Raw genomic sequence first — 57671 nt, forward strand, 5'->3', positions numbered from 1 at the left:
CAGCGTTCACTCTGAGCCAGGATCAAACTCTTCACTTAAATTTTTCGACTTCGTCCCGAAGGACTCCATCAATGCTTTGAGTGCAGATGTCCTACCTGAGCTTCAAAACTACTCACTCGCATTTGCATGCTATATGAATTGACTTGTTGCTCTTTCGAAACGTCTGCTGATGGACAACGCCACCTGCCAGACGTCCGCACAAGTATCCTGCGCACACTGTCAAAGATCTTCGGAAGTGGCCTCAGCGCCTGCTTCCCGATGCTTCGAAGTTTCCTCCGAAGCGAGCCGCCCATCTTAGCGCGGTTTTGGCATTCGTCAACACCTTTCGGTGAATCTTCCTGCCTTCCCTTCGTGCCCCGAACCGAAGTTCGTTTCCGCCGAAGGAGCCGCACATCTTAGCGCAGCTTCCCGATCTGTCAACTCCCTGTGAAATCCCAGAAGTCCGACCGGTCCCCGCTTTTCTGCCGACCTCAGCGTCGTCACAGCGTTGCGGGGCGCGCATTGTAAGCCGAATTCACATTGGGTCAACACCCCTGTCATGCCGGTGTTGCGAGCCCGTGGCAGACAGCGCCACCACGCGGAGGCAGCCTGGCACGCAACGCCTCCTGCTCGAGCAGAAGCGGATGGGCGGCCAGCGCCTGGGCGACGTCCGTCCACCCCGCCCCCTGCACCCAGCGCAGCATGGCTCCATGCTGCGCCGCCGACGGGCGACGCGCGGCCTCGATCTCGGCCGACGACAGGTCCTCTGGCGACATCAGCCAGGGCCGCAGCACGCGGCCCGACTCTTTCATGGTGGCGGCCAGCGTGGCGGCGATCCGGAAGCCGCCCTCATCGATGTCACCCCAGTGGTAGACAGCCGCGTCGTCCGGCAGTGCCTGCAGCATGCGCGCACAGGCACGGCGCCAGGCAGGCGATGGCATCCCACCGGTGTAGACCAGCAGGCCGTCGGCAGCCGCTTCGCAGGCTGCGGCATCGTGAAAGCTGGCGAGGTTCTCGATCGTCAGCAGGAATCGCGCCCCGGTCACGACCGCGTCGAGCCGTTCGACCGGGATGCCGAGGTAGGGCTGGACCAGCGGCAACCCGGTGCCGCCGACGACAAGCGTGCCGGTCCCGGCGATCAGCATCGGATGTGGTTCGCGCCTCAGGCCGAGTGCGGACCAGACATGCTCGCGCTCGAGCGCGCCCGCATTCACCTCACCGCCGACCAGGAGCGCGAGCCACGGCGTCAGCGCCTCCAGCCGCTTGCTGTCACCCAGCAGGCGGATGCTCTCGCGCCGCAGCATGCGTTCGGCGCCGGCATCGGCATGGCGCGCCTCGACGACCCGCGCCGCGTCGGCCAGGTCGGCCGCCGATTCGGGGCCGTGGCCTGGCCCCTTGCCCTGCGCCCAGGCGTCGAGCACCTCGGCGATGACCGGAAAGCATGGCAGCCACCCATCCAGCCGGGCCCTGGCCTCAGCCATGCGCGTATCCAGCAATGCGATCCCCAGGTGCCGCGCCAACGCGTCGAGATCGCACACCGTCAGCCGCAGCAGACGTTGCCCATCGTCGCGATGCCGGTCGCGCTGGACCAAGATCGCGCCGTCGCGTTCGGCCAGGCGGATCTGCGCGTGGACGTCTTCCTGCTCGGCGAGGGTCGACAGTGCCAGGTACTCGGGCGCACTCGCGCCCGTCATCGGCAGCGATGCGGGCGCGGACTGCCCGCGCAGGCGGGCCCGCTCGCCCTTGCGCAGCAGCCGTTCGAGCAGGCGCCGGGCGGCGCTCACGTCGCGCCGCGCTCGCTCGCGATGCGGGCGGTCTCCTCGGCCAGCAGCTCAGGATGCAGGTCGAACTGGTCGCTGAGCAGCAGCGCACGGGCAGCCGCCTTGACCTCGATCCGTTCGACCTGCAGCAGATCGCCATCGCGGAACAGCTCGATGTAGCTGTCGAGCACGCCGCTGAGCGTGCCCTGCGCGGTATCGGGCGCGGCGAGCACGAGCTGCAGGCCGAGCGAGCGCAGATAGTTGGTCGTCGCCCGCGCATTCTGGGCGTCGATCTTGTCGCCAAACTCATCCAGCAGGATCAGCCCCATGCCACCGGGGTGGACGTCGCTCTTGCCATAGGCCGCGGCGAGCGCGGCGCCGGCGATGACGTACAGCGGCGCGCGATGCTCGCCGCCCGAGCCCGAACGCATGCGCTCGCTCAGCGAGCCGATCACGCGATCGTCCTGACGGATCTGCACCTCGAAGCGGAAGAACCGCCGGTAGTCGTCGAGCGGCGAATGCGCGCTGCGCGCGGCGGCGCCATCCTCGATCAGCTCGCGGAACGCGGCCGGCACTTCGCCAGCGCTGCCGAACAGGCCGTCCTCGCCGCCGACATCCGCGGCCCGGCGGATGAAGCGCTCCAGGTCGCGGAATTCGGGCACGACCTCGTAGTGGAACTGATAGCGCTCGTTGTTGGAGAACGCGGGACTGCTGCGCAAGGTCCGATTGAGCGTGGCGATCTGCTGTTTGAGCCGATTGAAGTTGTCGTACAGCGCCGACGCAACGCTGGCGCGGAAAGTCTCGACCGCGGTGGCGTAGGCCTGTTCGGCTTCGCCCTGGTAGCGCACCAGGTCGGTGTCGCGCAGTTGGGCGAGTTCGCGTTGCAGCAGGCTGCGCGCCGGACGCCAGGCGCTGGCGTCGAAATCCAGGTTCAGGCCATGGTCGCGAGCGTACTGCGCCAGCGTGCTCCAGGCTTCGGGCAGCAACCGGCCGAGCTGGCCGTCGCTGTCGCGGGCACGTTCGTCACAACGCCGGCTGCGCTCCTCGAGCGAGGGCCATTTGGCGTCCAGCTCTTCGCGCTGGCGCTCGACCCGGTTCGGGTCGACGTCACCGTCGCGGAAGGCATCGACCGCGGCCTGCGCGACGAGCGCTTCCTGGGCCTGCAGGCCTTCGAGCACCCGCTGCGCCTGGTCGACACCGTTGCGCGACAAGGCTTCGGTCCCGATCAGGGCCTCGATCCGGCGCTCATTCTCGTCGTGGCGCTCACGCAACGCCCGCACCTGCTCGCCCAGGCGCAGCAGGTCGGGATCGACCGCGTCGGCCTGGCTGCGCACACGGGCGCGGTAACGCGATTCGATCTGGCGATGCTGCAGCAGTTGCGCATGCAGGGCGTCGGCGGTCTCGCCGGCATCGGCGAAGCGGGCGAACGCCTGCTGCAGCGTGTCGAGGCGCCGCGCCTCGGGTTCGCGCTCGCGCAGGTCGCGCTCGACCGCCTCGAGTTCCTCTCGCAACACACGTAGGCGTTCGCGGCCGTCGTTGGCGCCGATCCGCAGTTCCGAGCCGGCGGGCAGTCGGCGCCGCTCGATTCCACCACCCTTGGCCACCAGGCCGTCACGGGTCAGGCCCTGGCGGCTGCGGACGACCTCCGCTTCGGTCTCCACGCAACGCAGATCGCCTAGCTGCCGACGCAGATACGCGACCGCATCAGCGTCGTCACCCTCGATCAACGCCGCGACACTGTCGGCCGCGGGACGCTCGCTGCGCTGTCCGCGCGCAGCACCGGGCAGCGCGAGCTTGACGCCGTAGACCGCGCGCGCGCCCTGCAGCGCGCGGTACACGCGCACGGCCTGTTCTTCCTGGCCGGCCGGCACCAGCAGCGCCTCGACGTGGCTGCGCAGATAGGCTTCGATGGCTGGCTGCCAAGCCGCATCGCGCACGCGCACCAGGTCGCAGACCGGCTGCGCCTCGATTCCGGCGTCATGCAGGTAGTTCATCAATCGCATGACGTCGTCGCGCAGGCCGGCCTTGCCGACGCTCAGGCGTTGCTGGTTGCCCTTGAGCGCGTCGCGACGGCTGCGCGCTGCCTGCCAGGCCTCGTGGGCGGCGCGGGCACGCGTGGCGACGGCAGCGCGCAATGGCGCCGCGGACGCGAGCGCGTCCAGAGCCTGGGCATGGAAGCGATCGGGCGCCAGCGCAATGGCGGCGTCGGGTGCAAGCTCGGACAGCGCGTCGGCCCAGTCGCGCCAGGGCGCGACGGCGGCGTCGATCCGGGCCGCATCGAGTTCGGCGACGCCCAGGCCGTGCACCGCCTGCAACTGGTCGCGCACATAGGCGAACTGGGTGCCGAGTTCGCGCTTGAGGCGGACCAGTTCCTCGCGGTCGCGCTCGGCCAGCTCGTCGAACGAGGCCTGTTCGCCGTAGCCGCGGCTGCCCTGGAGCTGCTGCTGGGCGAGCTCGAGTTCGTGCTTGAGGCTTTCGCGCTCGCTGCGCGCGTCCTGCAACTGCACGCGGGCCGCCGCCAGCGCCTGGCGAGCCGCGTCGCCCGCCTGTTCGGCCTGCTCGACCTGTTCGCCGAGCAGGTCGCGTCGGTACTCGGCCGCGAGCGCGCGGTAGGAGGCGGCGCGCACCGCCTGTGCGGCGATCTTGCCGTATTGGCGTTCGACCTCTTCGGCGGACTCGATGCGCTGGCGGACCTGTTCGATCTTGTCGCGGATCTGCCGGAAGCTCTCGAGCAGAGCGCGGAAGCGCGCGATGTCGGTCGGGCGGTCCTCGGCAACCAGCGTGCGCACGAACAGGTCGACGTCCTCGACCCGCTGCAGGTTCAGCGCGTTCTGGAACGCCTTGCGATAGGCGTTGAGGTCGGGCTGGACGCCCGGCGCGGCGCGCAGCCGGAACAACAGGTCGCGCACGAAGCGCTCGCTGGTGGTGTGCAGCTCGACCTTCTCGCCCGCCTCGCGGGAGCGGCGCGCGGCCAGCTCACGGAACGTCGGCCAGGCCAGCGGCATTTCGCGGCCCTTGACGCGTTCCAGGTGGTCGTCGCGCTCCAGCGCGACGCCGGGCAGCAGGTACAGACCGTGCAGCCGATGCTCGGGCTCGTCGACGGAGGCGCCCAGCGCGATGCCGGCCGTCAGCGCCTGACCGGTCTCCTGGTCGCGGAACACCAGGCTGATGTAGGTGGTCGCGGTGCGGCGCTTGCGGCCGTCGTCGCCACTGCGGTACACGCCCAGGCAGTAATCGCGAATGGTGCGCGCGCGGGCACTGCCGCCGGCCTGGGCGTTGAAGCGGATGCGGCTGCGGTCGCCGCCCAGCAACACGATCTGCAGCGCGTCGAGCAACGCACTCTTGCCGGCGCCGTTGGGCGCGATGATCGCGCTGGTCGCATCCAGTTCGAGCGTCTGCGCCTCGAACAGGAAGAACTGCACCAGGTGGACGCGTTCAAGCAACTGCATCGTTGTCCTCCGACACGTCCTGCACGTCGTCGTCCGGAGCGCCATCGTCGTCGCGATTGTGCTGGTCGAGGCGCTGCAGCCACAGCTCGCCGACGATCTCCACGATCGCCGGTCGCACCACCAGATGGAATGGCTGCGGATCGTCGCGATCCGAATCCACCAGCCGCGCCAGGCCCCAGCGGCGCAAAGTGCGCGCGAGCGTGCGCAAGGTGCCGACATCGGGCATCGGGCGACCGGCCAGCGCCTGGTAGGCCTCCTGCAGTTCCGGCAGTTCGACGACGACCTCGCCGTGTTCCTCGATCTGTCCCTGGCGCATCGCCTCGTCATAGCGCTGGCGCAGCACCAGCAGCAGCAAGGTCTCGTCGAGCGTGACCGCGACGCCCTCGCCATGCGCGGGCAGCGCGACCAGGTAGCGGTAGTGTGGATTGCGCGCCAGCCGGATGCCCAGCGGCGCGAGCGCGCCGACGAAATCGTCGAAATGATCCTCGACCAGGTGGTAGGCCACGCGCGCGGTGCGATCGGCGGCGTAGAGCACCTGTTCGGTGACCAGACGGTAAGCGGCGCGCTCGAAATCCTGCACGGCGTACAGGCCGTTGGACTGTTGGCTCAAGGTGTTCCAGCTGCGTTTCATGCGGGGGTCCGGGAAGCGGGCGCGAGCCGGCGGACGACGAAGCGCGGTGCGCGCAGTACGCCATTGTCCAGCGGCTCGGCGGAATCGAGGAGTTCGACGCGGAAGCCACGCAGCAATCGGCTGAGCGGGTCATCGCGGCGCAGGCCACCAATCCGCTGACTGCGCAGCGCAAGCGTGAGCAGGGTCTGGTAGGCGCGCAGGTCCTCGATCGAGGCCACGCGCATCTGGGCAGACTCGACGCGATCGGCCTCGCCCAGATGGCGGCCGACATAGCGGGCCATGTCCTCGGCGGTAACCAGACGTGCTCGCTTCATGCGCCGCAACAGGCTCAGCCGCGCGAGTTGTTCGGGCGTCGGCACCTGGGCGGCATTGGCACTGCGCGGGATCGGCTGCGGCCGGGTCCGCGGCGGACGCAGACGGGTCTCGTCCATCAGCGCGCCGGGCGCGACCGGCAACCGCAGTGCCTCGGCCGGCGCGGTCAGCACGCCGCGACAGGCGCGACGCAGCAGGATGTCGAGCCGGTCGGGCGCGCGCAGCCGGTAGTCGAGAAAGGCCAGCGCGCGACGGTTGGCCTGGCGGATGTCGTCATCGAGCCGGCCGAGGTACTCGTCGATACGCTCGAGCTCGCGCAGGCGGCGCAGGCTGCGCCCGAGCCGCAGCGCCGCGCGGGCATCGTCGCCACCGGCCAGCTGCTCGCGGTACCAGGCCCGCAGCGCCTCGTGCCGCGGGCCGGTCTCGACCTGCTGCACCATCGCCAGGATCGAGCTGCGACGCGCCAGCGGGTGGTCGGCGCGGTGCAGGCCGGCGTAGTCGCCGATGAAAAAGCGTGAGACGTACTGCTCGAACCATTGCCGTGCGAACTGCGCGGTGGTCTCGGCGCGGCTGAGCTCGGGCATCAGGTCGCGCACCTGCAGGCTCATCGACGCCAGCGAGACCAGCAGCCGCCGGGCCTGATCGGCCGCCTCGTCGAGGGCGTCGCCAGCGCCGGCCCCGTCGACGACCTGCTGCATCTGCAGCTCGATCGAGCGCACCTTGGCCGAGACGAAGGTCGGCCCGTGTTCGGCGAACTCGACCAGCGTCGACAACAGTTGCGAGACCGCGGGCGGCATGGCGACCATCTCGCGTGCGCCGATGCGCTCCTGGCGCAACCAGCCAGCGTTGCGGAACCGCTCGTAGATGGCATGGGCGCGGATGCCTGGTGGCGTGTCCGGGCCCTGCCCGTCCTCGTCCTCCCAGGGATCGTCGGCCACCAGATAGCGCTCGATCGCGGCGGTGATCTCGCGACGCGGCAAGCCGTGACTGGGCGGCATCGGCGCATCCGGGCCGAAGAACTCGTCGAACAAGCGGTGGAGTAACAGCCAGTAGTGCTCGCGGTTGGCCGAGGCCAGCGGGCCGAACACGCCGGCCGGCACGACCGAGAACAGCGAGGGCAGAGTCGAATCGCTCATCGAGCGTCGCGTCCGTGCGGGCAGTACGTCGTCTTCACCGCGACATTTTCACAGATCGCGCGGCCGGCGTGGGCATGCCACCGCACCGGCAACAGCCGGGCGGCAGCGCCCGCAGGGCCTACTCGACGGTGACCGACTTGGCGAGATTGCGCGGCTTGTCGACGTCGGTGCCGCGCGCCAGTGCCGTGTGGTAGGCCAGCAGTTGCACCGGGATCGTGTGCACGATCGGGCTCAGCACACCCACATGGCGCGGGGTGCGGATCACGTGCACACCCTCGGACGGACCGAAGTTGCTGTCGGCATCGGTGAAGACGAACAGCTCGCCACCGCGCGCGCGCACCTCCTGCATGTTGGACTTCACCTTCTCCAGCAAGCCGTCCTTGGGCGCGATCACCACAACCGGCATGTCGGCATCGACCAGGGCCAGCGGGCCGTGCTTGAGCTCGCCCGCCGGGTAGGCCTCGGCGTGGATGTAGGAGATCTCCTTGAGCTTGAGCGCGCCTTCGAGCGCGATCGGGTAATGCACGCCGCGACCCAGGAACAACGCATGCTGCTTGGGCGCAAAGCGCTCGGCCCACGAGGCGATCTGCGGCTCGAGGTTAAGCGCGTGCTGCACGCTGCCCGGCAGATGGCGCAGGGCCTCGATGTAGTCGGCCTCCTGCGCAGCGTCGACGCGGCCGGCCAGCTTGCCGAGCGTGACCGCCAGCGCGAACAGACCGACGAGCTGGGTCGTGAACGCCTTGGTCGAGGCGACGCCGATCTCGGCGCCGGCGCGGGTGTAGAACACCAGGCTGCTGGCGCGCGGGATCGCGCTTTCGGGCACATTGCAGATCGACAGCGTATGCCGGTGACCGAGCGACTTGGCGTATTTGAGCGCCTCCATCGTGTCGAGCGTCTCGCCCGACTGGGAAATGGTCACGATCAGGTGCTTGGGATTGGCCACCGCCTCGCGGTAGCGGTACTCGCTGGCGATTTCGACCGAGCACGGCAGCCCGGCGATCGACTCGATCCAGTAACGCGCGACCGAGCCGGCATAGAAGCTGGTGCCGCAGGCGAGAATCTGCACGCCCTCGATCTCGCCCAGCACCTGGCCGTCGGCATCGCCGAACAGCGCCGGCGCAAACGCGGCGGCATCGATGATCGCCTCGAGCGTGTCGCCCAGCGCGCGCGGCTGCTCGTGGATCTCCTTCTGCATGAAGTGCCGGTACGGCCCGAGCTCCAGCGACGCCAGCGAGACATCGGACAGGTGCTCGGGGCGCGTCACCTCGGCCCCTGCCTGGTCGAAGATCCGCACCGCGTCACGGGTGAGTTCGGCGGTGTCGCCCTCTTCGAGGAAGATCACCCGGCGCGTGGCCTGAAGGATCGCCGAGACGTCGGAGGCAACGAACTGTTCGCCCTCGCCCAAGCCGACCAGCAAGGGACAGCCCATGCGGGCCGCGACCAGACGGCCGGGGTCGCGCCGGTCGATCACCGCCAGTGCATAGGCGCCGTCGAGCTCGTTGACCGCAGCCTGCAGCGCGGCCAGCAGATCCAGGCCCTGGGTCTGGTGGTGGTGGATCAAATGGGCGATGACCTCGGTGTCGGTCTGCGACTCGAAGACATAGCCCAGCGCCGTCAGGCGCTCGCGCTGCGCCTCGTGGTTCTCGATGATGCCGTTGTGCACCAGCGCCAGCGTGTCGTGGCTGATGTGCGGATGCGCGTTGTGCTCGGTGACGCCGCCGTGGGTCGCCCAACGCGTGTGCCCGATGCCCAGAGAGGCGTGTAACGCCTCGGCCTGCGCCGCAGCGGCCATCTCGGCGACGCGTCCGGTCCGGCGCACGCGCCGCACCGTGTCGCCATCGAGCACGGCGATGCCGGCCGAATCGTAGCCGCGGTACTCCAGCCGCTTGAGGCCCTCGACCAGGACCGGGACCACATCGCGATCCGCGATCGCACCGACGATTCCGCACATGCCGCCCGCTCCTGCAAGTCAATGCACCATTCTAACGGCCGGTCGGGGCTCGGCGCAGAGGCCTCCACACGCGACCGTTCAGTGCATGAAGAACTCGACCGGCACCGCGATCTCGATCGGGGCCGGCAGGTCGGCGGGAATCGCCGGCAGCGGCGCGGCGCGATGAAACGTCTCGATCGCCGCGGCGTCGAGCCGGGTCGATCCCGACGAGCGTGCGAGCGCGGCCGAGAGCACGCGACCGGCCCGGTCCATGCGCAGGCGCACGATCGCCACCCCCTCCTCGCCGCGCATCCGCGCCGCGGTCGGGTAATGCCGGTACCGCGCCAATCGCGCCATCACCCGCGCTTCCCAGCGGTCGTCGCGGCGACCGGCCTGGGCCTCGGCGGCGGGGGCCGGCGGACTCGGCGGGGCAGCGGCCTGCTGGTCGTGCGACGTCGGCGGGTCGGCAGACGCATCTGTGGAGGCCGGGACGGCGGCGGGCAGCGGGCGCTCGCTGTCCGCCAGCGAGGGCAGCGGCTCGAGCGGCGCCGCGCGCGTCTGCGGCAGCGGCGGCGGCGATCGCGGTTCGGCAGGTGCGCGGGTCAGGCGCGCCTCAACCACCGGGGCGGGCGCGCGCCTCGGCTCGACCGGGACCGGCGGTGCAGCGGCGGGGAGGACACTCACTTCGATCACCGAATCGGCCGGCGGCGGCGGACGCAGGTCCTCGCCCAGACCGAACACCAGCAGCACGACCATGCCGTGCACCGCAATGGCGCCCAGCAGGGCGCATGCGCGCTGGATGCATGCCCCGTGGTCGGCGCGGCGCCACGACCGGGATCGGGTCATCCCGGCTGCGACCGGCCCTAGGCACGTCGGCATGACGCAGGCACCTCATTTATGCGAATGATTCGCATTTTCCCACATCCTTGGGAGATGGGGCGCGTCGTTGTCCGCGCAGCGGACGTCCGGACAGGGCGGCGGACACCTGCGGACGCCGAAAATTCACAATAAAATCAGTTTGTTATGGCTGGCACGATACCTGCTTGATTCCAGGCAGATCCCGATCGTGCCCTGTCCATGTCCGCACCCGCCTCCCCCTCTCCTGTCCGCCGCGGTATCCGCGACACCTCCGCACAGGACACGGTCCATGTCGCGCGCCCCGGCCGCCGGCGTCGCTGGCTGGCGATCGCCGCGGCCGCGATCGCGGCGATCGCAGCGCTTGTCTGGCTGGTCGCCGGCTGGGCGTCGGGCGCCACGTCGATCGACGCCGCCCGGCTGCGCATCGCCGAGGTCACCCGCGGCGACCTGGTGCGCGACATCGCCGCCGAGGGACGCGTGATCTCGGCCAACAGTCCCACGCTGTACGCGATCGCACCGGGCACGGTGACCCTGAAGGTAGTCGCGGGCGACCGCGTCGAGAAGGGCCAAGTGCTGGCCGAGATCGACAGTCCGGAGCTGCGCAGCAAGCTGGTCCAGGAGGAGTCCACCTTCGCCAGCCTGCAGGCCGAGGCCGAACGCGCGACGCTCGATGCACGGATCGCCCGCGCCGAGGCGCGCAAGCTGCTCGACCAGGCGCAGATCGAGCGCACCGCGGCCGAGCGTGACCTGCAGCGTTACCAGCGCGCCTTCGAGGCCGGTGTCGTCGCCCAGGTCGACCTGGCCAAGTCGGAGGATGCGCTGAAAAAGACCGACATCGGCCTGGCCTCGGCCCGCGAGGACGCGCACTTGCAGGGCCAGGGCGCTGGGCTGGACGCGCGCAACAAGCAGTTGCTGGCCGACCGCCAGGGGGCCGTCGTCGCCGAGGCGCGCCGCCAGGTCCAGGCGCTGACCCTGCGTGCGCCCTTCGATGGTCAGGTCGGCCAGGTGCAGGTGGCGCAGTTCACCAACGTGGCCGTCAACGCGCCGGTGCTGGGTGTGGTCGATCTGTCGGTGTTCGAGGTGGAGATCAAGGTGCCCGAAAGCTTCGCGCGCGACCTGGCGATCGGCATGCCGGCCGAGATCCGCAGCGCCAACGAGGTGTTCCCGGCCGAGGTCTCGGCGGTCTCGCCCGAGGTCGTTGCCGGCGAGGTCGCCGCGCGCGTGCGCTTCTCCGAGCGCCAGCCGGCCGGCCTGCGCCAGAACCAGCGGCTGTCGGCGCGGATCCTGCTCGACACCCGGCGCGATGTGCTGATGGTCGAGCGCGGCCCGTTCGTCGAGCAGTCCGGCGGCCGCTACGCCTACGTCGTCGATGGCAGCAGCGCGGTGCGCCGTCCGATCCAGGCCGGCGCCAGCAGTCTGGGCGCAGTCGAAATCGTATCGGGCCTGCAGGCCGGCGAGCGCATCGTCGTCTCGGGCAGCGACCTGTTCGGCGACGCCGAACGGGTGCGCATCAGCCGCTGAGTTTTCCCCCGGGCCCGCGGGCCTGCTTCTTCCATTTCCAAGATAAGGAACACCCCATGTTGCAGATGAACCAGGTCGGCAAGGTCTACCGCACCGAACTCGTCGAAACCCATGCGCTGCGCGCGCTCGACCTGCACGTCCGCGAAGGCGAGTTCGTCGCTGTCACCGGGCCGTCGGGCTCGGGCAAGACGACCTTCCTCAACATCGCCGGCCTGCTGGAAACCTTCACCAGCGGCACCTACAAGCTCGATGGCGTCGATGTGCAGGGGCTGGGCGACAACCAGCGCTCGCGCCTGCGCAACGAGAAGATCGGCTTCATCTTCCAGGGCTTCAACCTGATTCCCGATCTCAATCTGTTCGACAACGTCGACGTGCCGTTGCGCTATCGCGGCATGCCGGCCTCCGAGCGCCGGCTGCGGATCGAGGAAGCATTGGGCCTGGTCGGTCTGGCCTCGCGCATGAAGCATTACCCGGCCGAGCTGTCGGGCGGCCAGCAGCAGCGCGTGGCGATCGCCCGTGCGCTGGCCGGCAGTCCGCGCCTGCTGCTGGCCGACGAACCCACCGGCAACCTCGACTCGCAGATGGCGCGCAGCGTGTTGGAACTGCTTGAGGAGATCCACGCGCAGGGCACGACGATCGTCATGGTCACCCACGATCCCGAGCTCGCCGCGCGCGCGCAGCGCAACGTGCACATCGTCGACGGTCTGGCGACCGATCTGCGCCGCGAATCCGCGACCGCCGCGGCCTGAGCTGAGGAACGCGCGCCCCGATGTTCGCCTACTACGCCCGCCTCGCCCTGCGCAGCTTCCGCCGCAACCAGGTCCTGACGGCCTTGATGGTGCTGTCGATTGCGGTCGGCATCGGCGCGGCGATGACCACGATGACCGTGATGCACCTGCTGTCGGGCGATCCGCTGCCCGGCCGTAGCAGCACGCTCTTCTATCCGCAGGTCGACCCGAGGCCCGGCGAACGCATGCGGCCCAATCCCCCGGACATGCTCGACCACACCACCGCGATGGACCTGTGGCGCGCCGGCCGCGCGGACCGGCAGGCGTTGGTGGTCGAGAGCGAGATCCGGCTCCAGGCACCCGACACCGGGCGGCCGAAGCTGATGACCCAGATGCTGTCCACGCATGCCGACTTCTTCCCGATGTTCGACGTCCCGTTCGCTTATGGCGCCGGTTGGAGCGCCGCCGACGATACCGGCCACGCCCGCGTGGCGGTGATCTCCGCCGACCTCAACCGCACGTTATTCGGCGGGCGCGACAGCGTCGGCCGGACGCTGCGCATCCGCGACACCGACGTGCGTATCGTCGGCGTGCTCGCGCCTTGGCGGCCCTCGCCGCTGTTCTATCGCTTGGCCGGCGGCAACTTCGCGCAGGGCGACACCGCCAGCTTCTACGCCGCGCCGCAGGACGTGTTCGTGCCCTTCCCCACGGGCCTTGAGATCAACGATGGCCACTTCCAGCAGTTCACGTGCTGGCAGCTGCCCGAGGTCCCGGGCCATCTGCAGGGCAGCGACTGCGTGTGGCTGCAGTTGTGGGTGCAGCTCGACACGCCGGCAAAGGTCGCGGGTTATCGCGATTTCGTCGCTGCGTACGCACGGCAGCAACAAGCACAGGGCCGGATCCAGCACGCTGACAACGCGCGTGTGCTCGGGCTGATGGACTGGCTGGACTACAACCACGTCGTCCCACGCGACGTCCGGCTGCAGACCTGGCTGGCGCTGGCGTTCCTGGCGATCTGCCTGTTCAACACGGTCGGACTGCTGCTGGCCAAGTTCCTGCGCCGCGGCGGCGAGATCGGCGTACGCCGGGCGCTAGGCGCCTCGCGCCGGGAGATCTTCGTGCAGTGCCTGGTCGAAGCCGGCATGGTCGGGCTGGCCGGTGGCGTCCTGGGCTGGGGCCTGACACTGCTCGGGCTGTGGACGATCCGCCGGCAGCCGGTCGAGTACGCCGACCTGGCACGGCTGGACCTGTCGATGTTCGCGGCGACTTTCGCGCTGGCGCTCGTCGCGAGCCTGCTCGCTGGCCTGTTTCCCGCCCTGCGCGCCAGCCGGATCGCACCGGCCCTGCAACTCAAGTCGCTGTGAGGACTCCGGGGATGGACATCCGACCGATCGTCGCCGCCCTGGGCCGGCACCGCATCGCCACGAGCCTGATCGTGCTCGAGATCGCGCTCGCCTGCGCGGTACTGTGCAATGCCTGCTTCCTGATCGCCGAGCGCCTGGCACTGATGCGCATCGACAGCGGCATCGACGCGCCATCGCTGGCGGTGGTGGCACTGCGCGGCTGCGATGGCTGCGTCGACGCCGATGTCAACGCCCGGGCGCTGGCGGCGATCCGCGGCCTGCCCGGCGTACAGGCGGCCGGCGTGCTCAACGCCACGCCGTTCGGCATCCGCGCCGGCGACGCCGGGGTGACGCTGGATGCCGAGGGCCGGCACTTCGGCGGCGTGCCGCATTTCTACGCCTTCAGCCGCGATGCGATCGAGACGCTCGGCCTGCAGCCATCGCAAGGGCAAGGCTTCGAAGCAGCGGACTTCCAGCCGATCGACAACTTCCTGCCGCTCGACGCCCAGGTCTGGATCACCGAAGCCTTCGCCGCGCATCTGTGGCCGGGCGAGCCTGCGGTCGGTCGCGAGTTCTGGATGGGCGAATACCACTTCCGCGTCGCCGGGCTGGTGCCGCACTTCGCCCGCCCCAATCCCGGACGCAGCGAAAACGGCGTCGCCGGTGCGCAATGGTCGGTGGTCGTGCCGGTGCGCGATGAGGCGCAGTCGGGCGTCTACGCGTTGCGCGCCGATCCGCTCGACTTGCCGCGCCTTGCGATCGCCGCACGCGATGCGGTGGCCGCGGCCGTGCCCGAGGCCGTCATCGATATGGACCAGAGCCGGCCGCTGTCGGACCTGCGCGCACGCTACTTCGAGCGCGACCGTGCGATGGCCTGGCTGCTGCTTGGCGTGATTGCCGCGATGCTGCTGGTGACGGCCTTGGGCATCGTCGGCCTCGCCAGTTTCTGGGTCCAGCAGCGCACCCGGCAGATCGGCATTCGTCGCGCGCTCGGTGCGACCCGCGGCGACATCCTGCGCTACTTCCAGCTCGAGAACTTCCTGCTCGCCGGTCTGGGCATCGCGCTGGGCATGGCGCTGGCCTATGGCGGCAACCTGTTGCTGATGCGCCATTTCGAGCTGCCGCGCCTGCCGCTGTCGTACCTGCCGCTGGGTGCGGCGCTGCTGTGGCTGCTCGGCCAGGCGGCCGTTCTGGGCCCGGCACTGCGCGCCGCCGCCATCTCCCCCGCCATCGCCACTCGCAGCGCCTGACGTACGGACCCGCCATGCTCGGTTACTACCTGACCCTCGCCCTGCGCAGCTTCCGCCGCAACCGCGTGCTGACCGCGCTGATGGTGCTCACGCTCGCACTGGGCATCGGTGCGTGCATGACCACGTTGACGGTGTTCCACGTGCTGTCGGGCGACCCGATTCCGGGCAAGAGCGACCGGCTGTTCCACGTCCAGCTCGATCCCGAGCCGCTGGCCACCTATGTGCCGGGCGCCGAACCCGACAGCCAGCTGACCCGCTTCGATGCGGAGGCCTTGTTGCGCGACAGGCACGCGACGCGGCAGGTGATGATGACCGGGGGCGGCGGGATCATCGAGGCCGAAGACGGCGCCGTTCGTCCGTTTCTCGAGTCCATGCGCTACACCTCGGCCGACTTCTTCGCGATGTTCGATGTGCCGTTCCTCCACGGCCAGGGCTGGACCGCGCAGGACGATGCCGGACGCGGCCGCGTCGCGGTGATCGGACGCACCCTCAATGACAAACTGTTCGGTGGCGCCGACAGCGTCGGTCGGCAGGTCCGCGTCGACGGCACCGCGCTGCGGATCGTCGGTGTGATCGACGACTGGCTGCCGCGACCGAAGTTCTACGACCTCAACACCGGCCGCTTCGACGGTCAGGAGCACCTGTTCCTGCCGTTCTCGACCGCCATCGACCTGAAGATGGGCACATCGGGCAGCAGCAACTGCTTCGGCGGCGCGCCGACCAACGACAGTCGGGCGCTCAACGCGCCCTGCACCTGGATCCAGTACTGGGTGGAGCTCGAGGACCCGGCGCAGGCCGACGCCTTCAAGGCCTACCTCGCCAACTATTCCGCGCAGCAGAAGGCGGCGGGGCGCTTCGAACGGCCGGCCAACGTGCGGCTGCGCAGCGTGATGGACTGGCTCGACCATCGCAAGGTCGTGCCCGGCGACGTGCGTCTACAGCTATGGCTGGCGCTGGGTTTCCTGCTGGTCTGCCTGGTCAACACCGTGGGTCTTCTGCTGGCCAAGTTCCTGCGCCGCGGCGGTGAGATCGGCGTGCGTCGCGCGCTCGGCGCCGCGCGCCGCGATGTGTTCGTGCAGGCGATCGTCGAGAGCGGCACGGTCGGGATCGCCGGCGGCCTGCTCGGGCTGGGGCTCGCGCAAGCGGGCCTGTGGGCGGTCCGTCAGCGCCCCACCGACTACGCCGCGCTCGCCCATCTCGACGGCGCCATGCTGCTGCTCACGTTCGTGCTCGCGCTCGTGACCAGCATCGCCGCCGGCCTGCTGCCGGCCTGGCGATCGATGCAGATCGCACCGGCGCTCCAGCTCAAGTCGCAGTGACACGCGCTCGCCCCGCTCCTCCAATCGCGCATCCACAGGTCGCCGCCATGCACGTCCACCCCATCGTCTCGTCACTGCGCCGCCACCGGACCGCAGCCTTGCTGATCGTGCTGGAGATCGCGCTGACCTGCGCGATCGTCTGCAACGCCTTGTTCCTGATCGGCGAGCGCATCGATGCGGTGCGCCGCCCCAGCGGCATCGCCGAACGCGAACTGCTGCAGATCCGGCTCAGCGGCATCGGGCCGCAGACCGATGCCGGCGCCCGGACGCGCGAGGATCTGGCGGCGTTGCGCGCCGTGCCCGGCGTTGTCGGGGCCACGGTCACCAACCAGTTGCCGTTCTACCGGTTCTCGTCCAGCAACTCGGGGGTATCGCTGACCGCCGACCAGGCGCAGCCGACCCTGCACGCGGCGCGCTACCACGCCGATGAAACCACCATCGCGACGCTGGGCATCCGCCTGGTCGCAGGCCGCGACTTCCTGCCTGACGAGTACATGGATGTCGCCGAGGTCGAAGCGCTCGACGGCAGCGAAGGCATGCGCGGTGCGACCATCGTCACCGCCTCAATGGCGGAGCGGCTGTTTCCCGGTGAGCAGGCGGTCGGACGCACGGTGTACTTCGGACCGATTCCGCTGACGATCGTCGGCATCGCCGAATCCCTGGCCCGGCCCTCGCCAAGCGACGGGGAGGGCACGTTCTCGTTTCTCTTGCCGATCCGCCTGCACTACAACAACGGCGGCACGTATCTGATCCGGGTGAGCGATCCGGCACGCCGCGACGCGGTACTCGCGGCCGCGGTCGCTGCCCTCGAAGCGGTCGATCCCGACCGGCTGATCCTTGCCCACAGTGCCTACGAGGCCATCCGCGCGGACTATTTCCGCAATGACCGCGAGATGATCGGCCTGTTGTCGACCGTCTCGATCGTGCTGCTGGTGGTGACCGCATTCGGCATCGTCGGTCTGGCGAGCTTCTGGGTGCAGCAGCGCACGCGCCAGATCGGCGTGCGCCGCGCGCTGGGGGCCACCCGCGCGCAGATCCTGCGCCACTTCCAGATCGAGAACTTCCTGCTCACCAGCACCGGCATCGTGTTGGGCATGGCCCTGGCCTATGCGCTCAACCAGCTGATGATGGGCCGCTACGAACTGCCGCGGTTGCCACTGGCCTATCTGCCGGTCTGCACGGTGCTGCTGTGGGCGCTCGGGCAGGCCGCCGTGCTGTGGCCGGCACTCCGCGCCGCTGCCATTTCCCCCGCCATCGCCACCCGCGCCGCCTGAAGGATCCCAACATGTTTGGTTACTACTGCAATCTCGCGGTGCGCAGCTTCCGGCGCAATCGCATGTTGACCGCGCTGATGGTGCTGGCGATCGCGTTGGGTATCGGCGCGAGCATGACCACGCTGACCGTGTTCCACGTGCTGTCGGGCGACCCCATCCCGGCCAAGAGCGACCGGCTGTTCCATGTCCAGCTCGATCCCGAACCGATGACCGGCTACACGGCCGGCGGCGAGCCGTCGCGCAATATGACCCGTTTCGACTCCGAGACGCTGCTGCACGAGGCCCGGGGCAAGCGCCAGGCCTTCATGAGCGGCGGCTTCGTGGCGCTGGAGCCCGAAGGCGCATCGCCGTACTTCACCGACGCGCGCTACACCACCGGCGAGTTCTTTCCGATGTTCGACGCGCCGCTGGCGTTCGGACGCGGCTGGAGCGCACAGGACGATGCCGATGCTGCGCGCGTGGCGGTGATCTCGGCCGAGACCAACCAGAAGGTGTTCGGCGGCGGCGACAGCACCGGCAAGACACTGCGCATCGACGGCAACGCGTTCCAGGTCATCGGCGTGCTGGCCCCGTGGCGACCGACGCCGCGGTTCTGGGACCTCAATCTGGACGGGTTCGAGCCGCTGGAATCGGTGTTCGTGCCGTTCTCGGCCGCGATGGATGCCAAGCTCTCGCGCATGGGCAGCATGAGCTGCTGGGGCGATTCGAGCGGCATCGATTCCAACGCCCGCAACGCACCGTGCGCCTGGCTGCAGTACTGGGTGGAGCTCGATTCGCCGGGCGATGCCGCGGCGTATCGCGACTATCTCCTCGCGTACTCCGAACAGCAACGCCAGGCCGGGCGCTTCGTGCGGCCGGCGAACGTGCGCCTGCGCGATGTGCGCGCGCATCTCGACTACGCCCGGATCGTGCCCGGCGACGTGCGCCTGCAGGTCTGGCTGGCGTTCGGCTTCCTGCTGGTGTGCCTGGTCAACACGGTGGGCCTGCTGCTGGCCAAGAGCCTGCGCCGCGCGTCGGAGATCGGCGTCCGGCGTTCGCTGGGCGCCTCGCGCAAGGCGATCTTCGCGCAGTTCCTGGTCGAGGCCGGCACGATCGGGGTCGCCGGCGGCATCGCCGGGCTCGCGGTCGCGCTCTGCGGCCTGTGGGCCGTGCGCCAAGCGCCGAGCGCCTACGCCGAGCTCGCCCGGCTCGACCCGACCATGCTGCTGACCACGTTCGTGCTGTCGATCGTCGCGACCCTGCTGGCCGGCCTGCTGCCCGCCTGGCGGGCGACCCAGGTCATGCCCGCGATCCAGCTCAAATCCAACTGACCCCGGCCCAACCGACGGACACCCGCATGGACATCCGCCCTATCTTCTCCACCCTGCGCCGCCACAAGACCGCGGCCGCCCTGATCGTGATGGAGATCGCGCTCGCCTGCGCGATCATCTGCAACGCCATCTATCTGATCGACCGTCGCATCGACCGCATGGCCCGTCCCAGCGGTGCGGTGGAGAACGAACTTGTCCGCCTGCAGATGCCACGCGTCAGCCTGGACGAGACACTCGATCTCAATGCCTATGTCGCGCGCGATCTGGCGGCGCTGCGCGCAGTACCTGGGGTCCTGCACGTGGCGGCCTCCACCCAGATTCCCTATGGCAACAGCAGTTCGACCAGCGGCGTGCAGCTCAGCGACGACCAGGTCAATAACACGCTGGTCGCCTCGCCGTACCTGGGTAGCGAGGACCTGCTCGACACGCTTGGCCTGCGCCTGATCGCCGGCCGCGGCTTCAATGCCGAGGAGTACGTGGACATGGCGCGCATCGACGCCGGCGGCGAGGACGCGAAGGTGCCCGCGGTCATCGTCAACCGTGCGATGGCGCAGGCGCTGTTCCCCGGCGAGGACGCGGTGGGCAAGCACATCTACAGCTGGGGCAGCGCGCCGATGCCGATCGTGGGCGTCGTCGAGACGCTGGCGCGCCCGAACGATCGATCCGGGCCTGGCGATGCGACGATGCTGCTGCCGGTCCGCGTGGCCTCGCCTAATCTCAACTACCTGATCCGGACCGATCCCGCGCAGCGCCGCGAGGTGCTGGAGGCGGCCGAGGCCGCACTCAAGCGGATCGATCCCAACCGGGTGACGGTCAACAAGGACCTCATCAGCGAGCTGCGTGAACAGTACTACCGGCAGGACCGCGCGATGGCGGCGCTGCTGGTCGTGGTGTGCATCGCCCTGCTGGTGGTCACGGCGCTGGGCATCATCGGCCTGGCCAGCTTCTGGGTGCAGCAGCGTGCCAAGCAGATCGGAATCCGTCGTGCACTCGGCGCGACCCGTGGCCAGATCCTGCGCTACTTCCAAGTGGAAAACTTCCTGCTGGCGACCATGGGCATCGCGCTCGGGATGCTGCTGGCCTACGGCCTCAACCAGTTGCTGATGGCGCGCTACGAGTTGGGCCGGCTGCCGCTGATGTATCTGCCGGCCGGCGCGCTGGTGTTGTGGGTGCTCGGACAGATCGCGGTGTACTGGCCGGCGCGGCGCGCCGCCTCGGTGCCGCCGGCGGTCGCCACGCGCAGCACCTGACACGTTGAGGAGGAAGGGCATGCGGTATGCGTTCGAGTTGGGAATGCGTGGCCTGTTGCGACATCCACGCACAATGGGGCTGGCGGTCGCGACCCTGGCGATGGGACTGGCGGCCACGATGACGATGCTGACCTTGCTGTCGATGCTCTCGGCCGACCCCTTGCCGGGTCTGAGCCAGCACCTGTACCTGGGTTGGGTCGATTCGCGCCAGGCACCGGCTGCGGGCGCACGGGCGGCCGACGATGTCGGCGCCCCGCCGCGGCTGTTGAAGCTGGCCGACGTCCAGGCCATCGCCGATGCCCAACCCGACATCCGGCAGACCGCACTGGTGCCGACCTCGCTGACCCTGGAAGGCGAGGACGCACGACGCGAATCGGTGCGTGCATTGCTCGCGACCGGCCCCCTGCCCTCGATGTTCGGAGTGCCGCTGCTGCATGGCCGCAGTTGGACCGAACAGGAAGCGCGCGATCGCGCCCCGGTCGCGATCATCGACGCACGCACCAGCCTGCGGCTGTTCGGTCGCGCCGATGGCACCGGCCAACTGCTCCGCGTCGGCCAGGGGCAGGTTCGGGTCGTGGGCATCAGTGCCGAGTGGAATCCGCAACCGGGGTTCTATGCGCTGCAGGAATCGGATTCGGGCTGGGGCGAGGCGCTGGCGATCCGCGCGTTCCTGCCGCTGGACAGCGCGCTCGCAATCGGCGTGACCCCGATCAGCGCGCAGGACTGCGATCGCGGTGGGGCTGGGGGCTTCCGCTTCAACGAGCTCGATCTCGGCGCCTGCCGCTTTCTGCAACTCTGGGCCGAGTTGCCGACACCGCAGGCGGTCGATGGTTTCCGCGCCGCGCTCGAGCGGTATGCCCGGCAACGCCACGACACCGGCGCGTTCGAGCGCCCACCGCAGGCGCAGCTGTACAGCGTGCGGGCGTGGCTGACGGCCAACCGCGTGGTGCCCGACAGCGTGCGATTGAACCTCTGGCTGTCGCTCGGCCTGCTCAGCCTGTGCATGGTCAACGTCGCGGGATTGCTGGCTGCACGTTTCCTGCGCCGCGGCGGTGAATTGGGCGTGCGCCGGGTGCTGGGCGCGAGCCGCCGGACGGTCGTGGTCCAGTGTCTGGTCGAAGCCGGGGCGGCGGGCCTGGCCGGTGGCCTGCTGGCCCTGCCGCTGACCCTGTTCGGGCTGTGGGTCGTGCGCCTGCAGGACCGTGGCTATACCGAACAGGCCGTGCTGCACCCGGGGCTGTACGCCGGACTGCTCAGCCTCGCCGTCGCGGTCGGCCTGCTGGTCGGGCTGCTGCCCGCCTGGCGCGCGGCGCGGATCGAACCCGCGCTGCAGGTCAAGAGCCTTTGATGGAGCCTTCGATGATCCGATTGACCACCCTCCCGCCCCTGCGGCCGATTCTCTCTGTGTTGCAGCGGCAGCGGCTGATGCCAGTGCTGGTCATCGCGCAGATCGCGCTGGCCTGCGCGATCCTGACCAATGCGCTGTTCCTGCTGCAGCGCCAGGTGGGCCCGATGCTGATTCCCGACGGCATCGTGCGCGGGCAGTTGCTGCTGGTCGACCAGCTGGTCCAGGCACAGGGGCGCTGGACCACTGCGGAGGTGCAGTCGGTGAAACAGGCGCTGCAGACGATTCCGGGCGTGCGTGCGGTGGCGCCGACCCTCGGCATCCCGATGCGCCAGACGATGACCTTCACTCTCACGCTCGACAGCCCGGCCGAGGTCAGCGTCACTGCGACCGGGTTCGCCGGTGAGGGGCTGGTGCCGGCGCTCGGGTTGGAGCTGGTGCGTGGCCGCGACTTCGAGGATGGCGACTACGCCCGCGATGGCAGCCTGTTCGGCGACGACGCGCGCCGCGGCATCGTGCCGGCGATCCTGACCGAGGCGCTGGCACGCACGCTGTTCCCCGACGGCGACGCGATCGGCGGCGTGCTCAGCGATGCCGGCGAACCGCGCTATGTCGTTGTCGGCACCGTCCGCCGCCTGCTGCGCTACCAGCTCTCCGAGCTCGACGATGGCCAGGCCGAGTACTCGATGCTGATTCCCAACCGGGTCTTCGAGGACCTGCCGATTCTGGCGTTTGCGGTCCGCACCGAACCGGACGCGCGCGAGGCGGTGCGGGCCGAAATCCAGGCGGTCTTCGCGCGCCAGGACGGCCCGCAGCTGATGACCGGCATCGCACCGATCATCGTCGACTACGAGTCCCAGCGCTCGGATGCGTTCAAGACCCGGCGCGCGGCAGTGTGGCTGCTGGGCACCGTCTGCCTGGTCGTCACGCTGATCACGCTGATCGGCATCGCCAGCCTGACCGGCTACTGGATCGAGCAACGGATCCGCCAGATCGGCATTCGCCGCGCGCTCGGCGCAACCCGCGGCGATGTGCTGCGACAGTTCCTGGCCGAGAACGCACTCATCGTCGCGGCCGGCCTGGTCCCGGGCATGCTCGCCGCGTACGCGATCAACCAATGGCTGATGCAGCACTATGCGATGGCGCGTCTGCCGCTGGCCTACCTGCCAATCAGCGCGGCGCTGCTGTGGCTGCTGGGCCAGCTCGCCGTCCTCGGCCCGGCGCGGCGCGCGGCGGCGGTGCCGCCGGCAGTCGCCACGCGCAGTGCGTGAAGCAGTCGACACCGAACCGACCTCCACCACGCCGGGCGGTGCCAGAATGGCTCCCCGGACGCATCCCTTGCGAACAGGCTCCAGCGCTCCCCCATGCCCACCGTCCTGATCATCGACGACAACCCCGCGGTCGCCACCGCGCTCGACGTGCTGTTCTCGCTGCACGACATCGACACGGTGTATGCCGACTCGCCCGAGGCCGGCCTTTCCGCACTCGAACGCGAACCGGTCGACCTGGTGATCCAGGACATGAACTTCCGCGCCGACACCACGTCCGGAGACGAGGGCGCAGCGCTGTTCGAGGCGATCCACGCGCGCCATCCCGAGTTGCCGGTGGTGCTGCTGACCGCGTGGACGCATCTCGAGTCGGCGGTCGGGCTCGTGAAGGCCGGCGCGGCAGACTACCTGGCCAAGCCCTGGGACGACCACAAGCTGATGGCGACGGTCGCCAATCTGCTGGAGCTGTCGGCCAGCCGGCGCGAACTCGAGCGCCGACGCAGCCGCGAGCAGCGTGACCGCCACGCGCTCGAAGATGCCTACGACCTGCGCGGCACGGTCTTCGACGACGCCGCGAGCGAACGCGTGCTCAACCTGGCGGTACAGGTCGCGCGCTCCGAGCTGCCGGTGCTGGTCACCGGGCCCAATGGCGCGGGCAAGGAGAAGATCGCCGAGATCATCCACGCCAACTCCGCGGTCCGCGACGGTCCGTTCGTCGCGCTCAACTGCGGCGCGCTGCCGGCCGACCTGATCGAGGCCGAGTTGTTCGGCGCCGATGCCGGTGCCTACACCGGCGCCAACCGGGCGCGCGAGGGCAAGTTCGAGGCTGCCGATGGCGGCACGCTGTTCCTCGACGAGATCGGCAACCTGCCGTTAGCCGGGCAGATGAAGCTGCTGCGCGTGCTCGAGACCGGACGCTTCGAGCGGCTGGGCTCCAACCGCGAACGCCAGGTGCGCGTGCGCGTGGTCAGCGCGACCAATGCCGATCTGCCTGCCGCGATCGCCGACGGCCGCTTCCGCGAGGACCTCTACTACCGGCTCAACGCGATCGAACTCAAGGTGCCGGCACTGGCCGATCGCCCGGACGACATCCTGCCGCTGGCCCGGCACTTCTTGCCGGCCGGCCGGTCGCTGTCGCGTACCGCCGAGCGCGCCCTGCTCGCACACCGCTGGCCGGGCAACGTGCGCGAGTTGCGCAATGCGGTCCAGCGCGCCGCGCTGCTGTCGCAGGAGGCGGCGATCGCCGCCGACGCGCTGGGCCTGCCGCCAGCCGCGATGCCGGCGCAAGCTGCGCCGGAGCCCGACCGCATGGCGATCGAGGCCGCGCTGGCGCGTGCCGGCGGGGTGCTGGCCCAGGCCGCCACCGACCTCGGGCTCTCGCGCCAGGCGCTGTACCGGCGCATGGACCGTCTGGGTCTGCGGCGCGACTGATGCCCGCGCGCCAGCTGCCGCTGACGATCCGTCTGGGCGCCCTGGCGTCGCTGTTCGCGATCGCCGTCGCGCTGCTGGCCGCCTGGCTCACGCGCTGGCTGCCCGCCTGGTCGGCGGTGCTCGCAGCCGCCGCGCTGTGCCTGCCCGGCCTGCTGTGGGCGGCGCAGCGGATGCTCGGCCCGGTCCGTGCGCTGTTCCGCGCGCTGGCCGGCGCGGTCACGTCCTATCGCGATGGCGACTACGGCTTCGGCATCCGTTGGGACGGCGGCGGCGAACTCGGCGAACTGGTGGCCGCGCACAACCGGCTCGGCGATGTGCTGCGCGAGCAACGACATGCGCTGGTGCAACGCGAACTGCTGCTCGACACGATGGTGCAGAACACGCCGGTGGCGATGGTGCTGTTCGATCCGCAGCAGCGCGTGGTGCTCGGCAATGTCGCCGCACGCCAGTTGCTCGGCGACGGGCGCCGTCTGGAAGGCCAGGGCTTCGAGACGCTGGCAGCGCAAGCGCCCCCGGCGCTGCGCGAGGCATTGCGACGCGGCGGCGACGGCCTGTTGAGCGTCGGCGAGGAAGATCAGGAGGACATCTACCACCTGTCGCGTCGCTCGTTCCGACTCAACGGCCGGCGCCACGACCTGGTGCTGCTGCGCAGGCTGACCACGGAGTTGCGCCGGCAGGAAGTGCAGACCTGGAAGAAGGTGATCCGCGTCATCAGCCATGAGCTCAACAACTCGCTGGCGCCGATCGCCTCGCTCGCGCACTCGGGCGCCGAATTGCTGCGGCGCGGCCAGCTCGAGCGCCTGCCCGACGCCCTGGCGACCATCGAGGAGCGCGCGCGCCACCTCGAAGGATTCATCCGCGACTACGCGCGTTTTGCGAAATTGCCGACACCGCGGACCGAAGCCGTCCCCTGGCACACATTCCTCGCGCGCCTGCGCGACCAGGTGCCGTTCACCCTCGACGGCGACGACGGCGGCCAGGTCCGCATCGACGTCGCGCAGATGGCGCAATGCCTGATCAACCTGCTGCGCAACGCGCACGAATCCGGCTCGCCGGCCGACCAGGTGCGGCTGCGGCTGCGACGGCTGCCCGACAGCTGGCGCATCGATGTCCTCGATCGCGGCGACGGCATGAACGAGGCGGTGCTCGCCAATGCGCTGCTGCCGTTCTACTCGACCAAGCGCAACGGCACCGGCCTTGGGCTGGCGCTGGCACGCGAGATCGCCGAAGCCCACGGCGGACGGATCGCCCTGCAGAACCGCGACGGCGGCGGGCTGCGGGTGAGCCTGCAACTGCCGGCCTGACGCAAGCAGCCAGGCGTCCGGGCAATGGGCCCGGCAGGACAATCGAGCGCTGGGCGCGGTACCCGAGGCGGCGCAGACAGGTGGCTGCGCATGACCCGTACGTTCGCTCGGCGCGGGCCGCTTCGACCCTGAAGAAAGAACGAAGGCCGGCGCGTGCAACCACGCGCCGGCCTGCAAGGGCGACCGGCGCGTCGTGCGCCGGTCGCTATCGGCTCAGTAGCTGCCGACGAAGTTGATGTAGACGCCGCGGTGGTCGTAGTCGAAGTCGGTGAGGTCGTCGCTGAAGTCGGTGAAGTTGTAACCCACACCGATGCGGAAGTTGCGACCGATATCGCGGTCCACACCGACCATCCAGCCCTGACGCGTGCCGCCATCGTCGACGTCGAGCCAGCGGTACTCGGCCAGTGCGTGCCAACGTTGCAGCAGCTCGTAGCGCACCTGGGTGGCCGCGAACGTCGTGGCCGAGTCGAACCACGCGCCGGTGCCGCGACCGTACCGTGCCTCGCCCTCGCGCCGCGCCAGCTTGCCGGCCACTTCCCAGTGGTCGTCGAGACGGTAGACGCCTTCGAGCGACAGCACCTGCGACTTCTGGTCGACCTGCGCACCGCCGATCTGACCCAGCGTCGCCAGGTCGTACAGGTAGGTGTAGCGGCCGAACAGACCCCAGCGCGAGCTGTCCCAGGGGCGGTAGGCGAAGCCGAGATTGCTCTCGATGAACTTCGCGCTCGCCGCCGGGTTCAGGTCGTCCTGGGTATCGGCGTAGTTGAAGCGGGCGGCCACGCGCCAGCTTTCGTTGAGGCGATGCTGCACACGGTTGGTCGTGACCCACTGGGTCCGCCGCTCCACACCGCTGTCCTCGCGCCACTCGATCTTGCTCTGCCAGTCCGTCCTCGACGAGGTCCGCCCGCCCGACACGCTGATCGCGCGCCGGTCGATCTGACCGCCATCACGGTTGGTCAGATCGCCGTCCGACAACGTCAGGCCGAGGTTCCAGCCGATCGCCGGGTAGAAATCCATGCCGTAGGTATGCGCCAGGCCGGACTCATAGCGGGACTTGAGGAACTGGCTTTCGTTGAACAGGTTGACCTGGTTCGACAGCCGCCAGCGCTGGCCCAGCGTCCAGCCGTTCTGCTGCGAACGGTTGAACAACGGGTCGTACTCGGTGGTATCGGTCGAGTAGGTATACGCGCCGTAGAAGCTGTGTTGCGGGGTCAGACGGTACTCGCCGTTGATCTGCGCCGCGTCGCCGCGATCGCCGGTCGTGACTTCGGCGCCCACGCTCGACAGGTTGGCGAAGTTGTAGCGGCCACCCAGGGTGTAGGCATCGTTGTCGGCGTAGCCGCCGTCGTCGTCTAGCGTCAGCTGCGCGGTGCCGTAGACATCCAGCGCGGTGCCGAAACGGTGCGTGTAGCGCAGCGCACCGAGCACACCGGTCGCATCGCCGCCAAGGCGGCCTTCTTCGACGCGGCGGATCTCGGCGGCAAGCGCGTTGACGTCCGACAAGCGCCACTCGGTGACCGCCTGGGCCTGGGTCAGGGTCTCGGCGCCGCGCTCGGCACGGCTGTAGCGCGCGTAAAAGCCGACGTCGCGACCGAACTCGCCCAGCACCTCGGCGCCGTACTCTTCGACATCGGCCCCGATGTCGAAGCGCGCAACCGAGAAGCCGGCATCCACGCGACGCCACCACGCACCGGTGCTCCAGTCGCTGTTGGTCCAACCGAGCTCGCGGAAGTTCGCACGGGCTTCGACCGCGGTGGCGTCACCCTCTCTCGGACCTGTCGGGTTGAGTTGGATGAACGAGTCACCGCCGTTGTTGGAGAAGAACACCGGGGCGCTGGTCGCCTCGGTGCGGCTGTGCTCGATCTTGAGGTAGGTGCCCTTGCCGGCCTGCAGCGTCAGGTCGGCCGACATCAGCGTGTAGTCTTCGCCCGCCCGGCTTTCATCGACCCAGGTCGCACCGACGCCGACGTGATTGCCGAACCAGTGCTTGCCGCGCAGGCCGGCGGTGAGCTCGTCGGGGTCGAAGCCGCTGGGCACCCACTCGTAGTCGACGAGCATGCGTACATCGAACCCGTCGAGTGGCTGGTCGCGGATGATCGTGGGCAGATTTTCGCGGCTGACCTGCGAGAGCGGACGGGTCAGCATGATGCGGCCCTGCAACTCGTTGATCTCGTAGTCGGCGCCGCGCAGCAGCACGGTCCGTGCCTCGACACGGCCGGTGGTCGGATCGCGGACCTCGACCACGACCTGCTCCGAGCCCGGCAGCACGTCGGTGTGGCGCAGGTAGTACAGGCTGCCGCCGGTGCCGGAGAACTCGCTGTGACCCGGCGCGGTCTGCGCCTCGGACACGAACGCACGCAGCTCGGTCCCCGGATCGCCCCAGGCATTAGCCATGCGCGAGCGCCAGGCCAGCGCGGCGCCGTAGAGCGCACGCTGGTACTGCCCGTACTCGGTGCCGGTGAAGCCGGTCGAGAAATTGCCCCACAGTGCCTGGTTCTTGTCCCAGTCCATGCGCACGTAGAACCGGCCCATGGTGTCGACGTCGCGATAGGTCGTCGAGTCGTCGCCGTAGGTCGGGTAGTACAGATCGGGATCGACGCGCCGGAAGACGTCCTGCGGGTCGGCCGAGGTGAAGCCGTCGAACAGATCGCTCAGCGGCCGGTTCTGGGTGTCGGCCTGGGCGGTGATCAGATACTTGCCGCCGATCTTCCCCTTGCCGTAGAACGCCAGGCGCCCGTCGCTGAGGATGTCGTCCTCGCGGCCGGCCATCGCCATTTCACGACCGGGGCCGCTGGCCTTGTTCTGGTAGACGGTGACGTCGGCGATGCCAACGCCGAAGAAGTAGCGTCCGCTGACGTCGACGTCGAGCGCATGCTCCGACACTTCGCCATCGCGGCCGCGCAGCCCGATGTCGAAGCGGTGCTGGCCGACCGGCATCAGATACTCGGCGACGAACTTGCGTTCCAGATCGACTGGGTAGTTCTCGCCGTTGATCAGCAGCGTCTGTCCTTCGGGCAGATTGCGGCCGGTGATGCGCACGCGCGAGCCGTAGACCGGGATGTTCTGCTGGCGCAGGCCGTTGCCCGAAAACACGTTGTCGACCAGCGCCTGCGCGGCCGCCTGATCGGCGCCCAGCGACATGCCCAGACCGCGCTCGGTGCTCTGGCGCAGGATCTGCGCGCCGCGTTCGGCTTCGGCCGGCGTCACCAGTTGCAGGCGCTGGACGAAGGTCTCGTCGAAGTTGCCGGTCGCGTCATAGGCGCGCAGCACGTACACCAGCTCGTCGCCAGTCCGGTACTGGCGGCCTGCGGGCAGCGTGCCGTCCCACTCGGCGTCGGCGACCGCCGAACGCGGCAGTTCGAACTGCGCGATCGGCTCGATCAGATCGGCATCGGCGGCGCGGTAAAGCGTCAGCTCCAGCCGCTCGACGAAGTCGATGTAGTTGCTGCGCGCGAAGAAGCGCACCGGCTTGACGATGCGGCCATCCTCGAACGGCACCATCGTCGGTGCCGACACCGACAGCTCCGGCTGGCCGAGATTGGGGTCCTCGGTCGCCCAGATGGCACCGCCACCGGGCAACTGCATCGAGAACTGGCCCACCGCGGTCGCGCGACCGGGCTGTTCCAGCGCGACGCTGACGCGTCGATCGGGCTGCAGCGCCTGAGACGAGGACGCCTCGCTGGTGCCGTGGGTGACCGGCTGGTCGTAGCTGCGCGTGCGCAGCCGGAACAGCAGGTCGCCGTCGCTGCGGCAGCCGTCGGCGTCGCAGTCCATGGTCGCGGCGCCCGCGGCGCCGTCCTCGGCGGTCGGCGCCGCGGGGGCGCTCTGCGCCGCCGCGGTCGTCGATGCCATGCCGGCCAGCGCGGCCAGCAGCGCTGCGTCTAGCAGCTTCCTCTTCATGATCCGGTCCCCTTTCACTTCCGCGCCTCCCCGACAGGAGCGGCCGGATCCCTGCTTGCTTCCACCCGGGTCTTGGCCCGGACCTGCGGGCTCAGACGTCCCGAGAGCGCATCGAACACCGACTGCGCGCGGCGCAGGCCCAGGTCGACGTTGTAGGCGTGCGAACCGCGCACGTCGGTATGGCCCACGATGCCGACCGTCCCGCCACCCAGCGCTTCGAGGCGTTGGGCGACTGCGTCGAGCAGCGCTTCGAACTCCGGTCGGATGGCCGACTTGTCGGTGTCGAACAACACGGTGCCCAGCAACACACCGCCGTTACCGACGCCGGCCACCATCGCGTGCGGGTCGTCGACCCGCGTTCGCAGTTCGACGGTCAGCGCGGCCGCCGCGTCCGGTGCGACCCGCGACTGCAGTGCGTCGCGGACCACCGCCGCCCGGGCGAAGGCGAGCGCTTCATGCTCGCCCTCACCGGTGACGATCACCCGGCCGCCGCGGTAGCGGTCGATCTGCCCGGCCATCGCCTCGATCGCCGGCAGATACGCCTCGCGCAGCTCGCTGCTGTCCCGGGCGAAGAACACTTCGCCCAGTTCCAGCTCCACCGCCTCGCGGCCTCCCTGCAGTTCGATCACCGGCAACTTGACGCCGAAGTCGAAGCGCACCGGCAGACCCGGCGTCACACGCCGCACCAGCGGATTGGCGGTCGTGAACTCGGTGCCCGGCGGCAGCGTGGACGGATCCACCTTCAGGATGAAGTTGCGTCCGTGCATCGCGTTGCCGCCCGACACGTCCACCAGGTGATAGCGGCCGTACTGGTCGGTCTCGATCAGCAGACCTTCCACCGATGCAATCCGCACGCCCGGGATGCCGCGCTCATCGATCCCGCTGTTGGCGATCACGTACTCGACCACCAGGCCATCGGCCTCTTGCATCACACGTCGCGTGACGGTCGGCTCGGCCGCGGACAGGCCCTTGGCCGCCTCGCCCTCGCGTTCCACCTGCGTGCTGCCGTCGGCTGCCATGCGCACCGTCACGCCCTGGGCGCTGGTGAGCATGAAGTCCCCGGCGAACGTCGCCGAGCGCAGACGCTGACGAATGACCACCTGGTGCGCCTCGATCGGATCACCGACCGACTGCCGGCCCGTGATCGTGCCCAGCGCCATCCCGTGCAGCAGCGGCGCGCTGGCGTCGGCGACCGGCTGCGGCCCGTCGCCGCGGTCGATCGTGGTCGAGCCGGCAACATAGACCTCCGGCGCGAACCCGCCCTGCACCCGCACATTGGTCAGCACCGCACTCGCCTGCCAGCCATCGCCATTGCGATCGTCGAACACCGTGCCGAACACCAGGCTGTCGTCGAGCAGCGGATCGAACGCGGTCCCGACCTGGGCGGTGGCGATGTTCGACAGCGGCACGCCGCTCTCGCTCTGCGCCACGGCCTGGTTGATGTGGGACCCGGCACGGATGCCTGCGCCCACACGCAGCAGGTAGCTGATGCTCATGGTGTCGCCCGGCGCGAGGTCGAGGCTGGAGATGCGGATCGGGTTGTGGCCCGACACCGCCAGCGCCCGGCCGTCGCCACTCGACAGCGAACCGTCGACGTAGCTGAAGCCCTGCGGCGGCGTATCGAGGACATGCGCCCCGGTCACCATCGCGTTGCTCACGTTCTCCACCGTCAGCGTGTAGCGCACCAGATCGCCGACCTTGACCTCGCGCACGGCCACCGACTTGGTGACGCGCAGCGGGGCCTCGCCCTGGACCTTCACCGTCACCGTCGCGGTGTCGCACACCGGCGCCGGATAGGAGGTGTCGCAGACGCGGTAGACGAAGCTGTCCTCACCGTTGTAGCCAAACGCCGGCGTGTAGCTGCAGGTGCCGTTGGCGCAGCTCACCTGGCCGTGCTGCGACGGGGTCAGGATGGTCACCGAGCCCGGATCGAGCGGCGCCCCCGTGCTGGTGTCGTTGTCGACCACCACCACCGGCGTCGGCACGCCCGGCTCCGCGGTCCCGGCATCGTCATCGATCGCCTCGACGATGTTCGGACGCACCATGACCGTCACCGTCGCCGTCGCACAGTTCTCCGGGTTGGTGATCTCGCAGATCCGGTACTCGAAGCTGTCGTCGCCCGAGAAACCGGGGTTGGGCGTGTAGACCACCGTCCCGTCGGGCTGGATCACGATGCTGCCGTTCGCAGGCGGCGTGAGCTCCACGACCGTGACGTCGTCGGCATCGACCGGCACACCGTTGAGGGTGTCGTTGTCGAGCACCGGGATCGTGACCGGCGTGTTCTGGTCGGTCGTCGTGCTGTCGTCGGCCGCCGTGATCTCCGGCGCCTCGATCACCACCGTGACGCTGGCGGTATCGCAGTTCTCGGGATTGAGCACCTCACAGATCGTGTACTCGAAGGTGTAGCTGCCTGCCGGGCTGCCCGGCGCAACACCGACCACACCCGTCGACGGATCCACCACGATGCCCGTGGGCAGCGTGCCGACCGTGATCGTCACCGTGTCGATGGTCGCCGGCACGCCGTTGAGCGTGTCGTTGTCCAGCAGGTTGCCGACCGACGGATCACCCGTGGCGCCGTTGACCGGGCCATAGCTGTCGTCGTTGGCCACGATCTCGGCCGCCTCGACCACCACGGTCACCGTCGCGGTGTCGCAGTTGGACGGATTGAGCACTTCGCAGATCGTGTAGTCGAACGTGTAGCTGCCTGCTGGGGTGCCCGGCGCGACGCCAACCACACCCGTCGACGGATCCACCACGATGCCCGTGGGCAACGTGCCGACCGTGATCGTCACCGTGTCGATGGTCGCCGGCACGCCGTTGAGCGTGTCGTTGTCCAGCACGTTGCCGACCGACGGATCGCCGGTGGCGCCGTTGACCGGGCCATAGCTGTCGTCGTTGGCCACGATCTCGGCCGCCTCGACTTCCACCGTCACCGTCGCGGTGTCGCAGTTGTCGGGGTTGAGGACCTCACAGATCGTGTATTCGAAGGTGTAGGTGCCCGCCGGGGTGCCCGGCGCGACGCCGACCACACCCGTCGACGGATCCACCACGATGCCCGTGGGCAACGTGCCGACCGTGATCGTCACCGTGTCCGGGGTCGCCGGCACGCCATTGAGCGTGTCGTTGTCCAGGATGTTGCCGACCGACGGGTTGCCGGTGGCGCCGTTGACCGGGCCGTAGTTGTCGTCGTTGGCCACGATCTCGGCCGCCTCGACTTCCACCGTCACCGTCGCGGTGTCGCAGTTGGACGGATTGAGCACTTCGCAGATCGTGTATTCGAAGGTGTGGCTGCCCGCCGGCGTGCCCGGCGCGACGCCGACCACACCCGTCGACGGATCCACCACGACGCCCACACGCAGCTCGCCGACCGTGATCGTCACCGTGTCGATGGTCGCCGGCACGCCGTTGAGCGTGTCGTTGTCCAGCAGGTTGCCGACCGACGGATCACCCGTGGCGCCGTTGACCGGGCCATAGCTGTCGTCGTTGGCCACGATCTCGGCCGCCTCGACTTCCACCGTCACCGTCGCGGTGTCGCAGTTGTCGGGGTTGAGGACCTCACAGATCGTGTATTCGAAGGTGTAGCTGCCCGCCGGCGTGCCCGGCGTGACACCGACCACACCCGTCGACGGATCCACCACGATGCCCGTGGGCAGCGTGCCGAGCGTGATCGTCACCGTGTCCGGCGTTGCCGGCACGCCATTGAGCGTGTCGTTGTCCAGGATGGTGCCGACCGACGGGTTGCCGGTGGCGCCGTTGACCGGGCCATAGCGGTCGTCGTTGGCCACGATCTCGTACGGCGTCACGTCGATGGTGACCGACGGCTGACAGGCGGCGGAGGTATCGCCGGCCGGGCAAACCGACGGCTCATCGGTGGTAATGACGGCGGTGTTGACCACTTGGCCGGCATTCACGTCGGCCTGGGTCACCACGTAGGTGCCCGTCAGCACGCAGCTCGCACCGGGGGCCAGGCTGGCGCAGACCAGGCTCGACGGCGTGATGCGGTCGTCCCGCACCTCCACATTGCCCAGGCTCACCGTGCCGGTATTGGTCGCGGTGATGGTGTAGGTCAGCGTGTCGCCGAGGGTGACGGTGCCGCTGCCATCCTCGTCGGCGTTGCCGGCCAGCGCCTTGTTGGTCGCCATGCCGGGGTTGCGCTCGATGGTGACGTCTTCCTCGTCCGGCGGGCTCGTCGTCGTGCCGCCGCCCGGCGTCGTGCCGGTCGCGGTCGCGGTGTTGAGCACTTTGCCGGCATCGACTTCCGCCTGCGTGATCGTGTGCGTGCCGGTGCAGGTCGTGCTCGCACCCGGTGCCAGCGTCGTCACCGGGCACACGGCCGCAGCGTCAAGCTTGTCATCGTCGATCGCGATGTTGGCAATCGTCACGTTGCCGGTGTTGGTCACCAGGAACGAATACGCAATGGTGCTGCCGGCGGTGTTGCCGCTCGGCGTGCTCGCGGTCTTGACCACCGTCAGCGACGGCGTGGTCTCGAGCGTCACATCCTCTTCGTCCGGCGGGCTCGTCGTCGGGCCGCCGCCCGGCGTCGTGCCGGTCGCGGTCGCGGTGTTGAGCACTTTGCCGGCATCGACTTCCGCCTGCGTGATCGTATGCGTGCCGGTGCAGGTCGTGCTCGCACCCGGCGCCAGCGTCGTCACCGGACACACGGCCGCGGCGTCGAGCTTGTCGTCGTCGATCGCGATATTGCCGATCGTCACGTTGCCGGTGTTGGTCACCAGGAACGAATACGCAATGGTGCTGCCGGCGGTGTTGCCGCTCGGCGTGCTCGCGGTCTTGACCACCGTCAGCGACGGCGTGGTCTCGAGCGTCACATCCTCTTCGTCCGGCGGGCTCGTCGTCGTGCCGCCGCCCGGCGTCGTGCCGGTCGCGGTCGCGGTGTTGAGCACTTCGCCGGCATCGACTTCCGCCTGCGTGATCGTGTGCGTGCCGGTGCAGGTCGTGCTCGCACCCGGGGCCAGCGTCGTCACCGGGCACACGGCCGCAGCGTCGAGCTTGTCATCGTCGATCGCGATGTTGGCAATCGTCACGTTGCCGGTGTTGGTCACCAGGAACGAATACGCAATGGTGCTGCCCGCGGTGTTGCCGCTCGGCGTGCTCGCGGTCTTGACGACCGTCAGCGACGGGTCCGGCGTCTCGGTGGGAATCTCGATCGACGGCTGACAGACGGCGTCGGTCGAACCGGCCGGACAGACCGCAGGCGTGTCGGGCGTGGTGACCGTCGCGGTATTGCGGATCGTGCCTGCGTCCGCATCGGCCTGGGTCACCGTGTAGGTGCCCACCAGGGTGCAGGTATTGCCCACCGTCAGCGGTGCACAGGTGATGTTGTCGGGCGTGATGCGCGCGTCGGCCACCGTCACCGTGGGCAGCGTGACGTTGCCACTGTTGGTGACCGTCACGGTGTAGGTCAGCACATCGCCAACGGCCACCGGGCCGGCCGGCGCCGCACCATTGACCGCCGTCAGTGCCTTGGACGAAGTGACCGCCGGCTCGACCGCGATCAGCGTGGTTTCGTCGCAGTCGTTGCCGGTCGCCGCACAGTCGATGCCATTGACCGTGACCGCGTTGACGATCTGGTTGACCGTGGCGGGGGTGCCGACATCAATCTGGACCACGAACGAGAACACGGTGCTCTGACCGGCCAGCACATTGCGCGACTGGGTGTTGACGCAGTTGGCGCCGGTGCAGGTGAAGTCGTCCGCCGTCGCGCCATGCAGGGTGTTGGCCGGCACGGTTTCGACGACGTCGCCCGCGAACACGGTCGCGGCCTGGGTGCCGCCGACGTGGCGGACCTCGATCGCATAGCCCAGCAGGTCGCCCGGTGCGGCCGATTCGCCCGCAGCCACGGGCTGGCCGTCGCGGGTGATCGAGGCCAGCGTCTTGGTGACCTGCAACTGCGCCGGGGCGATGGTCGGGAAGCTGCACGACGCGAGGTCGCGGCCCGCCCCGCTGGCCGATGCGCCGACTTGCGACATCGTGCCGTTGGTCAAATCCATCGCGTAATACGCGCCGGTGGTGTTGACGACCACGTAGAGCAAGCCGTCTGCACCGAACGCCGCGCCTGCGTAGTTCACCCCCGACGGTGCGCCGGTGAAGGTCTGCTGGCGGGTCGCGGTGCCCTTGTCGACATCGACGCGATACAGGTCGTTGCCAGCCACCAGCCAGCCCACGCCCTGGTCATCGAACGCGATGTCGCCCGAACCGAAGTCGCTCGGCGCCACGTCGTAGGTCAGCGTACTCTGCCCAGCGAGCCGATAGCCGTAGTCGCCGTCGCGCTCGATACGGTACATCTGCGCCGTCGCCCCAGCGCCTGCGCGGGTCGCGGCCGTGATCAGATAGCCCACGCCGGTCTGGGTCATGCCCGCACGCGGCAGATTGGCGTTGATCGTCGCGCCGGTGCGGTACCAGCCGGGGCTGGTCGGATGCGTCGGGTCGTAGGCCCAGACGACGCCGCCCGACCCCTGGTGGAACAGCAGACGGGTCCGTCCGGTCGGATCGACCATCAGCCCGTTGAGGTCACCGGTGACCGCGAAGTCCAGCCCGGCGACACGGGTGTCGGCTGCCGATCCCGGCGTGTACTGGTAGATGCCGACGCCGTTGACGATGTTGAAGAAGCCGCCATCGACCGGGCAGAACCCGATCTCCTCGGCCGCCGGGACGACCGGACCGATCACATTGGCGTCCGCCTCGCCCTCGACATCCTGCGGCAAGGGCACGGTCTGGGCGTTGTGACGCACCGAGACGACGTTGCGGATGGGCTCGCCGGTCGGCGCCGCGGCATCGACGCGCACGCGGAACGACATCTGTGCCGACTGGGTCGGCAAAACCATGCCACCAACCGAGCCGGTGGCACCGCTGCCGATCCGGAACACCACGCGGTTGTTGGCGGTGTCGAACTCGGCAATGTCGTCGCCCACCGCATCGGACATGCTGCCGGTCGCTGCGTCGGCCGCGTTGGTGAGCACCCGCAACGAACCCGGCACATAGGTGGTGTTGGACGGGATCGGATCGGTGACGACCACATTGGTGGCGCCGTCCTGGCCGTTGTTGGTGAACGAGACGATGTACTCGACCTCTTCGCCCTGGCGGACTTCGCTGCTCGGCCCGAGCACCTCGCCCGAGGGCACGCGGCGCGCCTGCTTGGTCAGCGACGTAACGAGGTCGGGGAAGAAGATGTCGGTCGCGAAGACCAGCGCATGCGGGAAGTACGCATCCTGGCTGCTGGTGAACTCCAGCGTCGCGCCGGTGGCACCGTTGCGCAGACGCGGGCGGCCGGAATTGGCAGCCGTGTTGGAGATGTCGACCAGCTTCAGATCAACTGCGAACTGGTTGACGTAGTCGGGATTCTTGGCAGTGAAACGCTCGCCCAGACGGCTGATGCCGCTGTTCCAGAAATTGTTGGCGGGACTCTGCGCATCGCTGAGCGCGCCGGGGTTGAGCACGTCCGCGCCGCTGAGCCGGAACTGGTCGCCGGTGATGCCGCCGTCGCCTTCCCACACGAGCGCGCCCATGTAGGCGGTGAACTCGCCGTTTTGCGGCGTCAACAAACCAGTGACCGTGACCGACTGCGGGTTGGTGCCATTGACGTAGCCGGCATCGCCGTCGAACACCATCAGCCGCCGATAGGGCTTGCTGTCGTGCTCGTAGAGCACGATCAATGCCCAACCGCCATAGTTGCCCAGACCGCCGCCGTTGTTGTTGCCGCTCACGTCGGAGGTCAGTCCGCCGGCGGCGTAAGTGCCCGCGCCCGCGGCCGCGACCAGCGCGGTGACATCGCGATAGGCCGAATAGGGGCGGCTGCCCGCGTCGCCTTGGCTGGGGAAGGTGTTGAGATCGCTGGCACTGATCGCCTGGTAGCTGCCGCTCGGAGTCCGGAACTGCAGCGTGCCGCGGGCCGCGTTGTTCTCGGTCGATCGGCCGCCCCAGTAGAGGCCGGCCGAAAGCACGCGCGCCCCGCTGGGCAGGCTCAGGGTCGCGGTCGATGAGTTCTGCGGCACACCGGCGGGCAACCGGTTGCCCTCGATGTTCACGAACCGCATCGCCATCGACGAGCCGTTGTTGAGGCCGGAGTTGGACTGGTCGCAGCTGGCGCAGGTCAACAGCGCATTGCCGATCATCTCGACGTCGCCGCGCGCGTTGAAGCTGTGCCGCTCATTGAGCTGCGCCTGTGCCACGCCGTGCGCGAGCAGCAGGACGCAGATGGCCATCAGCCATCGTGCCCGCCCCGTCACCACGCGGCGGAGTCCCGCCACGACCCGGTTGTTCGTCTGCCCATCTTGCTGGCTCATGCCCTGCCCCTTCGCTCTTCGTTCGGTCCGCGACCGCACCCCGCGGTCTCGTCGTTGGCAGGCGCGCGCTCATGCGCCGACATGCACGAACGGAAGGCGCAGGCCTTCCGCCGCGATGTCGGCGGCTGATCGCTCGGTTGATTGGCGCCGCACGCGGCGCGCCCCTGGACAACGGGCGGCATTAGACGGCAAGGCGCGCGGAGATACACGCACGCTTGCTCACCGTTTATTTCACGGAAAACTCACATTGCTGAGTAGGGGGCGCACAGCGCCCCGGTGCGGCTCCCGATCAACCGAGCTGCAGCGCGGGACACTGTCGATCGCAAGGCCGTTACAGCACCTGCGCATGGCGGCCTCGATGACGCGCCGGCAAGGGGCCGCCGCGCAGTGCGGCAGCCGTAGACCGGATCAGCGAGGGCGCTTGACCGGGCGCTTCCAGCCTTCGACCAGGCTTTGCCTGGCCCGCGCAACGGCGAGCTTGCCGTCGGGCACGTCGGCGGTGATCACCGAGCCCGCGGCGGTGGTGGCGTCATGACCGATGCGCACCGGCGCGACCAGTGCGGCGTTGGAGCCGATGAACGCCCGGTCGCCGATGACGGTCTTGAACTTGTTCACACCGTCGTAGTTGCAGGTGATGGTGCCGGCGCCGATGTTGCTGCCGGCCCCGACCTCGGCATCGCCCAGGTAGGTCAGATGGTTGGCCTTGCTGCCGACGCCGAGGGTCGCGTTCTTGGTCTCGACGAAGTTGCCCACATGCACGCCGTCGGCAAGCACGGTGCCCGGTCGGAGCCGTGCGAACGGGCCGATCGTCACCGCGCCTTCTGCGCGCACGCCCTCCAGGTCGCAATGCGCGCGGATCTCGGTGCCTTCGCCCAGGCCCACGTCGCGCAGCCGGCAGAAGGGCCCGATGCGCACGCCCTCGCCCAGTTCGACGCGGCCCTCGAACACCACGTCGACGTCGATTTCGACGTCGGGCGCAACGATCACCTCGCCGCGGATGTCCACGCGGGCGGGATCGGCGAACCGGGCGCCCTGCAGGCACAGCGCCCGTACCGCGCGCAGCTGCCATGCGCGCTCGAGCTGGGACAGCTGCCAAGGGTCGTTGGCGCCTTCAGCCTCGAGCGGATCGTCGACCATGACGATCTGCGCGGCGCTGTACTCGTCAGCGGCCATCGCGAACACATCGGTGAGGTAGTACTCGCCCTGCGCATTGTCCGACGACAGCCGCGCGAGCCAGGACTTGAGCGCGGTCGCCTCGGCCGCGAGGATGCCGGTGTTGACCAGGCTGATCCGGCGCTGCGCCTCATCGGCATCCTTGTGCTCGACGATCGCACCGACATGGCCCTCGGGATCGCGCACGATGCGGCCGTAACCGGTCGGGTCCTCGAGTTCGGCGGCCAACACCGCCAGACGGCCCTCGACCGCCACCAACCGGCGCAGGGTCTGCGCGCGCAGCAGCGGCACGTCACCGTAGAGCACGAGCACCTGGGCCCCGTCGGGCACCGCGTCCATCGCCTGGCGGACCGCATGCCCGGTGCCCAGCTGCTCGCGCTGCTCGGCCCACTGCAGGTCGGTCCGATCGGCGAACGCCGCCCGCACCTGCTCACCGCGGTGGCCGTACACAACGTGGATGCCCGCAGGCTCAAGTTCGCGCGCCGCGGCGATCACGTGCCAGAGCATCGGCCGGCCAGCGATCTTCTGCAGCACCTTGGGCAGCGAGGACTTCATGCGCTTGCCCTCGCCTGCGGCGAGGATGACGACGTGCAGCGGAGCGGTCATGGCGTTCGAAACCTGGCGGGGGTTCGATGATAATCGACGCCCGTGCCTCCAGGACCTGCGATGTTCCATTCCCGAGCCCCCACGACCGCGGGTGCGCCGCAACGTTGGGCGGCCCTGGTTTGGGCCGCCGGCCCCGTCCTCGTGGTGATCGGTATCACGACCCACGGGCTGTGGGCGCAGGCCCCCTGGGAACGCTTCGCGCTCGCGCTGGGACTGGCGCTGACGGCCGCCGCGCTGGCGTGGCCGGCCGTGCGCTGGCTGCGCTGGCACTGGGCATCGGCCTTGATCGCGATCTGGAGCGCTGCATTGCTGCTGTTCGCCGGCCCCCGGCCGGTGTTTGCCGTCGCACTGCTGGCGCTCGCGGCGATGGCGACCGGGCTGCGCTGGGTGCCTGCGCGGCTTCCAGCACGTGCGGCCATCGCGGCCATCCTCGGTTATGCAGCCATCGCCGGCGCCGCGGGCTGGCTGCTCCCGCTGCCGATGCACCGCACGCCGGTGTGGTTGGTCGTGCTGGTGGTGCTCGTCGCACTCGGCCGTAAGGCGCTCGTCGCCGAATTGCGCGCATCTGCAGGTGCGTGGCGTGAGGCCGCAGCCGAGCACCCTCGCGCCCTGGCGTGGGGCGTGATGCTGCTGGGCCTGGCCTCGACCGGCGCCTGGTTGCCGACGATGCAGATGGACGACCTCACCTACCATCTCAACCTGCCCGCGCAGTTGGCCTTGCACGCGCGTTACCAGGCCGCACCCCAGCATGGCGTCTGGGCGTTCGCGCCGTGGCTGGGCGATATCGGCCAGGGGATCGCATGGTCGATCGCCGGCCAGGAAGCGCGCGGCGCGCTCAACGCGTTCTGGCTGATCGCCGCGGCCTTGGCGCTGGGCGGCTGCGCGCGGGCACTGGGGGCAACGCCGTTGGAGCGCAACGCGGCGATCGCGCTGTTCGCGAGCTTCCCGCCCCTGGTCTGGCTGACCGCCGGCATGCAGACCGAGCTGCCGGCGATGGCGGTGCTGTTCGGGTTGGGCACCGTGCTCGCCCATCGCGAAAACGACGGACCGCGGCTGATGGCGGCTGCGCTGCTGCTGGCAGCCCTCGCTGCGCTCAAGCCAATCCATGCGCTCTCGGCTTTGCCGCTGCTGGCATGGGCCGGCATGCGTGGGTGGCCGCGCGCGCACGCACGACGCTGGGCGATGGCGCTCGCTGCCGGTCTGTTGGTCGCCGGCTCGAGTTACGCCAACGCCTGGTGGCACACCGGCAACCCGGTGCTGCCGCTGTTCAATTCGGTGTTTCAATCGCCATTCCATCCCCCCGAGAACATGGGCGACGACCGCTGGCACGCGGGGCTGGGCCTCGACCTGCCCTGGCAGCTCACCTTCGCCAGCAGCCGTTATGTCGAAGCCTGGGATGGCGGCGCCGGCTTTCTGCTGATCGGATTGGCCGGTGGCTGGCTGCTCGCGCTTGGACGGCGTGCCACACGCGGGTTCGCGCTCGCGGTCGCCTGCGTCGCCTTGCTGCCATTGCTGCCGATGCAGTACGCGCGCTATGCCTATCCGGGCATCGCGCTGCTGATCGTCGCCTGCCTGCCCGGCAGTCGTGCCCAGGTCGGCGACCGGGCTTGGCGTTGGGGCATCGTTGCGCTGTGCGCGCTGAACCTCGCGTTCCAAGCGAACGCGGGATGGACCCACCACAGCGCCGCACTCAAGCGCACCCTGCGCGCACCGGGCGACGCCTCGGCGGTGCTGCCGCACTACGTCGCCGAGCGGACCCTGATTGCCGAGCTCCCTGACGACGATGGCATCGTGCTGGCCACCGATCCCCAGCGCGGCTACATCGCCGAACTCGCCGGTCGCGGACGGCTGATGTCGCTGCACGCACCGACACTTGCTGCCGCGCGGCTGGCTGCCGACGCCGATCCGTCCGGCGACGCGTGGCGCCGAGTGCTCTCCGACACCGAGGCGCGCTGGATTCTGGTCACCGAGGCCGACGCGTCGCCGGCATTGCGCGCCGGCCTGGCCGCGAGCGGCGCGGTCCGTGTCCGCAGCCTCAACGGCATCGCGCTATGGCGGCGCGGGCAGGCGTGACCGTGCGATGGGATTGAAGCGACAGGGCGGCAGCTACCTGCTGATCGGCGGCTTGCAGTGGCTGCTCGACTGGGCGGTGATGGTCGCACTCAGCCACGCCGGACTGCCGGTCCGCCAGGCCAACGTGGTCGGCCGGATCTGCGGCGCCTTGATGGGGTTCTGGTTGAACGGGCGCTTCACATTCGGCGCGGATGGCCGTGGCCCCAACCGGACGCAGTTGCTGCGCTTCTTGGTGATGTGGGCACTGATGACGGTACTCAGCACCTGGGCGATCGGCCACATCGACGACTACCTCGGCCGGCACTGGGCATGGCTCGCCAAGCCGCTGGTCGAGATCGCGCTGGGCGCACTCGGCTTCGTGGTCTCGCGGCAGTGGGTGTACAAGCGCTAGCTGCGCGCTGCGCCCCAAGGAAGCCCGCAAAGAAAAACGCCGGCACAAGGCCGGCGTCATCGAACGAATGTACCGCGAAACGGCTCAGTGCTTGAGCGTCTTGCGCAGGCGCTCGAGTGCCTGCAACTGGACGACCGCTTCGGCAAGCTTCTGCTGCGCTTCGGCCACGTCCATCGCCTCGCCGCGTCCGGCGAGCACACGCTCGGCCTCGTCCTTGGCCGCCTTGACTGCGGCCTCGTCGATATCGTCGGCACGGATCGCGGTATCGGCCAGGATCGTCACAACCTGGGGCTGCACCTCGAGGATGCCGCCGCCGATCGCGAAATCGAGCACCTCGCCATTGGGCTGGGTGACCACGACCTTGCCGGGCTTGAGACGGGTGATCAGCGGCGCGTGGCGCGGCGCGATGCCGAGCTCGCCCAGTTCCCCGGTGGCGACGACCAGGGTCGCCTCGCCGTGGAAGATCTCGGCCTCTGCACTGACGATGTCGCAACGGATGGTGCTCATGGGCTTGGCTCGCTTTGCTCGCTCAACTTACATTCGTGATGCGAGATCGGTGACGGCGAACATCGCCCCCGGACACCGATCCGATTCACCGAAGATCGCCGCTTAGGCGGCGATCTTCTTCGCCTTCTCGACCGCCTCGTCGATACTGCCGACCATGTAGAACGCCTGCTCGGGCAGGTGGTCGTACTCGCCGTCGACGATGCCCTTGAAGCCGCGGATCGTCTCCTTGAGCGGGACGTACTTGCCCGGCGAACCGGTGAACACTTCGGCGACGTGGAACGGCTGCGAGAAGAAGCGCTCGATCTTGCGCGCGCGCGACACGGCCTGCTTGTCTTCTTCCGACAGCTCGTCCATGCCCAGGATCGCGATGATGTCCTTGAGCTCCTTGTACTTCTGCAGCGTGGACTGCACGCGCTGCGCGGTCTCGTAGTGCTCGTTGCCGATGACGTTCGGATCCATCTGGCGGCTGGTCGAGTCCAGCGGATCGACCGCCGGGTAGATGCCCAGCGAGGCGATGTTGCGGCTCAGCGTCACCGTCGAGTCGAGGTGGGCGAACGTCGTCGCCGGCGACGGGTCGGTCAGGTCGTCCGCGGGCACGTAGACGGCCTGGATCGAGGTGATCGAACCGGACTTGGTCGAGGTGATGCGCTCCTGCAGCACGCCCATTTCCTCGGCGAGCGTCGGCTGGTAGCCCACGGCCGACGGCATGCGGCCCAGCAGCGCCGAGACTTCGGTACCGGCCAGCGTGTAGCGGTAGATGTTGTCGACGAACAGCAGCACGTCCTTGCCCTTGCCGCTCTCGTCCTTCTCGTCGCGGAAGTACTCGGCCATCGTCAGGCCGGTCAGCGCGACGCGCAGGCGGTTGCCCGGCGGCTCGTTCATCTGGCCGTAGACCATCGCCACCTTGTCGAGGACGTTGGAGTCCTTCATCTCGTGGTAGAAGTCGTTGCCCTCACGGGTCCGCTCGCCCACGCCGGCGAACACCGACAGGCCTTCGTGCGCCTTGGCGATGTTGTTGATCAGTTCCATCATGTTGACGGTCTTGCCCACGCCGGCGCCGCCGAACAGGCCGACCTTGCCGCCCTTGGCGAACGGGCACATCAGATCGATGACCTTGATGCCGGTCTCGAGCAGTTCGGTGGTCGAGGCCTGGTCCTCGTACGACGGCGCCGCACGGTGGATTTCCCAGTGGTCGGAGGCCTGCACGTCGCCGGCTTCGTCGATCGGGCGGCCCAGCACGTCCATGATCCGGCCCAGCGTGCCGGTACCGACCGGCACCGAGATGCCGCGACCGGTGTTGACGGCCACCAGGTTGCGCTTCAGGCCGTCGGTGGAACCGAGCGCGATCGCGCGCACGATGCCATCGCCGAGCTGCTGCTGCACTTCCAGCGTGATCTGCGTCCCGTCGACCTTCAGTGCGTCGTAGACCCTCGGTACCTCGTTGCGCGCGAACTCGACGTCGACGACGGCGCCGATGATCTGAACGATCTTGCCCTGACTCATGATGAGAACCTCTAGCTCTGAAATTTTCTGAGCGAACGCGTCGCTGCTTGTTTGGAAAGTCCGCACACTGATGTGCGGGCTGTTGCGAAGGGACTCGCGTTACACCGCTGCGGCACCGCCGACGATCTCGGAGATTTCCTGTGTGATCGCCGCCTGGCGGGCCTTGTTGTAGACCAGATTCAGCGTGTCGATCAGCTTGGTCGCGTTGTCGCTGGCGGCCTTCATCGCCACCATGCGCGCGGCGTGCTCGGAGGCCACGTTCTCCATCACCGCCTGATAGACCAGCGATTCGATGTAGCGGGTGAGCACGTGGGCGAGCACCGATTCGGCGTCCGGCTCGTAGATGTAATCCCAGTCGTGCTTGACCACCTTCGTCTCCGAGGTCGGCAGCGGCAGCAGCTGGTCGAAGCTGGCCTTCTGGGTCATCGTGTTGACGAAGTGGTTGTAGGCTAGGAATACCCGGTCCAGGCGGCCGTCGGTGTAGCCGTCGAGCATCACCTTGATGATGCCGACCAGCTGTTCGACTTCCGGCGTATCGCCGATGTGGGTCACGCTGGCGAGCATGTCGACCTTCAGACGGCGGAAGAACACCGTCGCCTTCTGGCCGATCGTCACCACGTCGACCTGCACGCCCTTGTCCTGCCACTGACGGATCTCGCCGAGCAGCTTGCGGAACAGATTGTTGTTCAGGCCGCCGGCCAGGCCGCGGTCCGAAGAGACAACGATGTAGCCGACCCGCTTGATCTCGCGCTCGACCAGGTAGGGGTGCTGGAACTCGGAGCTGGCCTGCGCCAGGTGCCCGATCAGCTGCCGCATGGCGTTGGCGTACGGACGCGAGGACCGCATCCGGTCCTGCGCCTTGCGGATCTTCGATGCGGAGACCATCTCCAGCGCGCGCGTCACCTTGCGGGTGTTCTGCACGCTCTTGATCTTGGTCTTGATTTCCCGTCCACCAGCCATTTAGCTCGCTCCGCTTGCGGTGATTCGTGATCGGGACATCGCGATTCGAAGCGAATCGCGTGCCGTCACGCACCTGTTGTTGCTGTTACGCATCACCCATCACGCACCACCCGCCCCGCCGGCTCAGAAGGAGCCGGTGGCCTTGAACTCGCTGATGCCCTTCTTGAACGCCGCCTCGATCTCGTCGTTCCAGCCGCCCGAGGCGTTGATCTTCTCGATCAGTGCGCCGTCGGTGTTGTCGAAGTGGGCATGCAGGCCTTCTTCGAATGCCAGGATCTTGGAGACCGGCACGTCGTCGAGGTAGCCCTCGTTGACCGCGTAGATCGACAGCGCCTGGTGGGCGATCGACATCGGCCGGTACTGCTTCTGCTTCATCAGTTCGGTCACGCGCTGGCCGCGCTCGAGCTGCTTGCGGGTCGCCTCGTCGAGGTCGGAGGCGAACTGCGCGAACGCCGCCAGCTCGCGGTACTGCGCCAGCGAGATGCGGATGCCGCCCGAGAGCTTCTTGATGATCTTGGTCTGCGCCGAGCCGCCGACGCGCGACACCGAGATACCGGCGTTCACCGCCGGACGGATGCCCGCGTTGAACAGGTCGGTTTCCAGGAAGATCTGGCCGTCGGTGATCGAGATCACGTTGGTCGGCACGAACGCGGACACGTCGCCAGCCTGGGTCTCGATGATCGGCAGCGCGGTCAGCGAGCCGGTCTGGCCCTTGACCTCGCCATTGGTGAACTTCTCGACGTACTCCTCGGACACGCGCGCGGCGCGCTCGAGCAGACGCGAGTGCAGATAGAACACGTCGCCCGGATACGCTTCGCGGCCCGGCGGGCGCTTGAGCAGCAGCGAGATCTGGCGGTACGCCACCGCCTGCTTGGACAGGTCGTCATAGACGATCAGCGCGTCCTGGCCGCGGTCCATGAAGTACTCGCCCATCGTGCAGCCCGAGTAGGCGCTGATGTACTGCATCGCGGCCGACTCGGACGCGGTCGCGGCAACGACGATCGTGTGCGCCAGCGCGCCGTTCTCTTCGAGGCGACGCACGATGTTGGCGACGGTCGAGGCCTTCTGGCCGATCGCCACGTACACGCACTTGATGCCGGTGTTCTTCTGGTTGATCACCGCGTCGATCGCCATCGCGGTCTTGCCGGTCTGGCGGTCGCCGATGACCAGCTCACGCTGGCCGCGGCCGATCGGAATCATCGCGTCGACCGACTTGTAGCCGGTCTGCACCGGTTGGTCGACCGACTTGCGCCAGATCACGCCCGGCGCCACGCGCTCGACCGGCGCGCTGAGCTTGGCGTCGATCGGACCCTTGCCGTCGATCGGCTCGCCGAGCGCGTTGACCACGCGGCCGAGCAGTTCCGGACCGACCGGCACTTCGAGGATGCGGCCGGTGGTCTTGGCCACGTCGCCTTCGCGCAGGTGCTCGTAGTCGCCCAGCACCACCGCACCGACCGAATCGCGCTCGAGGTTGAGCGCCAGCGCGAAGGTGTCGTTGGGCAGTTCGATCATCTCGCCCTGCATCACGTCGGCCAGGCCGTGCAGACGCACGATGCCGTCGGACACGCTGGTGACCGTGCCTTCGTTGCGCGACTCGGCGGACAGCTTGACCTTCTCGATGCGGGACTTGATCAGCTCGCTGATCTCGGAGGGATTGAGGTGCGTGGTAGCCATCGGGGATTCCCTTGTGTCGGCGTCGCCGCCGGCGTTGCAATTGAAATTCGTGTCAGTGCGCCAGCGCGGACTGCAGGCGCGCCAGCTTGCCCTTCAGCGAGCCGTCGATCACCACATCGCCCGCCGCGATCACCGCGCCGCCGATCAGTGAGTCGTCGACCGCGGTCTCGACCTGGACCTCGCGACCGAAGCGGCGCTTGAGCGCGCTGCGGATCTGCTCGACCTCGGTGTCGGGCAGCGCGGTGGCCGACGTGATCTTGGCCAGCACCACGTGTTCGGCCTCGGCGCGCAGTTGCTCGTAGAGTCCGGCGATCTCGGGCAGCTGCGGCAAGCGGCCGTTCTCGGCCAGCAACGCCAGGAACGAGGCGAACGCCTCGTCCGCACCCTCGGGGGCGAGCAGCGCGACGGCATCGGCATGCGTCAGCGCCGGGTGACCCAGCACCGTGGCGGCCTGCGGATCAGCGGCGATGCGCGCCGAGAACGCCAGCGCGTCCGACCACGGCGCGAACCGGCCGGCATCGCGCGCGATCGCGAACGCGGCGCGGGCATAGGGACGGGCGATCGTCAGCGTCATCGTGTCGGCCTCAGATCTCAGCAGCGAGTTCGTCGAGCAGCGCCTTGTGGGCGTTGGCGTCGATCTCGCGCTTGAGCAGGCGCTCGGCGCCGGTCACCGCCAGCATCGAGACCTGACGACGCAGATCCTCGCGTGCCCGCGTGGCCGACGCCTGGATCTCGGCGTCGAACAGCGCCTTCTGGCGCAGCCCTTCGGTGACGGCCTCAGACTTGGCGGCATCGACGATCTGGTTGGCGCGCTGGTGCGCCTGCTCGATGATCTCATTGGCCTTCACACGCGCGGCCTTGAGTTCCTCGTTGGCGGTTTCCTGCGCCAGCGCGAGCGCGCGCTGGCTGTTGTCGGCGGCGGCCAGGCCATCGGCGATCTTCTTCTGGCGCTCTTCGATGGCATTGAGCAACGGCGGCCAGATCTTGGTCGCGATGAGCCAGATCAGGGCGGCGAACGCAATCGCCTGTGCAATTAGGGTCAGACCGATATTCATGGGCTTGTGGCTGCCTGTCGTGAAGGGGCGGGCATGCGTACATGCCCGCTGTCATCGCCGATGCGGCCGTAGGTCGGCCGCATCGGAAAGCGCCTGCGCTCGTCCGGATCAGCCGGCGATCTGGGCGGCGATCGGGCCGACGAACGGCGAGGCGAACGCGAACAGCAGGCCGACAGCGACCGAGATGATGAACGCGGCGTCGATCAGGCCGGCGGTGATGAACATGCGGACCTGCAGCACCGGGATCAGCTCGGGCTGACGCGCAGCCGACTCGAGGAATTTGCCAGCCATGATGGCCAGACCCAGACCTGCGCCCAGTGCGGCCAGGCCGATCATGATGCCGACGGCCAGAACGGTCGAAGCCTGGATCTGAGCGAACGAGGTCAGTGCGATTTCCATTGTTTTCTCCGGAACGGATTGCTTGTTAAGGGTGGAACTGGGATTGAGACAAAAGGTGAAACGAAATCGGGTGTCGCCGGCCGATCAGTGGCTGTCTTCGGCGAGGCTGAGGTAGACGATCGACAGCATCATGAAGATGAAGGCCTGCAGCGGAATAACCAGCAGATGGAACAGCATCCAGCCCAGGCCCAGCACGCCGCCGCCGAGCATGCCCAGCAGGCCGGCGCCGCCCAGCACCCAGATCAGCAGGAACACGATCTCGCCGCCGAACATGTTGCCGAACAGTCGCATCGCCAGCGAAATCGGCTTGCTCAGCCACTCGACGATGTTGAGGATCAAGTTGAACGGCACCATCCACTTGCCGAACGGTGCGGTCAGAAATTCCTTGGTCAGCCCGCCCAGGCCCTTGGACCGCAGCGCGAAGAAGACTGTCAGGAAGAACACGCTGATCGACAGGCCCAGCGTCGCATTGACGTCGGCGGTCGGCACCGGCTTCCAGTAATGCACGCCGGCCAGCTCGAGCGGCTTGGCGATGAAGTCTGCCGGAATCATCTTCAGCAGGTTCATCAGCAGGATCCAGAAGAACAGCGTGATCGCGATCGGCGTCACCAGTTTGCTGGTGCCGTGATACGTGTCGCGCGCCTGCTTGTCGACGAACTCCAGACAGATCTCGACGAACGCCTGCCACTTGCCCGGCACGCCGGACGTCGCCTTGCGCGTCGCCATCCAGAACATCAGCACCATCAGGCCGCCCATCAGCAGCGAGGTGATCAGCGTGTCCAGATGCAACGCCCAGAAGCCGCCCTCTTCGTTCCAGACGAGGTTCTGCAGGTGATGCTGGATGTAGCTGGTTGGGGTCAGTTCCGAATCAGCCGCCATAAGATCGAAGACCTGCCTGTGTTTGAAATTCAGTGCCCAAGTGTCAGGAGCCGGCCGGAGGCCTGGCCATCGCAAGCAACTGCGCGAAGAGCGCGACGACGACCCCGGCGAGCATCGGAACCGGCGGCAAACCCGCCATTCCTGTGCCCAGCAGCAACACGGCCACCACCACGACCCACTTCAGCGCCATTCCCGCCAGCAGCCGCGCAAGCGCACCTGCCGAAGGATTGACCCCGCCCCCCAGCGCAATCACGCTCGACAGCCAGCCGCCGATCGCGATCGCCGCGCCGCCCAGTACAGCCGCCAGCGCCCAGGCGCCATCCTTTGCAAGGAAGGCCACGGCCGTCACTGCGATCGCCACCGCCTGCCAGACGAGTGCGCGCTGTGTCAGCCGCCGACCGACAGCGACGGATGTCAACACATCAGGATCCTGGGCATCTGAGGGACACGGAACGCGTCGAAACGGCCCCGTCGAGCCGCAAAAGTATAGCAGCGGAGCCATTTGGCCCACAACCGGCGAAGGTCCTGTTCCCGGCTGGGGGCCGACGCCAGCAAATCCTTAGCCCCATTCATAATTTTCTTCGCAGCCGCGCGGAACTTGTGCCCGTCCGCGGGGTCCGATCTACGTGCCCGATCTGCCGTACTTTCCTCGTCGGTCGTGTCCGCAGATCGCCACCCGAGCCCTGGCCCGCCGCCGGGGCTCTTTTTTTGGCGCTGCCGTTGCGTCGAAGGGACAGCGGCCTGCCGCCCGGTAGCCGCCCTTCCCTCGGCGAGGCCCTGCGCAGTCCGGCCACGCCCAGCACGCGTGGCATTCGCATGGATGCGCGACAGTGGCCGCGCATACCCTCCGTGCTCACCCTGCCTTGACCCGGGCGCGCCCCGCGTCGCGAATCGGTCTGGCCCGGCCAACCGCGCAGGCCGCCCGTCTCCAGATCCCCCGCCGCTGGCCGACCCGGACATCCATGAACGGACCGTTCGTTATTCGCGCCATCACTTCACGCCGGCAAGACCTTCACTTACCGACCATCGCCTCCTCTCCCACGACCTTGGCATGCCGATGTCCTCGACGCCCTTCCGCACCCTCGCTTTGGCCGCCCTGCCTGCCGCCGTGGTTCTGGCCACGCTCGCGATGCCCGCCCAGGCCCAGAGCCGCGACGACCGCTTCGTCCTGCGCCTGAGCGCATTCAATCCCGAGGCCAAGCTGGGGTTCTCGGGCGACGGCACCGTCACTGATGGCACCGACGAGGCGACCTTCGGTTTCAACGAGACCTTCAGCACCGGCCGCGAATGGCGTCCGCGCGGTGCGTTCGGCTTCCGCATCAGCGACCGCCAGGCCCTGGTCGGCAACTACTACGACTACCGTCGCGACGAAACCTGGAACTATGGCGGCACCGTGCTCGACCCCGGCACGATCGGCGGCAGCGGCGAGCCGATTGACATCCCCGCCGCCCGCATCGACGGCCGCCTGTCCTTCAGCCTCGCCAGCCTCAATTACGAGTACAGCGTGGTCAAGAACGACACCTTCCAGTGGGGTCTGGGCCTGGGCGTCACCTATGCCGAACTCGAGGCGTTCGCCAACGGCGTTTCCGAAGGCACCGATCTTGTGGACCCGCAGTTCGAAACGGTCCGCTGGAAGCGTGACGGCTTTTCGCCCGGTCTGCACACCCGGCTGACCTGGATGCCCGCCGAGCGCTGGACCGTCGGCCTGGAAGCCCAGTACCTCGACACCCGCTGGGGTGACTTCCTCGACGAGCGCGGCCACTTCGAGCGCGGCGGCCTGATCGTCGAGTACATGGTCACCGAGCGCTTCGGCATCCATGCCGGCTACGACTGGTTCCGCCTCAAGCTCTCCGACGACTACAAGGGCACGGCGCGCGCGCCCGAAGGGATCGACGCCGGCCCCTACCCCTACGGCGGCAAGCTGACCGGCGACCTGAAAGTCCACGGTCCGATGGCGGGTGTGACCTTCCGCTTCTAAGCCGACTCGCGGGCAACGGATGGACGACGAAGCCGCGGCCAAGGCCGCGGCTTCGCGCTTTCTGTTCTTCTGCGGTTCCGCCTACCGCACCGCGGATCGCGTACCCCACACCGCCGCATCCGCCTTGCAGTAGCGATCGATGAAGGCCTGCTGGGACGGCATCTGCTCGAGCGCACGCTCGACCGGCTCGCGGATCGCGCGCAGCAAGTGACGCAGGTCCTCGTCGCGCAGCGCACGCGCCAGCGGATGATGCTGCCGGGGCACGATGCCCTGGCCCAGCAGCACATGCGTCCACGAATCGACCCGGAAGAGTTCGTCGGCGCCCTGCCAGGCATGGGCGCGCTCGCGCCAGGCCTGCAGCCGGACCTCCAGCGACGGCGGCAGCGCCATGTCCCGGCACGCCGCCCACATCGGCTCGTCGCGCTGGGTGGCGTGGTAATGCAGGATGATGAAATCCCGCACGTGCTCCATCTCCGCGCGACTGACCGCGTTGAACAACGCCACCAGCGTCGGTGAGATGCCTTCGAACGGAAACAGCTGGATCAGCCGCACGACCGCACTGATGGTCAGATGCAGGCTGGTCGATTCCAGAGGTTCGATGAAGCCGCTGGCCAGGCCCAACGAGACCACGTTGCCGTTCCACGCCTGACGTCGACGCCCGGTGCGAAACGGCACCACCCAGGGGTCGCGCAGCGGCCGCGCGCCGACCTCGCGCAGCAGCTTGGCCTGCGCCTGATCGTCGGACATGTACCGGCTGCAGAACACCAGACCGCAACCGACCCGATGCTGCAACGGGATATGCCATCGCCAGCCCGCCTCATGCGCGATCGCGCGCGTGTACGGCACAGGCGGGCCCACCGGTTCGGTCTGGACCGCGACCGCCCGATCGCAGGGAAGCCACTGGCTCCAGTCCTCGTACCCGGTCTGCAGGGTCTGCTCGATCAACAGACCGCGAAAGCCGGTGCAATCGATGAACAGGTCGCCGTCGATCCGCCGGTCGCCATCCAGCACCAGCGCCTCGACATGGCCGCTGGTCGCATGGCGCACGACCGCTTCGATCCGGCCCTCGATGCGCACCAGGCCATGCCGCTCGGCCTGCGCGCGCAGGAACTTCGCGTAGAGGCCGGCGTCGAGATGGTAGGCGTAGTTGACCTGCGGGTCGGTGTCGAGCGAGAACCGGTCGGCGCGCGAGGCAAGCGATTCCAGGCAGAAGTCGCCCAGTTCCGACTGCATTCCCCGGCGTCGGCTGTCGAGCCAGAAATGATGGAAGGCTGCAGCCCACGTCCCTTGCCCGGTGACGCCGAACGGGTGGATGTAGCGATCGCCGGGGCGTCGCCAGTGCTCGAACGAAATCGAGAGCTTGAACGTGCCGGACACCGCGCGCAGGAACGCCTGCTCGTCGATCTGGACAAAGCGATGGAAGGTGCGGATCGGCGGCACCGTGGATTCCCCCACGCCGACCGTGCCGATCTGCTCGGACTCCACCAGCGTGATGTCCAGCCGGTCGCGGAACTGGTGGGCGAGCGCACACGCGGCCAGCCAGCCCGCCGTGCCGCCGCCGGCGATGACCACCTTGCGTATCCGGCCGGGCGGTGCCTGGTGCTCGTCCATCGCCTCGCCTCCCTGTCCACTCACCGGTTCAATTGGCCGAGCAACAGGGCGCGGAGACGTCGCGCCCGCGTCTCGTCGATCGGCCCCAGCACATCGCGCGCCGGTTCGGGGATGTGTGCGCCCGCGCGCGCGCTCGGCCCGAACACGTAGTAGTCGAAGACCTGGCGCCAGGCCACCTTGTCCCGCTCCGGCAGGTCGCGGATCGCCCACAACGCGTGCTGGAGCGCCGACACCGGCGACGGCAGGAATGCCGGCGCGTTGCGCCACCAGTAATTGACCAGCACGTTGAACGGCGCGAGGCTGCGCACGTGGTGCCACCACATGCCGGGGATGAAGATCGCATCGCCCGGCGCCAGCAGCGCGGTCTGCGCATGCGCCAGCGCCTCGCGAAAGCGCGGATGGCGCGCCGGGTCGGGCCGGTCGAAGTCGACCAGACTCACGACCTGCCCGCCGGGCGTGGGATCGAGTGGCCCGGGATAGAGGTTGTCGATCTGCTCGGGCGGGAACACGGTGAACGCCCGTTGTCCTACCGCGCAGACGGCGAGGTTGTCCGGCACGTCGTAATGACAGGAGGCCACGACCCGGTTGCCGATCCAGATGCCGGGCGCCGCAGGAACACCGCGCTCGGCCAGACGCAGATCGTTCTGCTGGCTGAACCCGGGCAAGGCGCCCGCCACCGACAGCGAGGCGACGTAGTAGGTCGGCGGTTGTGCGTCGTCGAGATGGGCCGCGATCGCATCCAGCACCTCACCGAGTCCGCCGCGACGGACCTCGATATTCAGAGCGCCGAAATCCTCGGTATAGAAGGGGCGTCCCTGGATCGTGGGATCGCCGAACGAATAGGGGACCGGCCGGCCGGTGTCGAAGCCGCGCAGATACGCCATGGCCGAGTCGGTCGAGACCTCGCCCGCACGCACCAGTCCCCAGTCGCGCGCCACACCCTTGAGCAACACCGGCTGCCCCTCGGACACCAGCGCATCGAGCGGCAGCGCGGCCGCGTCGCGAACCTCGATTGCGCGCATGGCCGCGGACATGCGCTCAGGCGTCCGCGCGTGGCATCGCCGCGTCCTGCTCGCGCAGGCGGCGCTGCTTCTCGGCCATCAGCCGGCGCACGTTGTGCAGCGAGGCCAGGACCATATACGCCCCTTCCAGATAGCCCGCCTGGTTCAACCGCGCCAACGCCGGGCCGTCCAGCGCCGCCAGGGCCTCGCGGTCGATGCTGTACAGACCCGCGACATCCACCCGATGGCGCTCGTCCAGGTCCACGGCCAGCGTCACCGGCTGGAGCAGCCCCAGCGCCTCGAAGGCCGCGAGCATGGCCGCGCCGAACGCGACGCCATCGCGGATGCCGCGCAGCACGCCGGCGACATGATCGAGGTACGGGCTGTTGCCGCCCTGCGGCAGGAATACCGGCTCGCCCTCGCCCGTATTGACCCGCGGGTGATCGAGATCGACATGGATCACCGGCTCGCGGCGCAGCTCACCGTCGATGCGCTGCTCCTGGAAACCGATCAGGAACGGCCCCTTCGCCGCGGCACCGGGCAGGTAGGCGGCGTTCCATCGGCCGTCGCGCAGGTACAGGTTTTCCCGCTGTTCGAATCCCAGCAACGCCACCGAGCCCCACTGCCCGTCCGCATCCTTGCGGAAGAAGATCGGGTACTCACGCTGCAGTTCGGCGTACTCGCTGGGGAATGCCGGCACCATGCCCACGTCGTCGCCGAACTGCGGGCCGAAGCCGGTCGCGATACGCAGATCCTTGTGCGCCACATTGTTGAGCAGTTCGTAACGCGCCATCACCTCTCCACCGTGCGGGATCGAAATCTGCAACGTCACGCCGCGCCCTCTAGAACTTGTAGCGCACCCCCAGCATGTAGCGCGGACGCTGATCGGCCAGCTTCATCATCTGCTGATCGGTGCGCGCGTGCCAACGCACCTCCTCGCTGGTCAAGTTGATCGCTTCCAGCCCGAACGACCAGTGCGCATCGAGCGCGTAGTTCACGCTCAGATCCCACTGCTGGTAGGCCTCCACGTAGTAGGGGTTCCGGCTGGCGCCCTGGTTGGCGAGGATCAGGTACTCGTCGCGCCAGTTCCAGGCCAGGCGGACCGACCAGCCGTACTTCTCGTACATGAACATGACGTTGGCGGTATCGCTCAGCCCGGTCAGCGAAAACTGGTCGATGCCCGGATCGCCGCCATCGTCGTAGCCAACATCGCCCTGCACGACGGTGTAGTTGGCCAGGATCCCGAACCCGCTGTCGCCGAAGAAGTACTGGCCGCCGAGCTCCCAGCCGTGCAGCTTGGACTGGTTCTGGTTGATCGGCCGGTTGACGTTGAACAGGTACAGCGGATCGTCCGGCGTGCCGTACAGATCGTAGGCGGCTTCGGTCGCCAGCGCCTGGGCGCCGGTGCCGTTGAACGCCCCCAGACCCGCCGGATCGTTGCGCAGCAGCGCCAGCGCGGTGAACAGCGACGTGTCGTTGCCCGAGCACGCGGCCGCGTTGGCCGGTCCCACCTGCTCGCGGCACTGCGCGCTCTGCAAGAACGCCAGCGCGGCCTGGGCGTCGGGGCCGGAGGTCGGGTCGGTCAGGCCGTAGAGCGATTCCTGGCTCACCGTGTTGCCGACGAAATTGCTGACCGACTTGTGCCAGTAGGTCAGCGAGACGTAGCTCGATTCGGCGAAATACCACTCCAGCGCGAAGTCGAGATTGTCCGACTCCAGCGGCTTGAGCGATGGATTCTGCGCGTTGCCGCTGGCTCGGCTGGACGGGTCCAGCAGGACCGAACCGAACGGCTGCTGCGCGCCGGGGCCCGCGTAGAGATTGCCGTAGGGCGCACGCGCAATGCTCTTTCCGAACGAGGCCCGGCCCTTGAGCTGGTCGCTGAAGTCGATGCTGAAATCCACGTTCGGGAGGATGTAGCTGTAACTGCTCGACTCGCTGAAGGGCTCGAGCTGGTCGGACAGCACGATGCGGAAATCGTTGTTGGATTGCCACTCGATCGCCTCGGGGGTGGCGATGATCGACGTGGAAACGACATCGGTGGTCTCGTAGCGCACGCCGATGCGGGTATTGGTCGTGAAGCCCCCCAGTTCGCCGTCCAGCGAGACTTGCATGTAGGCCGAGCGGGTCTTCTCCTCCACCCGGTTGTCCGCCGCGTTCTGCGGGCTCACGCCCAGGCCGACGCCGTACTGCCCCCGCGCCCATTGGGCGAGCGCACCGGCATCGCCGCGCCAGGCCGGCCAGCTGCTGATGCTGCGCCCGTGGAACAGGCCCACCAGGTCCAGCGGCTGCAACAGATCCATCAGGCCGCCCGCTACATCCCCATCGACATTGGCCACCCCCCAGTCGCCCAACGTCGAGTACGCCTCCGCCGCCTGCAGACGATGGGTCTTCGCCGTGCTGGAATCCACGCCGAACTGGAAGCGCCCCTGGTCGAAGACCCATTCGCCGTCGAGTCGGGCCTGCTCGATCTCGCTGACCTGGGTCTGCGCATTGACGCGCAACACCTGGGAGCCGATCTCACCGGCGACGAAGCCGGGATTGACGACCCCGTTGGTCCCGGCAATCGCGTCGGCCGTGGTGGGATACCAGGTCTGGGTGCCGACCGGCAGACCGTTGTTGAAGAACAATTCCTGCACCCAAGAGCCGCCGCAATGGGGGCCGGTGGTGCAGTTGTTGGTGCCCGCCACGCTCATGAAAATCGAGCCGCCACCGGTGAGCGGATCGTTGGGCAGACTTTCGGTCTTGGAGTTGTGCGCATCGAAACTCAGCCGGAAATCGCTGTTGACGTCCCAGACCGCATTGAAGCCCAGCGAGCCCAGCCGGTACTTCTGCATGCTCCGCTGTTGCTCGAGACCGAAGTCCTTGGTGCCGGCGATTTCACGCAGGTAGATCGGTGTGGCCACCGCTCCGGAGGTGTCGAACTCGACGTGCGTGTAGTCGCTGTTCTGCAGCCACATGCCCTGCTCGCCGCGGTTCTCGGTGATCTCGTTGGTGGAGTAGGTGTAGTCCAGCGTCAGGGTCAGGCTGTCGGTGGGCGCGAACTGCAGCACGGCCTGGCCGTTGATACGCTCACGGTCGAATTCGGAGAATGCGTAGCGCAGGTCGTTGGGGCGTGCGTAGAGATCGCCCACGCCAGGCGCGTTGCTCACCTGCGGATTGCCCGGCATCGTGCCCGTCCACGGCTGGATGTTCCAATAGTTCTCGGTGGCCTGTACCGAACCCCCCTTGCGCTTCTGGTAGCTGCCGCTCAGGCCCACACCGAAGGTCCGATCGGCGTTGGTGTAACTGAAGATGCCCGACAGTTCAGGCGTCAAATCGTCTTCGAACAGTTGGCTGCGGTCGGACACCGCCTTGGCGCCGGCGCTGGCGACGATGCCCGTGTGGTTGAAGGGCCTGTCGGTGAGGATGTTGATGGTCGCGCCCATGCCGCCGCTCGGCACATGCGCCTGGCTGGTCTTGTACACCTCGATGCCGCTGATCGATTCGGCCGCCAACTGCGCGAAGTTGAACGCGCGCGTCCCACCGTCCACGCCGCCGATGGCGACCTGGCCGGCCGCGCCAAAGGCGTCGGCGCCGGGCACCTGGCGGCCGTTGAGGGTGACCATGTTGAACTGCGGCCCGAAGCCGCGGGCGGTGACCTGCGCGCCCTCGCCGTCGCGGCGCTCGATCGAGATGCCGGTGATGCGCTGCAACGACTCGGCGAGATTGGTGTCGGGGAACTTACCGATGTCCTCGGCGCTGATCACATCGATCACGCCCGCTGCCTCGCGCTTGGTGTCCATCGCCTGGCTGAGGCTGTTGCGGATGCCGCTGACCACGACCGCATCGAGTGTCGTGGCGTCCTGCGGCTCGGAGGCGGCACGCGTGTCCGCGTTCGGAACGGACGCCGTCTGCGATTGCTGCGCGAACGCGGGGTTGATGATCAGCGCCCCCCCCACGAAGGTGAACATTGCGGTCGACTTCAAACGCCTGAACTTCATGCTCATTGACGGGTCCTCAGCATCGGAATGGGAACAACCGCGAGCTGGCTGCTCCCGGCGTACGTCACGATCCATCTCCGCAAGTGGCGGATGCGGCACTACCGACTTCCGTACCTCGCACGCGCGCTCGGACTCGACGAAGCGCCTGCTTCCCGGCGAAACGGGCACCCCGAACCGGCGGCGTCCGTTTGCTCTGTTCTGCAAACGATCCTGGCGAAACGGTCTTCGTCACCCCCGCACCGCGCCCGGCCCCCCGGCCCGGCGCACTGCCTCCCAGCGCACC

Annotated in this window: 37 protein-coding genes and 1 rRNA gene (1 of these 38 only partly in view); 15 read left to right on the forward strand and 23 right to left on the reverse strand. The window is 68.5% G+C overall.

Translation table 11 applies throughout. The features are described 5' to 3' along the window. The 7 genes from MNO14_RS13880 to MNO14_RS13910 all read right to left on the reverse strand — a co-directional run. Positions 1–38: ribosomal RNA gene (locus tag MNO14_RS13880) — 16S ribosomal RNA — on the reverse strand (it extends 1507 nt beyond the left edge of the window). A 498-nt stretch (positions 39–536) separates the two neighbouring features. After that, positions 537–1763: a Wadjet anti-phage system protein JetD domain-containing protein gene (locus MNO14_RS13885; RefSeq protein ID WP_241944285.1), complete on the reverse strand. Its 1227-nt coding sequence runs from the start codon at positions 1761–1763 to the stop codon at positions 537–539. Next, entirely contained in the window at positions 1760–5188 is a 3429-nt protein-coding gene (locus MNO14_RS13890; RefSeq protein ID WP_241944286.1) for an SbcC/MukB-like Walker B domain-containing protein, read from the reverse strand. The genes MNO14_RS13885 and MNO14_RS13890 overlap by 4 nt, the downstream gene beginning before the upstream one ends. Continuing rightward, a complete protein-coding gene (locus MNO14_RS13895) occupies positions 5175–5819 on the reverse strand; it encodes a DUF4194 domain-containing protein (protein ID WP_241944287.1) in 645 nt (214 codons plus the stop codon). Before MNO14_RS13895 ends, MNO14_RS13890 begins: the two co-directional genes overlap by 14 nt. Continuing rightward, entirely contained in the window at positions 5816–7267 is a 1452-nt protein-coding gene (locus MNO14_RS13900) for a Wadjet anti-phage system protein JetA family protein (protein ID WP_241944288.1), read from the reverse strand. The genes MNO14_RS13895 and MNO14_RS13900 overlap by 4 nt, the downstream gene beginning before the upstream one ends. Positions 7268–7385: 118 nt before the next feature. Beyond that, a complete protein-coding gene (glmS, locus tag MNO14_RS13905; RefSeq protein WP_241944289.1) occupies positions 7386–9218 on the reverse strand; it encodes a glutamine--fructose-6-phosphate transaminase (isomerizing) in 1833 nt (610 codons plus the stop codon). Between the two features lie 78 nt (positions 9219–9296). Beyond that, positions 9297–10043: an energy transducer TonB gene (locus tag MNO14_RS13910; protein ID WP_241944290.1), complete on the reverse strand. Its 747-nt coding sequence runs from the start codon at positions 10041–10043 to the stop codon at positions 9297–9299. Between the two features lie 231 nt (positions 10044–10274). Between MNO14_RS13910 and MNO14_RS13915 the strand changes: the two genes are divergently transcribed. The 12 genes from MNO14_RS13915 to MNO14_RS13970 all read left to right on the forward strand — a co-directional run bounded on the left by MNO14_RS13915 (position 10275) and on the right by MNO14_RS13970 (position 25398). Beyond that, on the forward strand, positions 10275–11576 hold the full coding sequence (locus tag MNO14_RS13915) for an efflux RND transporter periplasmic adaptor subunit (protein WP_241944291.1): 1302 nt from the start codon (positions 10275–10277) through the stop codon (positions 11574–11576). Positions 11577–11632: 56 nt separating this feature from the next. Beyond that, positions 11633–12325 carry an ABC transporter ATP-binding protein gene (locus MNO14_RS13920; protein WP_183427966.1) on the forward strand — a complete coding sequence of 231 codons (693 nt, stop codon included), beginning with the start codon at positions 11633–11635 and terminating at the stop codon, positions 12323–12325. A gap of 20 nt (positions 12326–12345) precedes the next feature. Then, positions 12346–13668 carry an ABC transporter permease gene (locus MNO14_RS13925; protein WP_241944292.1) on the forward strand — a complete coding sequence of 441 codons (1323 nt, stop codon included), beginning with the start codon at positions 12346–12348 and terminating at the stop codon, positions 13666–13668. A gap of 11 nt (positions 13669–13679) precedes the next feature. Further along, complete coding sequence (locus MNO14_RS13930; protein WP_241944293.1) at positions 13680–14897, forward strand: FtsX-like permease family protein; 1218 nt, start codon at positions 13680–13682, stop codon at positions 14895–14897. A 14-nt stretch (positions 14898–14911) separates the two neighbouring features. Further along, positions 14912–16216 carry an ABC transporter permease gene (locus MNO14_RS13935; protein ID WP_241944294.1) on the forward strand — a complete coding sequence of 435 codons (1305 nt, stop codon included), beginning with the start codon at positions 14912–14914 and terminating at the stop codon, positions 16214–16216. A 47-nt stretch (positions 16217–16263) separates the two neighbouring features. Then, positions 16264–17490, forward strand: coding sequence for an FtsX-like permease family protein (locus tag MNO14_RS13940; RefSeq protein ID WP_241944295.1), 1227 nt, complete (start codon positions 16264–16266; stop codon positions 17488–17490). Between the two features lie 11 nt (positions 17491–17501). After that, a complete protein-coding gene (locus MNO14_RS13945; protein ID WP_241944296.1) occupies positions 17502–18800 on the forward strand; it encodes an ABC transporter permease in 1299 nt (432 codons plus the stop codon). Positions 18801–18826: 26 nt separating this feature from the next. Beyond that, the gene (locus tag MNO14_RS13950; protein WP_241944297.1) at positions 18827–20050 is read left to right on the forward strand and encodes an FtsX-like permease family protein; all 1224 of its coding nucleotides are present in this window, start codon (positions 18827–18829) and stop codon (positions 20048–20050) included. A 19-nt stretch (positions 20051–20069) separates the two neighbouring features. Beyond that, positions 20070–21398, forward strand: a complete 1329-nt coding sequence (locus MNO14_RS13955) for an ABC transporter permease (RefSeq protein ID WP_241944298.1) — start codon at positions 20070–20072, stop codon at positions 21396–21398. Between the two features lie 11 nt (positions 21399–21409). Beyond that, positions 21410–22666, forward strand: a complete 1257-nt coding sequence (locus MNO14_RS13960) for an FtsX-like permease family protein (protein ID WP_241944299.1) — start codon at positions 21410–21412, stop codon at positions 22664–22666. Between the two features lie 93 nt (positions 22667–22759). After that, positions 22760–24094 carry a sigma-54 dependent transcriptional regulator gene (locus tag MNO14_RS13965; protein WP_241944300.1) on the forward strand — a complete coding sequence of 445 codons (1335 nt, stop codon included), beginning with the start codon at positions 22760–22762 and terminating at the stop codon, positions 24092–24094. Next, positions 24094–25398: a HAMP domain-containing sensor histidine kinase gene (locus MNO14_RS13970; protein ID WP_241944301.1), complete on the forward strand. Its 1305-nt coding sequence runs from the start codon at positions 24094–24096 to the stop codon at positions 25396–25398. Before MNO14_RS13965 ends, MNO14_RS13970 begins: the two co-directional genes overlap by 1 nt. Before the next feature lie 213 nt (positions 25399–25611). Here the strand turns inward: MNO14_RS13970 and MNO14_RS13975 are convergent, their stop codons facing one another. The 3 genes from MNO14_RS13975 to glmU all read right to left on the reverse strand — a co-directional run bounded on the left by MNO14_RS13975 (position 25612) and on the right by glmU (position 39377). Next, positions 25612–29298 (reverse strand): hypothetical protein, encoded by a 3687-nt coding sequence (locus tag MNO14_RS13975; protein ID WP_241944302.1) that lies wholly within the window; start codon positions 29296–29298, stop codon positions 25612–25614. Between the two features lie 14 nt (positions 29299–29312). Then, positions 29313–37517 (reverse strand): Ig-like domain-containing protein, encoded by an 8205-nt coding sequence (locus MNO14_RS13980; protein WP_241944303.1) that lies wholly within the window; start codon positions 37515–37517, stop codon positions 29313–29315. A gap of 489 nt (positions 37518–38006) precedes the next feature. Continuing rightward, positions 38007–39377: a bifunctional UDP-N-acetylglucosamine diphosphorylase/glucosamine-1-phosphate N-acetyltransferase GlmU gene (glmU, locus tag MNO14_RS13985; protein ID WP_241944304.1), complete on the reverse strand. Its 1371-nt coding sequence runs from the start codon at positions 39375–39377 to the stop codon at positions 38007–38009. A 60-nt stretch (positions 39378–39437) separates the two neighbouring features. On the opposite strand from glmU, the gene MNO14_RS13990 reads away from it, so the two are divergent. Further along, positions 39438–41450 (forward strand): hypothetical protein, encoded by a 2013-nt coding sequence (locus MNO14_RS13990; protein ID WP_241944305.1) that lies wholly within the window; start codon positions 39438–39440, stop codon positions 41448–41450. A 7-nt stretch (positions 41451–41457) separates the two neighbouring features. Continuing rightward, a complete protein-coding gene (locus MNO14_RS13995; RefSeq protein WP_241944306.1) occupies positions 41458–41841 on the forward strand; it encodes a GtrA family protein in 384 nt (127 codons plus the stop codon). 84 nt (positions 41842–41925) lie between these two features. Here MNO14_RS13995 and MNO14_RS14000 read toward each other — a convergent pair whose 3' ends face one another. The 9 genes from MNO14_RS14000 to MNO14_RS14040 form a co-directional block, all read right to left on the reverse strand. After that, positions 41926–42348 (reverse strand): F0F1 ATP synthase subunit epsilon, encoded by a 423-nt coding sequence (locus MNO14_RS14000; protein WP_047137719.1) that lies wholly within the window; start codon positions 42346–42348, stop codon positions 41926–41928. Positions 42349–42450: 102 nt separating this feature from the next. Next, on the reverse strand, positions 42451–43851 hold the full coding sequence (gene atpD / locus MNO14_RS14005; protein WP_241944307.1) for a F0F1 ATP synthase subunit beta: 1401 nt from the start codon (positions 43849–43851) through the stop codon (positions 42451–42453). Between the two features lie 99 nt (positions 43852–43950). Then, positions 43951–44811 (reverse strand): F0F1 ATP synthase subunit gamma, encoded by an 861-nt coding sequence (gene atpG, locus MNO14_RS14010; protein WP_241944308.1) that lies wholly within the window; start codon positions 44809–44811, stop codon positions 43951–43953. Positions 44812–44934: 123 nt separating this feature from the next. After that, the gene (gene atpA, locus MNO14_RS14015; RefSeq protein ID WP_183427991.1) at positions 44935–46485 is read right to left on the reverse strand and encodes a F0F1 ATP synthase subunit alpha; all 1551 of its coding nucleotides are present in this window, start codon (positions 46483–46485) and stop codon (positions 44935–44937) included. A gap of 52 nt (positions 46486–46537) precedes the next feature. Continuing rightward, positions 46538–47059, reverse strand: a complete 522-nt coding sequence (locus MNO14_RS14020; RefSeq protein WP_241944309.1) for a F0F1 ATP synthase subunit delta — start codon at positions 47057–47059, stop codon at positions 46538–46540. 10 nt (positions 47060–47069) lie between these two features. Beyond that, positions 47070–47540, reverse strand: coding sequence for a F0F1 ATP synthase subunit B (locus MNO14_RS14025; RefSeq protein ID WP_241944310.1), 471 nt, complete (start codon positions 47538–47540; stop codon positions 47070–47072). A gap of 108 nt (positions 47541–47648) precedes the next feature. Continuing rightward, positions 47649–47939, reverse strand: a complete 291-nt coding sequence (gene atpE / locus MNO14_RS14030) for a F0F1 ATP synthase subunit C (protein ID WP_183427994.1) — start codon at positions 47937–47939, stop codon at positions 47649–47651. Positions 47940–48023: 84 nt separating this feature from the next. After that, positions 48024–48818 (reverse strand): F0F1 ATP synthase subunit A, encoded by a 795-nt coding sequence (gene atpB, locus MNO14_RS14035; protein ID WP_241944311.1) that lies wholly within the window; start codon positions 48816–48818, stop codon positions 48024–48026. Between the two features lie 43 nt (positions 48819–48861). Beyond that, positions 48862–49239, reverse strand: a complete 378-nt coding sequence (locus MNO14_RS14040; protein WP_241944312.1) for a hypothetical protein — start codon at positions 49237–49239, stop codon at positions 48862–48864. A gap of 636 nt (positions 49240–49875) precedes the next feature. Between MNO14_RS14040 and MNO14_RS14045 the strand changes: the two genes are divergently transcribed. Next, positions 49876–50796, forward strand: coding sequence for a hypothetical protein (locus MNO14_RS14045; protein ID WP_241944313.1), 921 nt, complete (start codon positions 49876–49878; stop codon positions 50794–50796). 81 nt (positions 50797–50877) lie between these two features. On the opposite strand, the gene MNO14_RS14050 is transcribed toward MNO14_RS14045, so the two are convergent. The 4 genes from MNO14_RS14050 to MNO14_RS14065 are packed head-to-tail and all read right to left on the reverse strand — an operon-like array spanning position 50878 to position 57394. Then, a complete protein-coding gene (locus MNO14_RS14050; RefSeq protein ID WP_241944314.1) occupies positions 50878–52407 on the reverse strand; it encodes a tryptophan halogenase family protein in 1530 nt (509 codons plus the stop codon). A gap of 20 nt (positions 52408–52427) precedes the next feature. Then, entirely contained in the window at positions 52428–53441 is a 1014-nt protein-coding gene (locus tag MNO14_RS14055; protein ID WP_241944315.1) for a cupin-like domain-containing protein, read from the reverse strand. A 4-nt stretch (positions 53442–53445) separates the two neighbouring features. Beyond that, positions 53446–54201, reverse strand: a complete 756-nt coding sequence (locus tag MNO14_RS14060; RefSeq protein ID WP_241946351.1) for a SapC family protein — start codon at positions 54199–54201, stop codon at positions 53446–53448. Between the two features lie 49 nt (positions 54202–54250). Further along, entirely contained in the window at positions 54251–57394 is a 3144-nt protein-coding gene (locus MNO14_RS14065) for a TonB-dependent receptor (RefSeq protein ID WP_241944316.1), read from the reverse strand. Positions 57395–57671: the final 277 nt, after the last annotated feature.

The sequence above is a fragment of the Luteimonas sp. S4-F44 genome (assembly GCF_022637415.1).
Classification (GTDB): Bacteria; Pseudomonadota; Gammaproteobacteria; order Xanthomonadales; family Xanthomonadaceae; genus Luteimonas.

What these genes read in the sequence shown, in the direction of transcription:
- atpB (WP_241944311.1), bottom strand. Translation starts at nt 48,818, where the DNA reads ATGGCGGCTGATTCGGAACTGACCCCAACCAGCTACATCCAGCATCAC.
- MNO14_RS13955 (WP_241944298.1), top strand. Translation starts at nt 20,070, where the DNA reads ATGCGGTATGCGTTCGAGTTGGGAATGCGTGGCCTGTTGCGACATCCA.
- MNO14_RS13915 (WP_241944291.1), top strand. Translation starts at nt 10,275, where the DNA reads ATGTCCGCACCCGCCTCCCCCTCTCCTGTCCGCCGCGGTATCCGCGAC.
- MNO14_RS13950 (WP_241944297.1), top strand. Translation starts at nt 18,827, where the DNA reads ATGGACATCCGCCCTATCTTCTCCACCCTGCGCCGCCACAAGACCGCG.
- glmS (WP_241944289.1), bottom strand. Translation starts at nt 9,218, where the DNA reads ATGTGCGGAATCGTCGGTGCGATCGCGGATCGCGATGTGGTCCCGGTC.
- MNO14_RS13925 (WP_241944292.1), top strand. Translation starts at nt 12,346, where the DNA reads ATGTTCGCCTACTACGCCCGCCTCGCCCTGCGCAGCTTCCGCCGCAAC.
- atpG (WP_241944308.1), bottom strand. Translation starts at nt 44,811, where the DNA reads ATGGCTGGTGGACGGGAAATCAAGACCAAGATCAAGAGCGTGCAGAAC.
- atpD (WP_241944307.1), bottom strand. Translation starts at nt 43,851, where the DNA reads ATGAGTCAGGGCAAGATCGTTCAGATCATCGGCGCCGTCGTCGACGTC.
- MNO14_RS13890 (WP_241944286.1), bottom strand. Translation starts at nt 5,188, where the DNA reads ATGCAGTTGCTTGAACGCGTCCACCTGGTGCAGTTCTTCCTGTTCGAG.
- MNO14_RS13930 (WP_241944293.1), top strand. Translation starts at nt 13,680, where the DNA reads ATGGACATCCGACCGATCGTCGCCGCCCTGGGCCGGCACCGCATCGCC.
- MNO14_RS13970 (WP_241944301.1), top strand. Translation starts at nt 24,094, where the DNA reads ATGCCCGCGCGCCAGCTGCCGCTGACGATCCGTCTGGGCGCCCTGGCG.
- MNO14_RS14025 (WP_241944310.1), bottom strand. Translation starts at nt 47,540, where the DNA reads ATGAATATCGGTCTGACCCTAATTGCACAGGCGATTGCGTTCGCCGCC.
- MNO14_RS14045 (WP_241944313.1), top strand. Translation starts at nt 49,876, where the DNA reads ATGTCCTCGACGCCCTTCCGCACCCTCGCTTTGGCCGCCCTGCCTGCC.
- MNO14_RS13900 (WP_241944288.1), bottom strand. Translation starts at nt 7,267, where the DNA reads ATGAGCGATTCGACTCTGCCCTCGCTGTTCTCGGTCGTGCCGGCCGGC.
- MNO14_RS13945 (WP_241944296.1), top strand. Translation starts at nt 17,502, where the DNA reads ATGTTTGGTTACTACTGCAATCTCGCGGTGCGCAGCTTCCGGCGCAAT.
- MNO14_RS13920 (WP_183427966.1), top strand. Translation starts at nt 11,633, where the DNA reads ATGTTGCAGATGAACCAGGTCGGCAAGGTCTACCGCACCGAACTCGTC.
- MNO14_RS14000 (WP_047137719.1), bottom strand. Translation starts at nt 42,348, where the DNA reads ATGAGCACCATCCGTTGCGACATCGTCAGTGCAGAGGCCGAGATCTTC.
- MNO14_RS13960 (WP_241944299.1), top strand. Translation starts at nt 21,410, where the DNA reads ATGATCCGATTGACCACCCTCCCGCCCCTGCGGCCGATTCTCTCTGTG.
- MNO14_RS13965 (WP_241944300.1), top strand. Translation starts at nt 22,760, where the DNA reads ATGCCCACCGTCCTGATCATCGACGACAACCCCGCGGTCGCCACCGCG.
- MNO14_RS14050 (WP_241944314.1), bottom strand. Translation starts at nt 52,407, where the DNA reads ATGGACGAGCACCAGGCACCGCCCGGCCGGATACGCAAGGTGGTCATC.
- glmU (WP_241944304.1), bottom strand. Translation starts at nt 39,377, where the DNA reads ATGACCGCTCCGCTGCACGTCGTCATCCTCGCCGCAGGCGAGGGCAAG.
- MNO14_RS14060 (WP_241946351.1), bottom strand. Translation starts at nt 54,201, where the DNA reads ATGGCGCGTTACGAACTGCTCAACAATGTGGCGCACAAGGATCTGCGT.
- MNO14_RS13980 (WP_241944303.1), bottom strand. Translation starts at nt 37,517, where the DNA reads ATGGCCATCTGCGTCCTGCTGCTCGCGCACGGCGTGGCACAGGCGCAG.
- MNO14_RS14055 (WP_241944315.1), bottom strand. Translation starts at nt 53,441, where the DNA reads ATGTCCGCGGCCATGCGCGCAATCGAGGTTCGCGACGCGGCCGCGCTG.
- MNO14_RS13995 (WP_241944306.1), top strand. Translation starts at nt 41,458, where the DNA reads ATGGGATTGAAGCGACAGGGCGGCAGCTACCTGCTGATCGGCGGCTTG.
- MNO14_RS14065 (WP_241944316.1), bottom strand. Translation starts at nt 57,394, where the DNA reads ATGAGCATGAAGTTCAGGCGTTTGAAGTCGACCGCAATGTTCACCTTC.
- MNO14_RS13910 (WP_241944290.1), bottom strand. Translation starts at nt 10,043, where the DNA reads ATGACCCGATCCCGGTCGTGGCGCCGCGCCGACCACGGGGCATGCATC.
- MNO14_RS13940 (WP_241944295.1), top strand. Translation starts at nt 16,264, where the DNA reads ATGCACGTCCACCCCATCGTCTCGTCACTGCGCCGCCACCGGACCGCA.
- MNO14_RS13990 (WP_241944305.1), top strand. Translation starts at nt 39,438, where the DNA reads ATGTTCCATTCCCGAGCCCCCACGACCGCGGGTGCGCCGCAACGTTGG.
- MNO14_RS13935 (WP_241944294.1), top strand. Translation starts at nt 14,912, where the DNA reads ATGCTCGGTTACTACCTGACCCTCGCCCTGCGCAGCTTCCGCCGCAAC.
- MNO14_RS14020 (WP_241944309.1), bottom strand. Translation starts at nt 47,059, where the DNA reads ATGACGCTGACGATCGCCCGTCCCTATGCCCGCGCCGCGTTCGCGATC.
- atpA (WP_183427991.1), bottom strand. Translation starts at nt 46,485, where the DNA reads ATGGCTACCACGCACCTCAATCCCTCCGAGATCAGCGAGCTGATCAAG.
- atpE (WP_183427994.1), bottom strand. Translation starts at nt 47,939, where the DNA reads ATGGAAATCGCACTGACCTCGTTCGCTCAGATCCAGGCTTCGACCGTT.
- MNO14_RS13975 (WP_241944302.1), bottom strand. Translation starts at nt 29,298, where the DNA reads ATGAAGAGGAAGCTGCTAGACGCAGCGCTGCTGGCCGCGCTGGCCGGC.
- MNO14_RS13895 (WP_241944287.1), bottom strand. Translation starts at nt 5,819, where the DNA reads ATGAAACGCAGCTGGAACACCTTGAGCCAACAGTCCAACGGCCTGTAC.